Here is a 57,671-nt window from a genome sequence, read left to right as displayed (position 1 = left end):
GGGGCGGTGCCTCGACGAGGTTGCGCCACGCGGTCGCTGCGTCGCCACCGCTGGGGTCGCGTACTCGCTCCTGGGCGTGCCCAGGACGCAGGAGGGGACGTGGCTGCGCTGCCGTCATGTATCCGATTGAACCGTCAAAATGCTCGGTTGTCCTGTGAGCGGCGATTGTTGTGCGCAGCTGACAGCAACGCTCGGGCAAACTTGGTGGGCAGTCACATCCGAAAACGGTGAGGCGCACTGTCGGGCCGTTTTGGTGTAGTGGCACTGCTCGAGGTACTGTTGCCGACGGTTCGGATGTGGAATGCATCCGGTCCACCCAATCGAGTTCTACCCAAGACCGTTGGTCACCGCCTTCTCCAGGGAATGCGGTTGAAGGTCCGAGTTTCTCGGACGGCCCACGCAGGAGGACGAGGTAAGGGACCTGTTCGACGGCGTCTTCGCGACGCTGTTCTCATGTCTACGCCCCGTGTGCTTCTTGCGCCGGGGCGTTCGTTGTTTCTGCCGGACCTCTCGCGATCGACATTACTTCCCACGAGAGGAGGCGAAGTATGGCAAAGCCCGAAAAGGTCTCGGCAGTATCCGAGATCACCGAACAGTTCAAGGGTTCGACGGCTGCCGTCGTCACGGAATACCGTGGCCTGTCGGTGTCCGGTCTGACTCAGCTCCGGCGTGCGCTCGGCGAAGGTGCCACGTACTCCGTCGCCAAGAACACCCTGGTCAAGCGCGCTGCTGCCGAAGCCGGCATCACCGGGCTGGACGAGTTGTTCGTCGGACCGACCGCCATTGCATTCATCAAGGGCGAGCCGGTCGACGCTGCGAAGGCCATCAAGGCGTTCGCAAAGGACAACAAGGCCTTGGTCGTCAAGGGCGGCTACATGGACGGCGCGACGCTGTCCGTGGACGAGATCAACAAGATCGCGGACCTCGAGTCCCGCGAGATCTTGCTGGCAAAGCTCGCAGGTGCCATGAAGGGCAACCTGTCGAAGGCTGCCGGCCTGTTCAACGCTCCGGCGTCGCAGGTTGCACGTCTGGCCCAGGCATTGGCAGACAAGAAGGCCACCGAGGCACCGGCTTCTGCCGCTGCCGAGGCACCGGCAGAAGCAGACGCTCCCGCCGAAAGCTGATCCGCACTTTTCAGCGAACAGCTACACACCACCACCTGTGTCGCGGATCAGCGACTCGGTACTAAAGGAAGGACCGCCACCATGGCGAAGCTCAGCACCGAAGAATTGCTCGACCAGTTCAAGGAGCTCACCCTCCTCGAGCTCAGCGAGTTCGTGAAGGCATTCGAGGAGACCTTCGAGGTCACCGCAGCTGCTCCCGTCGCCGTCGCCGCTGCAGGCGCTCCGGCTGCCGGTGGCGCTGACGCTGCCGAGGAGCAGGACGAGTTCGACGTCGTCCTCGAGTCGGCCGGCGACAAGAAGATCCAGGTCATCAAGGTCGTCCGTGAGGTCGTTTCCGGCCTCGGCCTGAAGGAAGCCAAGGACCTCGTCGAGAGCGCTCCGAAGGCCATCCTGGAGAAGGTTGCCAAGGACGCAGCCGACGCTGCCAAGGAGAAGCTGGAAGCAGCCGGCGCCAAGATCACCGTCAAGTAATTCTTGCCGGGCCGATCACGGTCTGTCGCTTCATCGAAAGAGGGCCACCTCCCGTACGGGAGGTGGCCCTCTTTCTTTCGTCCGTGCAGCGTCGTGTCGATGCGGAGCGGTCGGAAGCGCCATATTCTGTGGTCTGTCACAGTGCCGACACGTTGGTTTTCGTCACAAATCCGGCGAGTCGTACGCGTGTCTCAGTGACATGAGTCACACTAAGCTCAGGATCTCGGCCCGCCTCGGGGATTTTATTACTGGGCAGTAAGCTCCTGTGTCGGTGCGGACACTCGTATGCGATAGAGTGACCGGGCCCACATCCGGTGATGTGTACGAACTTGGAGGTCAGAGTGGGAGTCGAGGTTTCGGTCGAGGGTCTGACCAAGTCTTTCGGTGTTCAGAAGATTTGGCAGGACGTATCGCTGACGCTGCCGTCGGGAGAGGTCAGTGCACTCCTCGGGCCGTCCGGCACCGGCAAGTCGGTGTTCCTGAAGTCCCTGATCGGTCTGCTGCGGCCCGAGCAGGGCAAGATTTTCATCGACGGAACCGACATCCTGCAGTGCTCGTCGCGTGAGCTCTACGAGATCCGCAAGCTGTTCGGCGTGCTGTTCCAGGACGGCGCTCTGTTCGGGTCGATGAATCTGTACGACAACGTCGCGTTCCCGCTTCGCGAGCACACCAAGAAGAGCGAATCTGACATCCGCAAAATCGTGATGGAGAAGCTGGAGCTGACGGGCCTCGTCGGCGCCGAGGACAAGCTTCCCGGTGAGATCTCCGGCGGTATGCGCAAGCGCGCAGGTCTGGCCCGTGCCCTCGTGCTCGATCCCGAGATCATCCTCGTCGACGAGCCGGACTCCGGTCTCGACCCGGTGCGCACCACGTACATTTCGCAGACGTTGATCGACATCAACGCCGAGATCGATGCGACCATTCTCATCGTGTCCCACAACATCAACCTCGCGCGGACGGTGCCGGACAACATCGGCATGCTGTTCCGTCGCCAGTTGGTCATGTTCGGTCCCCGTGAGGTCCTGTTGACCAGCGAGGAACCCGTCGTCAAGCAGTTCTTGAACGGCACGATGATCGGCCCGATCGGCATGTCCGAGGAGAAGGACGAGGCGCAGATGGCGCACGAGCAGGCGCTCGTCGACGCCGGACACCATGCGGGCGGCGTCGACGACGTCGAAGGAATCGTGCCGCAGATGAAGGCGACGCCCGGGACGCCGGTTCGCCAGGCCGTTGCTCGCCGGCAGGAAAGGGTGCGACGCATCATGCACACGCTGCCGCACAGCGCGCAGGTCGCCATCCAGGAAGACCTCGACGCGACCAACTCGTCTCAGCAGGTTCCCGCCTATGCAGGACAGAGCTACGACGACGGCTCCGGTTACCAGCAGCAGTACGACCAGACCGGCTACGAGCAAGCGGGATACGACCAGCAAGCGGGCTACGACAATTCCGGGTACGAGCAGACCGGCTACGACAACTCGGGCTACGACACCGGATACAGCGACCAGGGCCGCGGCTCGTCGCAGGGGCGGGGACAGTAAGGGCTATGGGGGGTTCCAAGAAATCCGCGCTCGCACCGGCTAGCGCAGCACTGACGCAAGCCGGAAATATCGTCGAATTGTTGGTGGACGTCGTCCGCAACACGTTCAGGCGCCCGTTCCAGCTTCGCGAGTTCATCGAGCAGGCATGGTTCATCGCCAGCGTCACGATCCTGCCGACGGCACTCGTGGCCATTCCGTTCGGTGCCGTCGTGTCGCTGCAGACAGGCTCGTTGATCAAGCAGCTCGGAGCCGAGTCGTTCACCGGCGCCGCCAGCGTGCTCGCCGTCATCCAGCAGGGCAGTCCGATCGTGACGGCGCTGTTGATCGCCGGCGCCGCCGGGTCGGCCGTGACAGCAGACCTCGGGTCGCGCACCATCCGCGAGGAGATCGACGCGATGCGGGTGCTCGGTATCGATCCGATCCAGCGCCTCGTCGTTCCTCGTGTCCTTGCGATGATTCTCGTGGCCCTGCTGCTGAACGGTCTCGTGTCCGTCGTCGGCATCGCGGGCGGCTACTTCTTCAACGTCGTGCTGCAGGGCGGAACTCCCGGCGCGTACCTGGCGTCCTTCTCGGCGCTCGCGCAGTTGCCCGACCTCTACGTCGCGGAGTTGAAGGCTGCCATCTTCGGCTTGATCGCGGGAATCATCGCGTCGTACAAGGGTCTCAACCCGAATCCCGGCCCGAAGGGGGTCGGTGAGGCAGTGAATCAGACGGTCGTCATCACGTTCCTGTTGCTGTTCTTTGCCAACCTCATTCTCACCCTGGTGTATCTCCAGGTCGTGCCGGCGAAGGGAAGCTGACCCGCAATGACCATCGCCAAAGGTCGTGGCGACCGTACTCTCATGCGCGCGAAGCGAATCGCGAACGCGCCGCTGACCGTGCTCGACAGCGCGGGCGAACAGATGTCGTTCTACGCGCGAGCCATCGGATGGATTCCGCGCACGCTGATCCACTACAAGAAGGAAACCCTTCGTCTGCTCGCCGAGGTCACCTTCGGCAGCGGCGCGCTCGCCGTCATCGGCGGCACCATCGGCGTCATCGTGATGATGTCCGGCGCAACGGGTGTCGTCGTCGGCCTGCAGGGTTACGCAGCGCTCGAACAGCTCGGCAGCTCGGTGCTTACCGGCTTCCTGTCGGCGTACATCAACACCCGTGAGATCGCGCCCGTCGTCGCCGGTCTGGCGTTGTCGGCGACGGTCGGCGCAGGATTCACCGCGCAGCTCGGAGCCATGCGGATCTCCGAGGAGATCGACGCACTCGAGGTCATGGCGGTACCGAGTGTGCCGTTTCTCGTCACGACGCGCATGATCGCCGGATTCATCGCGGTCATCCCGCTCTACATCGTCGGTCTGCTCGCGTCGTACATCGCCTCTCGCGGCATCAGCACGATCTTCAACGGGCAGTCGGGCGGGTCGTACGACCACTACTTCAATCTGTTCCTACCGCCCGAGGACGTTCTCTATTCGTTCCTGAAGGTGTTGATCTTCGCCTTCGTGCTGATCATGATCCACTGCTACTACGGGTTCCATGCTTCGGGCGGACCTGCCGGAGTCGGTGTCGCAGTGGGTCGTGCCGTGAGGACCGCCATCGTGACGGTCGCTGTTCTGGACTTCTTCCTCAGTCTTGCCATCTGGGGAACCACCACCACAGTGAGGGTTGCAGGATGATCGACTCGCCGTCTCGCCTCAGGCGACTTCTGTTGGGTCTGGCATTCTTCTTGGTTCTCATCCTTTTCCTCGGGTGGTCCATCACGTCGTACAACAAGACGTTCAAGAAGGTCGTCAGCATCGATCTGATCACCGACTCGGTGGGCAACGCCCTGCCTGCCAACGCGGACGTGAAGGTCCGCGGGTTGATCGTGGGTGAGATGCGCTCGGCGTCGACCGTCGACGGCGTCGTCACCGCGCATCTGGCGATCGATCCGGACAAGGCGGAGCTGATCCCGTCGAACACGACGGCGCGTTTGCTGCCGAAGACGCTGTTCGGTGAGCGCTACGTGTCGCTGATCGTCCCGGAAGGAGACACGGCGTCGCCCATCACGAACGGCACCGTGCTGCGCCAGGACACGAGCGGCGACGCCATCGAGGTGGGCCAGCTGCTGGACAACCTGCTGCCGCTGCTCGAAGCCATTCCGCCACAGGACCTGGCCAATACGCTCGGTGCGTTGGCGCAGGGATTGAGTGGCCGCGGTGCGGAACTCGGCATGACGATCGATCGGCTCGAACGCATCTTCGGGAGCTTGAACACCGAGTTGCCGAACATTCAGGAAGATCTGCGTGGTCTCGCCGACTTCTCGCAGACCTACTCCGACGCTGCCCCCCAACTGGTGGACGCGCTCGAGAACCTGACCGTCACCGGCAACACGTTCGTCGAGCAGCGTCCTGCGGTCGACACGTTGATCGCGACGCTGACATCCACCAGCGGAACGACAGCGGACTTCCTGCAGGCCAATTCGAACAACCTGATCAACATCGCAGCGAATTCGCGTGAGGCACTGGAACTTCTGGCCAAGTACTCGCCGTCGTTCGGGTGCACGTTCTCGCAGTTCGTTCCGACCGTCGCCGAGGCGCAGAAGGTCATCGGCGTCGGAGACGAGTATCGGGGCATCAACGTGACCGCGTCGTTCGTCAACCCGAAGGGTCGTTACCTGCCCAACCAGGACGAGCCGCGTCTCTTCGACAACCGCGGACCGAAGTGCTACACCCCGGCGAACACCGATGCGGGCGAGTTCTTCCCGCAGTACCCGGGCGGATCGGCCAACGACGGGTCCTACCAGGTGCCGTCGAGAAACCCAGGACCGCAGGAGATCCCCGAACTTCCCGCACCGCAGCTGTCGGGCGTGCCTGCTGCGACGGGTACCGACGGCCAGGCGACGCCTGCGGGGTACGAAGGATCCGATTTCGAGCGTGACACCCTCGCCGTGATCTACGGCGAGGCCGGGGGAGTGGCTCCAGGTGAGATCCCGTCGTGGACGACGACTCTCGGAGCACCCGCACTGAGGGGAGCGGAGGTGACCATCAAATGAGGGGACTTGCAGCTCCACTCGTCAAACTGATCGTGTTCGCGGTGGTGACCATCCTGGCGACCGCCACGCTCGCGTTCTCGATCGCGAACATCAGCGGCGGAGGCGGCGAGAAGTACAGCGCGATCTTCAGCGACGTCGCGTCGCTCAACAAGGGCGACGAGGTACGTATTGCCGGTGTTCGCGTCGGTGACGTCAAGAACATCGAGATCGTCAACGAACGCGAAGCACGCGTCGAGTTCAGTGTCAACGGTCGCGACTACCTCCCGTCGACCGTGACTGCGAACCTGCGATACCGCAACCTGGTGGGGCAGCGCTACATCGCCCTCGAACAGGGCTCCGGAGAGCAGGGCGGAAAGCTGAACCCGGGCGGGGAGATTCCGCTCTCGCAGACCAAGCCCGCCGTCAATCTGACGACGCTGTTCGACGGTTTCCGGCCGCTGTTCACGACGCTCAACGCCGACGACGTGAACAAGCTGTCGTACCAGATCATCCAGGTGTTCCAGGGTGAGGCGGGCACGATCTCCGACCTGGTGCGCAGCACCGCGAGCCTGACCAACACTGTCGCCGACAAGGACCGGGTCATCGGAGCCGTCATCACCAACCTCAACACGGTGTTGGAGACGGTGAACCAGCACGACAAGGATCTGGATTCGCTGATCGTCAACACGCAGCAGCTCGTGTCGGGGTTGTCGGCCGATCGTGACGTCGTCGGATCCGCCGTCACGTCGCTGGCCGGTCTGACGGACGCGACCTCGGATCTGCTGGAGCCGACGCGGCCCGCGATCCAGGGATCGATCGCGTCGCTGAACACGCTTGCGACGACGCTGAACAACCGCGAGGAGGACCTGACGAAGGTCATCCAGACACTGCCGAAGAAGCTCGACAAACTGATTCGCACCGCGCAGCAGGGATCGTGGTTCACGTTCTATCTGTGCGGCATCGACATTCAGGCCGGGCCGGGCACTTCGCCGAACTTGAACCTGCCGACGGGACTGCCGACTGTGAATCAACCGCTGTACACGAACGCGGCCGAGCGGTGCAAGGCTGGGGGGATCCAGGGATGAAAAAGCGTAGCCCGGTAGTGGCCGGTGCGCTCGGCATCATGATCGTGCTGCTCGCGACCGTCGCCGTGTTCTTCCTCGACCGTCTGCCCATCCTGGGTGCAGGGTCGGTGTACACCGCAGAGTTCTCCGAGGCCGCAGGTCTCAAGCCCGGCAACGAAGTGCGCATCGCGGGCGTCAAGGTCGGCAAGGTCGATTCCGTCGATCTCGCCGGCGACAAGGTGAACGTTCAATTCCGCGTGCAGGACGCGTGGATCGGCAACAACTCGTCGGCTTCGATCCAGATCAAGACGCTGCTCGGCCAGAAGTACCTGGCCATCGATCCGCGCGGCGACGAGGTCTTGAAGCCGAAGGATCCGATCCCGCTCGAGCGCACGACATCTCCGTACGACGTCATCGACGCGTTCTCCGACGCGGCGCGCACCATCACCGACATCGACACCGACCAGTTGGCGTCGAGCTTCCAGACGCTGTCGCAGGCGTTCTCGGAGACGCCGGACGACATTCGAGCATCGCTCGACGGTGTCAGCAGGCTGTCGCAGACCATCGCAAGTCGAGATGCCGAGTTGCAGAGGCTGTTCGAGGCGACCGGCAAGACCTCGAAGGTGCTGGCCGACCGTAACCAGGAGTTCAACCGCCTCATCGCCGACGCCGGTCCGTTGCTCGAAGAACTCAACAACAGACAGCAGTCGATCTCACAACTGCTGACAGGCACGCAGCGGCTGTCCACGGAACTCACCGGATTGGTTCGCGACAACGAGCAGCAGATCAATCCGATGCTCCAGCAGTTGAACGGAGTCATCGACATCCTGAACGCGAACAACGACTCCCTGTCCAGGGCGCTCGAGCTCTATGCGCCGTTCGTGCGTTTGTATGCCAACGTCACGGCGAACGGCCGGTGGCTCGACATCACCCTCGCCAACCTGACGCCGCCCGGTCTGCCGCTCATTCCCGGCTACCGTCAGCCCGCACGCGATCTCGGGGGCAACTGATGACCGACACCGCACAGAAACAGAAGAAGTCCGGCATCGGCAAGGGCGTCATCGCAGCCGTCGTGATCGTCGCGTTGGTCGTCGCAGCCGGTCTGTGGTGGCTGTTCACGCGCGCCGGCGCCACGAACATCACCGCCTACTTCGACAAGTCGGTCGGTATCTACGAGGGCTCGGATGTCCGTGTGCTCGGTGTCGCGGTCGGTGAGGTCACCTCGGTAACCCCTCAGGGCGACCAGGTCGAGGTTCAGATGCGCGTGAAGCGCGGCATCGACATCCCGGCCGACGCGAAGGCAGCGCAGATCACGCCGTCTCTGGTGTCGGACAGGTACATCCAGCTCGCGCCCGCGTACAGCGGAGGCGACACGATGGCCTCCGGCGCGGTCATTCCGCGCGATCGTACGGCAACTCCCGTCGAGGTCGACCAGATCTACGCGAGCATCGACGAACTCTCGACCGCTCTCGGTCCCGAGGGCGCCAACAAGGACGGCGCGCTGACAGACCTCGTGAACACCGGTGCTGCGAACCTCGACGGCAACGGTGAAGCGTTGGGCGACAGCATCACTCAGCTGTCCGAGGCGTCGCGCACACTCAACGAGTCGCGCGGCGACCTGTTCGACACGGTCAAGAACCTGCAGACGTTCGTGTCGGCGCTCGCCGCGAACGATCAACAGGTCCGAAACTTCAACAACCAGCTGTCGGATCTCACGAGCTTCCTGAACGGAGAACGCGAGGATCTCGGTGCGGCGCTGAACCAGCTGTCCATCACGCTTGGTGACGTCGCCGGATTCGTCGCGGACAATCGAGATCAGCTGGTGCAGGCCGCCGACGGTCTCGTCCAGCCCACGCAGACGTTGGCCGACGGCAAGGAATCGCTGGTGGAGACGCTGACGCTGCTTCCGCTCGCAATCAGTAACCTCGTCAACGCGTACGACGCCGAATCGGGAACGCTGGCGTCCCGCGCCAACCTGCAGAACGAGACGCAGGACCCGTTGGGCACGGTGTGCAGATTGATCGACCTCGGCAAGCTGGTGCCGGGCGATCCGCGCTTCGAGCAGCTCGGTGCGCAGATCCAGCCGATCATCGATCGATGCAGCGAATTCACGACCTTGATTCAAGGGCCCGTGCGGGATTCGGGCGTCGTTCTGCCGTTCGGTGTCCTCAGCGGTACGACCGAACAGAACGCCGTCGTGCCGGGAACGGTGCCCGGCACCGTGTCGCCGCGTCTCGGCGAGAACAACACGCTGCCCGGTTTGCAGCAGTCGCTCGGAGGGGGACAGTGATGGGAAGGTCGGTCATGCGTACGCGCCCACTCGTCGTGCTCGCCGGTGCGACGGTCGTCGGCTTGTCGGCGACGGCGTGTTCGCAGGGCGTCTACGGCATTCCGCTGCCCGGTGGCGCGGATACCGGAAGCAACCCGATGCATCTGACCATTCAGTTCCAGGACGTGCTCGACCTCGTCCCGCAGTCGACGGTGAAGGTCGACGGTGTCGAGGTCGGCCGAGTCGATTCGATCTCGGTGCCGAACGGTGAGTGGACCGCGAACGTGAACGTCATCGTCGACAATTCGGTGGATCTGCCCGCCAATGCGCTTGCCGCAGTGGAGCAGACGTCGATCCTCGGTGAGAAGTTCGTTCAGCTGACGGTGCCTGCGGGTGACGCCGATCCGCAGAAACTGCAGGACGGCGACACGATCCCGCTGGATCGGACGCGGTCGACGACGAACATCGAGCAGGTTCTCGGCGCGTTGTCGATGGTCCTCAACGGCGGTGGCGTCGGCCAACTCGCTCCGGTCGTCAAGGAATTGAGTGCCGCGTTCGACGGTCGCGAGGGCAAGACACGCAGTCTGTTGGAACAGGCGAACACCCTCATCGGTGGCCTCGAAGAGCAGCGCGACGACATCACCCGTGCGCTCGACGGTCTCGACGTTCTGACGACCGAGGTGAGTGGCCAGACCGAGAAGATCGATCGTGTGCTGTCGGACCTTCCGATCGCGACGGACGTTCTCGAACAGCAGCGTCCGCAGCTGACGCAGATGCTCGGCCAGCTCGATCGACTCGGAGCCGTCGGCACCGACGTGATCAACCGGTCCAAGGACAACCTGATCGCCGATCTGCGCGCACTGCGGCCGACGTTGCAGGCGCTCGCCGAGTCGAGCGACGACATCGTCACGACGCTGCCGCTCATCCCGACCCTCCCGTTCCCCGACGGCATCGAGCAGATCACACAGGGCGATTCGGCGAACCTGTACCTGTCGCTGGATCTGTCGATCGGCACCACGCTGCGCAATCTCGGTGTGGGAGAAGGCGATCCGGTCTACATCCCACCGAAGTACGGTGACACGCTGCCGCTGGTCGATCCGTCGAACCCGTACTACAACGGCAACGGACCGCGCCCGGGATGGCCGACGATCTCGCTGCTGCCGTTGCCTCCGATCATTCCCAATCCGTCCCCGCCGCCGGGAGTCCCGGTCGCGCCAGGAACCGAACCGGTGGACTCGCCCGTGAACGAACCGACTCCGTTCGCTCCGTTGAACGACCTGCTCGAACAATTCGGAGGTGGACAGTGAGATCGCGGCTGGTCAGGATTCAGCTGTTCGCATTCATCGCCGTCGCGGTGCTCGGCATCGTGTACGTCGGTGGAAAGTACGTCCGAATCGACAATCTGCTCGGCTTCGGGCAGTACGACGTCAATGCGCAGTTCGCGGACTCGGGCGGCATCTTCACCAACGCCGAGGTGACGTACCGCGGTGTGCCCGTCGGGACGGTCGGTGCGTTGTCGCTGACGTCGGACGGCGTGAACGTCGAACTGCTGTTGAACAACGGTGGGCCGGACATTCCGTCGTCGGCGAAGGCCGTCGTGGCCAACCGCTCTGCGATCGGTGAGCAGTACGTCGACCTGCAGCCGACCAGCGACGAGGGTCCGTACCTCGAAAGCGGTTCGGTCATCGTCGAGGCGGACACGGCAACGCCCGTTCCGGTCGAGAACGTGCTCGCGAGTGCGGACAGTCTCGTCAGTTCCGTTCCGTTGCAGAACTTGACGACGGTTGTCCAGGAACTGGGCACGGCATTGAACGGCAAGGGCGACGATCTGCAGGTCCTCCTGGACTCGCTGAACACGCTCACTCAGTCCGGTGACGAGGCGTTGCCCCAAACTCTCGCGCTCGTTCGGGACAGCCGGACGGTTCTCGACACCCAGTCGGATCAGGCGTCGGCCATCCGTCAGTTCAGCACCGACCTGAACAACGTGACGGCCCAGCTGCGCAGCAACGACCCGGACATTCGACGACTGATCAACACCGGCACTGCCGCCAGCGATCAGATCGGTGCGTTGATCGACGAGGGCGGTCCGGCGTTGACGACCGATCTGAACAACCTCAACGAGGTCACCGAGCTTGCCGCGCCGCGCACGCTCGCGTTGCAGCCGCTGCTGATCTTCCTGCCCGCGTTGGCCGCTGGATCGAGCACGTTGACCCCGGGCGACGGCACGATCCATCAGGGTCTGCTGCTCGAGACGAACAACCCGCCGCCGTGCACGGTCGGCTACGAGGGCACCCAGGCGATCCTCGCGGAGGAGAAGGCGAAGAACCCGAACTTCGACATGTCCGAGGACAACTACCCGCTGAACCTGCAGGCCAACTGCACGACGCCTCAGGGCAGCGTGACAGGTGTTCGTAGTTCCAACCGCATCGTCTTCGCGGATCCCGAAACCCCGCAGCCGTGGGATTCGAAGCCGAAGGTCGATCCGGACAAGCTCAACTTGAATCCGATTGCGACGCAGCTCGCACCGCTGATCGGTGTCACTCCGAAGTAAGCGGATCGGGTGACGAAGTTACCGAGTAGTAGGGTGTCAGTGTGACGTCAAACACCGAAGCCCAGGAGCCGACTTCCGGCGCTCCTGGGCCATCGAGCGAAAATGTCGGCCGAAAGAGCAGCAGGACTCCGGTTCTGATCGGCGTATCCGTCGTCGCGATCGTCGCCCTGGTAGCGGCCGTGTGGTTCGGAATCGGGTACGTGAACGCGCGATCCGACAAATCGGTTGCCGACACCCGCGACTCGGCACTCACCGGTGCCCAGCAGGTGGCGATCAACCTCAACACCGTCGACGCCGCCAACATCGATCAGTCGTTCGACGACATGAAGTCGTCCATTACCGGCGACACGATGCTGAACGATCTGGAAGCAACACGGTCGTCTATCGACGACGCGGTCCGCACGTCGGGAGCCAAGAGTTCGGCCGAGTTGATGCACTCGACCCTGACCGAACTCAGCGCCGACGAGGGCACAGCCACCGCACTGGTCGTCATCGCCGCGACGACGACGTGGCCTGACCGTCCGGCGCAGAAGGTCAAGCAGACCATGCGGTTGTTCATGGAAGACGTCGACGGTACGTGGAAGGCCAACAAGGTCGACCCGATCGGAACACCGATCGCGCTCGACGCGTCGGGCGGGCAGACGGACTCGAACGGATTGCCGCTCGACCCCAATGGAGCTCCCGCCCCGACCACTGAGCCCGCCGACCCGAACGCGGTCCCGTCCGAAACCGCGGAGCCTGCGCCCGCTCCCGATGCGACCGGCGGGCAGTGACATCCGTCCTGCCCTGACCATCGGATAGTGGCATTTTTCGAAAGAACTACGAGGAGTTGTCCGCAGTGCCTCCACAGCGCCGGAAGATCGTTCCCCCCAACACCACCAGCAAGGCTCGGAAGAAGGTGGCGGGCAGCAATCGCAGAACCGAGCCCGACGCCGTCGCGTCCGACGCAGCGACTCCGGACACCACGGCGACCTCGGATTCCACCACGCCGGTAGACCTTTCGAAGGCTGCGAAGCCCGACGCCGCCGCGCCTGAACCCGAGGCTCCCGCAGAACCGCCCGCTCCCGCGGAACCTGCCGCTCTCGCGGAACCTGCCGCTCCTGCGGAGCCCGCCGCTTCCGAGGCGCCTGCCGCGCGGACCAGCTGGACGCCGGTTGTCGCAGTGGGGGTCGCTGCCGTCGTGTTCGGTGCTGTCGCCGTCGTTGCTGCGCTGAAGCCCGGTGCGGACGTCGACAATTCGGCGTGGGTCGATCAGAACGCGACGTCCGAGGTCACCGCTGCGGCGACGGACGCATTGAAGACGCTCTACACCTACAGCGACGCGACGATCGACGAGGACTTCGACAAGGCCCGCGCCGTCCTCAACCCCGACATGCTCGCCGAGTTCGACCGAGTGGCCGACACGACGAAATCGGCTGTGCGCCAGACTCAGACCGCAACGCAGGCCGACATCTCCGATATCGGCGTCACGCGCCTCGAACCCGATCACGCCGAGATCGTCGCACTGCTCAATGTCAGTGCCACGCAAGCGGGCGTCGCGCAGGGAAATGCCGAGGGGCCCATCGTCGTGAACATGGAGAAGACCGACGGTAAGTGGATTCTTTCTGCCATCTCCGATCAGTAAGCGGTATCAGCAGCCCGAACCGGTTGATGATCTTCTCGCAGCCGCCACGACGGAAGGCGAGCCGGCTACGGCCCGCTCGTCACCTGCGCGGGCGGGCGGTTCATGCGGTACACGAGCGGACCTTTCGGCCCGATGGTCGTCGTGCCTACCGGTTCGAAACCCATTGCGGTCCAGAAGGGAATGTTTCCCTCCTTGCAGATCCCGTAGGTGATGCGACGTTCGTGGTCCATTCGCTCGAAGATGGAGCTCGTCAATGCCCGTCCGACGCCCGAACGATGCAGTGACGGCTCGATTCCCAGATACACCCACAGGACGGCCTGGTCGTCGGGGGCTCCGGCGAGCAGCGTCCTGTCCATCTGGATGCCGGGTCGGACGCCGCGTCCCATGGCCCACAACAGGTGCGGTCCGCTGATTGCCTTGCGCCACCACGGTTCCGGCGGTGAGTCGTGCGGATACCAGAGGCTGACGCCGACGATCCTGCCGTCGATGGTCGCGACCTCGGCCCCGTCGATGGGCAGATACCGATGACGGATCAACGCGGACATCATGCGTCGTTGCTTCTTCGGTCGTGTGCGGTCGTTCGGGAAGAAGTACCCGCTGACCGGATCCTCGACCTGGAATGCACGGGCCATCACTTCGGACATCTCTCGGATGTCTGCTTTCGTGGCGTACCTGATCTCAACCGACATTCTCGTTGTCCTTTTCCAATGGGGTCGAAACAGTCTCGTGCACAAGTTTTTTCGGGTGCAGCCACCAGTTGGCCTCGCCCATCAGCTTGACCGTTGCGGGGACGAGCAACATGCGTACGACGGTGGCGTCGAGTATCAGTCCGACGATGATGCCGATTCCGACGAGGCGCATCATCGCGAGTTCGGACAACGAGAAGAATGCGGTGACGGTGATGAGCAGCAGTGCGGCTGCCGTGACGACGCGGCCGGTGCGTGCGGCGCCGATTCTCACTGCGTCACGCGTACTCGCGCCTGCGTCGTGCGCTTCGACGATGCGGGACAGCAGGAAGATCTCGTAGTCCGTGGACAATCCGAACACGACGGCCATGATGAGGATGCTCATGGTGGCTTGCAGCGGCGCCGGTGTGATCCCGACGATCCCTGCCCCGTGGCCGTCGTGGAACACCCAGGTCAGCACGCCGAACGTCGCGGCCAGGCTGAGTATTGCCATGACGATTGCTTTGGTGGACAACACGATCGAGCGAAACGCGGCCGTCGTGACGACGAACGTCGCAGCGATCATGATCGCGAACATCCACGGAATGGTGTCGTAGATCGACGAGATGCCGTCCTGGCTCAACGCTGTCGCTCCGCCGATGCGGATCACGGTGCCGTCCGGCGCCTCGATGTCGCGAAGGCGGGACACGGTGTCGAGTGCGCTCTCGGTGCGATCCGGTGAGGTCAGGATGGCCCTGATGACCCCGTAGTTCTCGGCGCTGCCCGACGGTATGGCGGCCGCGATGCCGTCGACGCGTCCCATCTCGGCGGCCAGTTGCTGCACGACGAGGGCGTCCGGGGGAGAACCGTTGTCGGACTGGACCATCACCGTGACGCCCGAGTTGGCGAGAGGGAAATCGGCGAACAGCTTGTCGGTCGCGATGCGGGCGGGCGCGTCGGAGGGCAGTCCCTTGTGGTCGAGGTCGCCGAGTGCGACGCCGAAGATCGGCGCCGCGAGCAGTCCGAGGAACGCGAGAATCGAGACCGCGACGACGGCGGGCCGTCGCATCACGCGCTCGGCCACCGAACCCCAGAACCGTTCGGCGCGAGCGTCACCGCGCTCGGCTGCGCCCCTACGCCAACTCAACGAATCGATACGTGGCCCGAGCACTGCGAGTGTGGCGGGCAGCGCCGTCAGCGACACGAACGCCGACACCGCGACCGCAGCCATTCCGCCGAAACCGAGTGACCGAATCATCGCCTGCGGAAAGATCAGCATGCCGACGAAACCGCACACGAGCAGCAGCGCCGAGAACGCGACGGTGCGACCTGCCGTGGCCATCGTGCGATACACGGCCTGGTCGACGGCGGCGCCGCGTCGTAGCTCCTCCCTGAATCTCGTCAGGACGAACAAGCTGTAGTCGACGGCCATGCCGAGGCCGACGAGGCTCGCGATGTTCGTGGCGAAGATGCTCACCTCGGTGAACTGCGACAGCACTCGCATGACGGCAAGGGACGCCAGAATGCTGAGACCGCCGATGCACAGCGGGACGGCGGCGGCGGTGACGCCCCCGAAGATGACGAGCAGCAACACCATCAGGATCGGGAACGTGATGGTCTCGGCTCGGACGAGATCGGACCGCGCCTCGGTGTTGTACGCGTCGGCGATGGTCGAGAAGCCGCCGAACTGCACGTCGACACCGTCGATCTGCAGGTCGTCTCGAATGTCGACGAACGTCTTGACTCGCGCGTCCTCGTCGCCGGTCATCGTCAGGACGGCCAGCGCGGATCGTCCGTCGAACGACGTCAAGCCCTGGGCGATGGTCGGCGGCATGTTCCAGTACGTCACCGGATCGCGAGCGAGGAGCGAGGAGTCGATGCCCGCAAGGTTCTGCTCGACGTCGCCGCGGATGTCCTCGACGGTGCGGCCGTCGGTCGGCGTGTACAGAACGGCGACGTCCGGCACCTGACGACCGAACTGTGCCTCGACGATCCGGTCGACCTGCGCTGCCTCGCTGCCCGGGTCCGAGTATCCGCCCACGCTGAGCTGGCTCAGCACGCCGACGCCCCACACGCCTGCGACGACGATGACGGTGACGCATGTGGCGACCACGAATCGAGCACGGCGAACCACGAATTGCGCGAACGTGTTCGGACGCGCCGTTCGATCGCCACGTGTCATGAAGCCCCCCGGGTGACCGCGAAACGGCCTTGAATGAACGCGAGAGTACACCGATCGTCCGACGCGGGCGACACTGTCGACGAAGTCCGTGCGATGTTATCGTGCAGCCGCGCAAATATGTTCCGCTGCTGCACGTTTCGCACCGCACCATGATCAAGCGTTCAACTTCCGCGCCTACGATGTGGAGAAGTATGAATACCAGAAATTCTTCGGTGGCGGTCCGTCATTTCGCCGATGCACTCCCGGACCGAGTGGTGGACAACGCCGAGCTGTGTGCCACGGTCGATTCGAGCGACGAATGGATCAGAGCAAGGACCGGCATCGAGGCACGACGATTTCTCGAGGACGGTGCCGCGGCATCCGACCTGGCGCTGAGGGCCGCGAGATCCGTACTGCACCAGAGCGGCCTTGCGGCAATGGATCTGGACGCGATCGTGTTGGCGACAGTGAATCCGGATCAGCCGTTCCCGTCGACGGCGCTCACCGTTGCTCAGTCGCTCGGTGCGGTCCGGGCCGTTCCCATCGATCTGACGCAGGCGGCGTGTTCCGGCGGGCTGCTCGGGCTGGAACTGGCCGCGTCGATGATCGGAGATCGTTACCGAATCATCCTGGTGCTCGCGGTGGAAGTGCTGTCGCGCCAGACGAATCCGAACGATCGGACGACGCGCATCTTCTTCGGTGACGCGGCAGGCGGTGCGCTCGTGACCGCGGAGACGGATCCCGCGAGGGGGATCAGGTCGTCGACCATCGAATCGGAACTGGACATGTCCGTCGGTATCAGCGGCGGGGGATCGCGTCATCCTCTCACTGCCGACGCCGTCGCGGACGGTCGACACTTCGTGTACATGGACGGTCGACGAGTGTGGAAACTGGCGACGGTGCTGCTGCCTGCGGTGGTGCGCAAGGCCGTCGACGACGCGGGGTTGACGCTCGACGACGTCGATCATCTCGTTCTCCATCAGGCCAATCGCACCATCATCGAGACCGTCGTCGACACGCTCGGTATGCCGCGGGAGAAGGCGCCCATCACGGTGGACAGACTCGGAAACACCGGCGCGGCCAGTATTTTCACGGTTCTTGCCGAGCTCGAGCGCGCGAAGCTCACGAGCCAGGGGAAGGTGACCGTCATCGCGACCATCGGTGCCGGATTCATCTGGGGCGCAATCGTTCTGATTCACTAGGGGCGTCGCCCTCGTGCGTGCGAATGTATAGCGGGCTATACATTCGCACGCACGTGCGCCGAAGGCGCCTACCCGAGAATCTCCGCAACCGTCGTCAACGCGGTGTCGATCTGCTCGCGCGTGTGTTCGCTCGAGATGAAAAACCGCAGGCGCTCCTCGCCGAGAGGCACCGACGGGTGGGTGATCGAATTCGCGTTGATGCCCGCCTGCAGCAGGCCGACTCCGGCCAGCACCGCCTTCTGCGTGTCACCGACGATGATCGGCAGAATCGGCGTGCCCTCGGCGAGGCCGGTGCGGAATCCGAGGGCTTGACTCTGCGCGAAGGCGTACGACGCGTTGTCCCGCAGTCGAGCAACGCGTTCCGGTTCGCGGTCGACGATGTCGAGCGCGGCAAGTGCGGCGGCGATCGACGCCGGAGCAGGTGCAGTCGCGAACATGCTGAGACCGGGCGCGGAGTACTTGAACGCACGAATCAGTTCGCGTGAGCCGGCGAGAAATCCGCCGACGCTGCCCAACGCCTTGGACATCGTGCCCATCCAGACGTCGACGGCGTCACCGGGGAGGCCGTACAGCTCGCGGATGCCGTGGCCGTGTTCGCCGAGGACGCCGAACGAATGTGCCTCGTCGATCATCACCGCGCAGTCGTACTTGCGTGCCACGTCGATCAGCGGGGGGAGCAGCGCGACGTCGCCGTCCATGCTGTAGTGGCTTTCCAGAACGACCATCGCACGCCTGAAGCTGCCGCGCGACATCTTCAAGACCGCTTCCAATGCGGCAGGATCGTTGTGTCGGAACGAGATTCGCCGACACCCCGCCCATTCGGTACCGGACACGATACTGCTGTGCACCAGGGCGTCGCAGACCGCGAGATCGCCCTGGCCCAGCAGATATCCGACGGCGGCTGCATTGGTCAGGTAGCCGCTCGTCGTGATGACGGCGTCGTCGACGTCGTACGTCTCGGCGATGCGACGTTCGAACTCGGCGTACAGCGGGATCTGCCCGGACACGATGCGGCTGGCCGATACCGACGTGCCGTACTCGTCGATCGCCGCCTTCGACGCCTCCGCGACCCGCTTGTCGGCGCTGAGCCCGAGGTAGTTGAAGCATCCGAAGTTGATCATGTCGCGATCGAGCTGGCGGATCGTGGGTCCGCTCGTGCCCTGGTGCGGCAGGTACAGCGGGTTCGGCACGTTCAGACTGTCGAACATGCGATCCACGCCGTCGAACTGCGCGACGGTGGCAACGATGTCCGGGTGCGCCAGCAGGCCACGGTCACCGGGGGCCGCGACACTGCTCGGTTGTGGGGTTCGCGGTGCCGTCGGTGCCGACTCGGCGGTCTCGGTCACCTGCACCGTCGAATAGCCGGTGCGTGCGAGCAACTGCCTCGCGATCTCGCGGGAGTCGGCGGTCACGATGCGGTCCCGACGGGCTCGTGCGCGGCGTCGGCGTCCGGTGCAGGCATGACGTCGACCGCGATGGGCGACGGTGCCGGTGCCGCCTCGCCCTCCGCCCGCGCGGTGAGTGTCGCCGCGAGCTTCGCGCCGATGGCCGAGAGGCCATGTCCTCGGCCGAATTCGAGCACCGACAGTTCGAGGCCGACGGCTTTGCCGACGCGCGCCGCGAATTCGACGGCCATCAGTGAGTCCAGTCCCAGCTCGGGCAACGGCGTCTGGACGTCGACTGCATCGGCGTCGATTCCCATCACGACGGCCAACTGCTCGGCGAGGACGAATGTCATGACCTCCGCGCGCTGCTCTTCCGGCAGGGCGAGGATCTCGGCTTGCAACGCCGAGATTCCCGAGCCTCCGGTGCTGGCCGCCGCGATGTGTGCAGCGAACCTCGGGATGTTGGCCGATGCCGGGTTGGCGACGCCCCACTGCTCCCAGTCGATGCCGACGAGGGCGACGTGTGGGATGTCGAGGGTCAGGGCTTCGCGAAGGTACAGCGTGGCGACGTCCATGTCGATGTTCCTGAACCCGAGCATCTCGAGATAACGCACCACTTCCGGCTTGGCTTCGGCCATCCCGCCACCGCCCATCGATCCCCAGCTGACGGTGAACGCGGACTTTCCCCGGTTCCGACGCGACCACGAGAGAGCGTCGAGCACCGAGTTGGCCGCCGAGTACGACACCTGGGGAGCGCCGCCGGTGAGACTGCTCATCGACGAGAACATCACGAAGATGTCCGGGTCGACGTGCGCCTCCTCGAGCGCGCGATCCATGTTCACCGCACCGCTGACTTTAGGGAGGAACACGCTGCGCAGCGAGTCCTGGTCGATGTCGGCGACCGGGTGGTTGTTGACCACGCCTGCCGTGTGGAAGACACCGCGGAGTGGATGCGCGTCGTCGATTCGGCCGATCATCGAGGCAACCGCGTCGTAGTCGGCGATGTCGACGAGTTCTTCGCTGACCAAAATGCCTGCAGCCGAGAACGATTCGAGATTCTCGCGGGCCCGATCCGTCGTCGCGCCATTGCGTCCGACAAGAACGAGATGACGGGCACCGGAGTCGACGAGCCACCGCGCGACGGCGGAACCGAAGGCGCCGAAGCCACCGGTGATCAGGTAGGTGGCGTCGGGATCGATGTCGACCGTCGGAATTCGGGGCTTCACGACGGGTGCGTCCTCGTCGAGGCTGAGCACGACGCGACCCGTGTGGCTCGATCTGACGACGGCGTCGAACGCCTCGCCGACCTGATCGAGCCGGTAGGTCGTGTACGGCAGGTGCACGTAGTCGCCTACCTTCATCTTGTCGACGACCTCGCGGGTGATCTGCCGGGCCAGATCGGGCTTGAAGTTGAACATGCGATCCATGTCGACCGCGTAGAACGTCAGGTTCTTGTCGAACGGTTTCAGGTCCATGACACCGCCGAAGTAGATGTCCGCCTTGCCGATCTCGACGATTCGCGCGAATTCGGCTGCCACATGCAGGTTCTGGGCCATGATTTCGCCGGGGGAGGAGTTGAACACGACGTCGACGCCCAGGCCGTCGGTGAGTGTCATGACGTCCTCGGAATAGTTCAGCGACCGCGACGCCAGCACGTCGTGCGCGCCCGCCTCACGGGCCACCTCCCGACGCTCGTCCGTGCCCGCCGTTCCGATGACCCTCGCGCCGAGCGCTCGTGCGACCTGAACGGCCGCGAGTCCCATGCCGCCTGCGGCGCCGTGCACGAGAACCGTCTCACCCGGTTGCACGCGCGCCAGGTGAACGAGGCCGTAGTGCGAACAGAGAAACGGCAGGATCGACGAGCACCAGCCCGCTTCCCAGCCGTCGGGAATGGGCATCGTGCCGCCTTCGTCGATGCCGACGGTGACGTAGCGACGCATCATGTCCCGGGCACACACGCCCATCTGATCACCGGGAGCGACCTCGGTGACGCCCGGTCCGACGCGGGTGACGACGCCCGCGCCTTCGAGTCCGAGTCGCGTCCCGAAGTAGGTGCCGTCGAGTTCCTTGTCGGTCAGCACTCCCATGACCTTCAGGGGATCCTTGTAGTTGAGGCCGATCGTCTCCATGCGCACCTCGACCTCACCCGGCCCGGGAGCGCGACGGTCGTGCACGCGAAAGGCCAGGTCCGACAGCAGCTTCGACTTCGGTACCTCGACCGCGAACGATTTTTCACGGTCGCGCAGGACGGTGGGCTGCTCCCGGACCGCGAGGTGCTCGTCCAGGTTGCTCTTCAACGTGATCACCCAGCGCGAGGTCTGCCGCAGTGCGACCTCGTCGGCGACATCGGAGGCGAACGATCCGCATGCGAACGTCTCGGTGACGAGTTCGGAGTCCGTAGTCGAGGGCTCGGTGTCGACGAGCCGCCATCCGGCGGCGGACTGCTCGTTCCGCAGCGAGCGCCTCGCGCCGACGAGTCCCGCGTGGGTCAGGTCGGCGCCGTCGATGTCGCCCGGCATGCAGAACGCCCGCTGGGTGACGACGGCTGTCGACAATGATCCGGGATCGACGGCGGGCCCGGTCTCGTCGCCGTAGATCGCGAGGTGAACAGCACGCGCGACGACGAGCAGCGACGCGACCGAGTCGGCCGGCTCGTCGAAGCGGCCGGCCACCGCGACGACGGTGACGTGGTCGACGCCGTCGACCGACAGCGCCTCGCGGAGGGCGGCCACCAACTCGTGGTGCGTCGTCGAATCCGCGTGCAGGACCGATGAATTCCGACGCGACGCGGCGATCGCGTCGACTCGCGTGGTCGTCGACGCGTCGGCGTGACCGAGTACGACGACGAGCGCGAAGTCGCGGGCTTGCTCGGGGAGAACGGCGCCGGGATCGCGGTTGTCCCGAAGCTCCCACACCGGTTCGTAGAACACCGACGACATCTGCGCGTGCAGGCTCTGCGGCGGAGCGATGGGACGGAATTCGACGGCGTTCATCGTCACCGCGGCACGTCCCTCGTCGTCGGTGACGGCGATGTCGGCACGCATCGGATCGGTCGACGTGCGCCGGACGACGACGGTCGCGTGGTCGGGAATCGGTCCGTAGCGTCGCACCGTTCCCATCGCTGCGGGCACGACGGCGCCGGTGACTCCGGACGGATTCGCCAGCGTCGCAACGCATTGCAAGGCGGTGTCGAGAACGGCCGGGTGGACGAGGTGGCCGGAGCCGGCTTGCGCGGCTGCGTCGATGGATGCGACGACGATGTCGGCGCCGATCCGTGCCGACTCGATTCCCTGGAATGCCGGCCCGTACTGCAGTCCAGCCGCATGCAGCAGCGGATACAGAGCCTGCCCGGTGATCTCGTGTTCGACGTCGGGAGTGTCCGCCGCGACGAACGGTGCCTCGAAATTTCCTTCGACGAGGCGACCGGTCGCGTGGAGCGACCAGCTCGTCGACGACGCGGGCCGCGAGCGGATGACGAAACGTCGCGTGCTGTCCTCGACGGCGACCTGCAGCACGGGCACGTCGTGCGTGTCGACGACGAGGGGAGCGACGAACTCGACGTGTTCGAGGCCGACCTCGGGGCGGTTCGACCGCACCGCGGCCGCACTGAGGGCCGCGTCGAGATACGCGGTTCCCGGTAGCAGCACGAGGCCGTCGACGACGTGGTCGCGTAGCCACGGCAGCTGCGAAACCGCCAGTTCGACGGTCCATTCCGACGCGGCCGCGGCGGTCCGGTCACCGAGCATCGGGTAGACGGTGTTCGTGCCGAATCGGTCGGCGACCGAGGCCTCGTCCTCGTTCCACACGCGCGTGCGCTGCCACGGGTACGCGGGGAGGTCGACGTGCGGCGACGCGACAGCGTCGCCGGGGGCGAAGATGCGTCCGTCGAACGCGCCCGCGGCGTACAGGCCGGCCACCGTCGCAGACAGGCTCACGACGTCGTTCTGCTTGCGGACGAGTGTGCCGATCGACGTGCCGGGATCGCCCGAGCGAATCAAGATCTCACGGATGTTGCCCGACAGGACGGGGTGCGGCCCGACTTCGAGGAACAGACGTCGGCCCTGCGCGATCAGTGCGGCGATCGTGTCGGCGAACCGCACCGGCTTGCGGACGTTGTCGCACCAGTAGGCGGCGTCCCAGTGTGCGCCCGTGACGCGTTCGGCGGTGACGGTCGAATAGAGCGCCAGCCCGGGAACGTGCGGATCCAGGGATGCGAGAGCCGACGACACCTCGCCGAGAATCGGATCCATCAGATGGCTGTGGTACGGCACCTCGACGTGCAGACGCTTGGCGAATATACCTGCTGCGGTGAGGGATTCGGCCAAAGAGGTGAGGTGTTCGACGTCGCCTGCAAGCGTCACCGCGGTCGGGCTGTTGACGGCTGCGACGGACACGTGGGACACCATGTCGTCGCCCGCCTCGGCGAGTCGGGCCAGGGCGTCGGCCTCCGACAGTCCGACGGCCAACATCGATCCGCTGCCGGCCGTGGTGGCCTGCAGCCGCGCGCGATGACAGCTGACGAGGAGAGCGTCGTGCAGACTCAGTGCGCCACTGATGTAGGCGGCGCTGACCTCACCGACGCTGTGGCCGACGACGGTGTCGGGTTCGATTCCCATGGACCGCAATTCGGCGACGAGCGCCACCTGCACCAGGAAGTTCGCGGGCTGCGCGACTTCGGTGTCGGTGACGCGCGACGACTCCTCGTCGCGGCTCAATTCCTCGATGATTGACCATCCGGCGATCTCGGTGAACGCGTCGTCGATGATCCGGGCTTCATGGGCGAAGACGCCACCCTCGTTCAGAAGGTCACGAGCCATGCCCCACCACTGCGGTCCCATGCCGCTGAACACGAACACGGGTGCGCCGCCGCCGTCGACGGTATGTGCGGATTGTCCGGTACCCGAGGCGAATTCGCGTAGGACTTCGAGCAGGGTGGTGGCGTCGGTGTACTTGACCGACGCGCGGACGGGGTGGTGTGCCCGACGCGTCCACGCCGCTGCGGTGAATGCGCGCACGATGTCGTCGGCGGCATCCGGTGCGGCTTCGACAAGGGACTGCAGACGGTCGGCGAGAGTCGCCGCGACCTCGCGGACGGCTGCGTCGGTGCGGGCGGAGAGTGGGAAGATCCGCGGACCCGACACGCGAGGCGTCGACACCGCGGAGGCGGGCGCGTCGTGCATGATGACGTGCGCGTTGGTGCCGCCGTAGCCGAAACCGTTGATGGCGACGACGGGCCGGGAGTACGCGTCGGGGAACGGTTCGGGATCCAGCGGGATGCGAATCTGCAGGTCGTCGAACAGAATTGCAGGGTTGAGCGCCTCCAGCCAGGCCTGCGGCGCGATGGTTCTGTGGTGGATCGACAGGGCGCTCTTGATGACGCTCGCGATGCCGGCGGCTGCCTCGGTATGGCCGATCGACGCCTTGATGGATCCGACGACGAGCGGAGTCGTACGACCGGGCACCGTGCCGTAGGCGCCGCCGAGTGCCTCGATCTCCAACGGATCGCCGACGGCCGTGCCCGTTCCGTGTGCCTCGACGTATCCGACCTCACTGGGGTCGATACCGGCCTCCGCGCAGACCCGTTCGGCCAGCGTGCGCTGCGAGACGGGGTTCGGGACGGGGATGGCGATCGTGCGCCCGTCCTGGTTGACGCCGGATCCGCGGATCACCGAGTAGATCCGGTCACCGTCGCGCACCGCGTCGGCGAGCGGCCGGAGCAGCACCATGCCCGCACCCTCACCGCGGCCGTACCCGTCGGCGGTGGCGTCGAACGACTTGGATCGGCCGTCGAACGCGAGGAAGCGGCCCTTGCACATCGAGACGAACGTCTCGGGACGGATCATCGTGTTGACGCCGCCGACGAGCGCCATGTCGCATTCACCGCGGTCGAGGGCGCGGACGGCCTCGTGCATCGCGACGAGCGAAGACGAGCACGCCGTATCGATGGTCATCGACGGACCGACCAGGTCCAACGCGTACGAGATGCGGTTCGACAACAACGTGTGCGACGAACTGGTGGCACTGTGCGCATTGATGAACGGGCGCACCGACGGCGCACCACGAAGCCCGGCCGAGTCGTTGGTGAATCCGCCGACGTAGACGCCGATCGGAGCGCCCGTGATGCGGCCGGCGTGCCCCGCGTCGTCCAGGGCTTCCCATGCGACCTCGAGTAGCAGACGCTGCTGCGGATCGGTCACCGACGCCTCACGTGGGGAGATGCCGAAGAATTCGGGATCGAAATCCCACAGCGACTGCGTCAGAAACCCGCCGCGACGGGTGTACATGCGCCCCGGCGCCTCGGGATCGGGGTCGTAGAACCGGTCGGCGTTCCACCGATCGGCAGGGATGTCGACGATGCCGTCGCCCTTCGAGATCATGAACTCCCAGAAACTCTGCCCGTCGTGAACTCCGCCCGGGAATCGGCATCCGATACCGACAAGTGCAATCTCGACCATGAATCTCCCCCGACTACTGTGCGACGGCCCACCAGAGATGTGAGCCCCGTCCGACCCCGAATACGTACTGCGCTCGTGAAGACAGCGAACTCCCCGAGTCGGGTGAATACAACCAGACTCTGCACCGAACCGCCATAGGAATGATGGTGCGGCACTCGTTGTCTCGATACGCGTTGGCAAAGTACAAGATTGAACTTTGCCTGGGGGTGGGGCGGTTCTGCCGTGGTCGCTATCGTTGTGAATAGCGTTGCCAGGCAATAGATTTCGAATGAAGCACAGGAACTGTTGCGGCGCAACGAAATCCGACCATTCCGGCGCTGTGGGTCGTTACAGATTTACAGCGAGTGCGAACGGTGTAACGCGGCCGACTGGAACGCTCCCATGTGTGTCCGGGGTGAGCGGCTGGGTGGCCCCGCGCCCCGTACCGCGCACGTTGCAGCGAATGCGCGGGTTGCAACGTGCGCGCCGGCTGGAACCTGCGCGGCTGTGATCCCGGGTGGGCCCCGCGCCCCGTACCGCGCACGTTGCAGCGAATGCGCGGGTTGCAACGTGCGCGCGGGCTAGAACCTGCGCGGCTGCGATTCCGGGGTGGCCCGAGTTCCGTATCGCGCACGTTGCAGCGAATGCGCGGGTTGCAACGTGCGCGCCGGCTGAAACCTGCGCGGCCGCGATCACGGCCCCCTGGAACCCGCGCGCACGAAAACCGGACCGGCCCGAGACCCGCCGGTTTTGCGCCACGCGGGGCTGTCCCTCTTGACGCGGGCGCGGCGAGGGGTCACTCTTGTCCCGGAAGCACCCCGCAGCGATCGGGAGGACCGATTCGCAGACCCGCGACACGCCGCCGCCGAGCGCCACGCAGGTTCACATCTCGGGTGCTACTTTTGATGCCCCTGTTGCGCTCTGCGCCGATGTGGGGTACCTTTGGACGTTGCGCTGGCTGCCTCCTGTCCACCTCTCGATTGCTGTGTCTGCGAAGTCGAACTTCGAAGAGATTGCAGTGGGGATTCGGTCTTGGTTGTGACCAGTGAATTCGCCCCACATATAGCAAGCAGATACAGCGGCGGTCGCACTGCACGAGCGGCCCGCGTGAGGTGCTGGAAGGACGCATCTTGGCAGTCTCTAGCCAGACCAAGGCAGTTGTCGGAACACCGGGAGCCCCGAGGAGGGTTTCGTTCGCGAACATCCGCGAACCGTTGGAGGTACCCGGTCTCCTCGATGTACAGACGGACTCTTTCGAATGGCTGGTAGGCGCGCAGTCCTGGCGCGACCGTGCCGCCGCGCGCGGTGACGGTGAAGTCACCGGTGGTCTCGAGGACATCCTGACGGAGCTCTCTCCGATCGAGGACTTCTCGGGCTCGATGTCTCTTTCCTTCTCCGATCCTCGATTCGACGAGGTCAAGGCCTCGCAGGACGAGTGCAAGGACAAGGACATGACGTACGCGGCTCCGCTGTTCGTCACTGCCGAGTTCATCAACAACAACACCGGTGAGATCAAGAGCCAGACGGTGTTCATGGGTGATTTCCCCATGATGACCGACAAGGGCACGTTCATCATCAACGGCACCGAGCGTGTCGTCGTCTCGCAGCTCGTTCGTTCCCCCGGCGTCTACTTCGACCACACGGTCGACAAGACGACGGAGAAGGACCTGCACAGCGTCAAGGTCATCCCCGGCCGTGGTGCATGGCTCGAGTTCGACGTCGACAAGCGCGACACCGTGGGTGTTCGTATCGACCGCAAGCGTCGTCAGCCGGTCACCGTGCTGCTGAAGGCTCTCGGCTGGACCACCGAGCAGATCACGGAGCGCTTCGGCTTCTCCGAGATCCTGATGGCCACGCTCGAGAAGGACAACACCGCCGGTACCGACGAGGCACTCCTCGACATCTACCGCAAGCTGCGTCCGGGCGAGCCCCCCACGAAGGAGAGCGCGCAGACGCTCCTGGAGAACCTGTTCTTCAAGGACAAGCGCTACGACCTCGCTCGCGTGGGCCGCTACAAGATCAACAAGAAGCTCGGCCTGAACTCCGGCCAGCCGATCGTCGCGTCGACCCTCACCGAGGAAGACATCGTCGCGACCATCGAGTACCTCGTGCGTCTGCACGCAGGTGAGACCTCGATGACGGCTCCCGGCGGCGTCGAGGTTCCCGTCGAGGTCGACGACATCGACCACTTCGGCAACCGTCGTCTCCGCACGGTCGGCGAGCTGATCCAGAACCAGATCCGCGTCGGCCTGTCCCGCATGGAGCGCGTTGTTCGCGAGCGGATGACCACTCAGGACGTCGAGGCGATCACGCCGCAGACCCTGATCAACATCCGTCCCGTCGTGGCTGCGATCAAGGAGTTCTTCGGAACGTCCCAGCTGTCGCAGTTCATGGACCAGAACAACCCGCTGTCGGGTCTGACGCACAAGCGTCGTCTGTCGGCTCTCGGCCCCGGTGGTCTGTCGCGTGAGCGCGCGGGCCTCGAGGTTCGTGACGTCCACCCGTCGCACTACGGCCGCATGTGCCCGATCGAGACCCCCGAGGGTCCGAACATCGGTCTGATCGGTTCGCTCTCGGTGTACGCGCGGGTCAACCCGTTCGGCTTCATCGAGACGCCGTACCGCAAGGTCGTCGACGGCCAGGTCACCGACGAGGTCGACTACCTGACGGCCGACGAAGAGGATCGCCACACGCTCGCGCAGGCGAACTCGCTCGTCGACGATCAGGGTCGCTTCGTCGAGGACAAGATTCTCGTCCGTCGTAAGGGTGGAGAGGTCGAGTTCGTCTCGTCCGCCGACATCGACTACATGGACGTCTCGCCGCGCCAGATGGTGTCCGTCGCCACCGCGATGATTCCGTTCCTCGAGCACGACGACGCCAACCGTGCCCTCATGGGCGCGAACATGCAGCGTCAGGCCGTCCCGCTGGTGCGCAGCGAGTCGCCGATCGTCGGTACCGGCATGGAGCTCCGCGCTGCCGTCGACGCCGGTGACGTCGTCATCACCGACAAGACGGGCGTCGTCGAAGAGGTGTCCGCGGACTACGTCACGGTCATGGCCGACGACGGCAGCCGCAAGACGTACCGCATGCGCAAGTTCGCGCGCTCGAACCAGGGCACGTGTGCCAACCAGCGTCCGATCGTGGACGAGGGTCAGCGCGTCGAGGCCGGCCAGGTCCTCGCCGACGGTCCCTGCACCGAGAACGGTGAGATGGCGCTCGGCAAGAACCTGCTGCTCGCGATCATGCCGTGGGAAGGCCACAACTACGAGGACGCGATCATCCTGTCGCAGCGCCTCGTGGAAGAGGACGTTCTCACCTCGATCCACATCGAAGAGCACGAGATCGACGCCCGCGACACCAAGCTCGGTGCCGAGGAGATCACTCGTGACATCCCGAACGTCTCCGACGAGGTCCTCGCCGACCTCGACGAGCGCGGCATCATCCGTATCGGTGCCGAGGTTCGTGACGGCGACGTGCTGGTCGGAAAGGTCACGCCGAAGGGCGAGACCGAGCTGACCCCGGAAGAGCGTCTGCTGCGCGCCATCTTCGGTGAGAAGGCTCGCGAGGTTCGTGACACGTCGCTGAAGGTTCCTCACGGTGAGAGTGGAAAGGTCATCGGCATTCGCGTGTTCTCGCGCGAGGACGACGACGACCTGCCTCCCGGCGTCAACGAGCTCGTGCGCGTGTACGTCGCGCAGAAGCGCAAGATCCAGGACGGCGACAAGCTCGCAGGCCGCCACGGAAACAAGGGCGTCATCGGCAAGATCCTCCCGCAGGAGGACATGCCGTTCCTGCCCGACGGCACCCCGATCGACATCATCCTGAACACGCACGGTGTTCCGCGTCGTATGAACATCGGTCAGGTTCTGGAGACCCACCTCGGGTGGATCGGCAAGACCGGATGGAACGTGCAGATCGCCGCGGACGGCACGAAGCCCGATTGGGCCGACCGCCTTCCGGAGGAGATGCTGGCGGCTCCGGCCGACAGCAACATCGCCACCCCGGTGTTCGACGGCGCCAAGGAGCACCAGCTCGCTGGTCTGCTCGAGAGCACCATCCCGAACCGTGACGGCGAGCAGATGGTCGGCCCCGACGGCAAGGCCACGCTGTTCGACGGCCGCTCCGGCGAGCCGTTCCCGTACCCGGTGTCGGTGGGCTACATGTACATCATCAAGCTGCACCACTTGGTCGACGACAAGATCCACGCTCGTTCGACCGGTCCGTACTCGATGATCACGCAGCAGCCCCTCGGCGGTAAGGCCCAGTTCGGTGGTCAGCGCTTCGGTGAGATGGAGTGCTGGGCCATGCAGGCCTACGGTGCGGCATACACGCTGCAGGAGCTTCTGACCATCAAGTCCGACGACGTGGTCGGTCGCGTGAAGGTGTACGAGGCCATCGTCAAGGGCGAGAACATCCCCGAGCCCGGCATTCCCGAGTCCTTCAAGGTGCTCCTCAAGGAGCTCCAGTCGCTGTGCCTCAACGTGGAGGTGCTGTCCTCGGACGGCGCAGCCATCACGATGGCCGACGGCGACGACGAAGATCTCGAGCGTGCGGCAGCCAACCTGGGAATCAACCTTTCCCGCAACGAAGCTGCCACGGTCGACGACCTCGCCCAGTAGTTCTTGGTCCCCGGGCCTGCAGTGACGCGGGCCCAGGGGCGTTAGTTCTTGTTTTCGATTCGGCAGTACAACACCCATCACGGGGAAAGGAAGTTACGTGCTCGACGTCAACTTCTTCGATGAACTCCGCATTGGCTTGGCCACGGCGGACGACATCCGTAACTGGTCCTACGGCGAGGTCAAGAAGCCGGAGACCATCAACTACCGCACGCTCAAGCCCGAGAAGGACGGCCTCTTCTGCGAGAAGATCTTCGGCCCCACCCGGGACTGGGAGTGCTACTGCGGCAAGTACAAGCGCGTCCGCTTCAAGGGCATCATCTGTGAGCGCTGCGGCGTCGAGGTCACTCGCGCCAAGGTGCGTCGTGAGCGCATGGGCCACATCGAACTGGCTGCACCCGTCACGCACATCTGGTACTTCAAGGGCGTCCCGTCGCGCCTCGGTTACCTGCTCGACCTGGCTCCGAAGGATCTGGAAAAGATCATCTACTTCGCTGCCTACGTCATCACCTCGGTCGACGACGAGCTCCGCCACAACGAGCTCTCGACGCTCGAGGCCGAGATGGAGGTCGAGAAGAAGGCTGTCGCCGATCAGCGCGACGCCGATCTCGAGGCTCGCGCGCAGAAGCTCGAAGCCGACATCGCCGAGCTCGAGGCAGAGGGCGCGAAGTCCGATGTCCGCCGCAAGGTCAAGGACGGCGGCGAGCGCGAGATGCGTCAGCTCCGCGATCGTGCGCAGCGTGAACTGGATCGTCTCGAGGAGATCTGGAACACCTTCACCAAGCTGGCTCCGAAGCAGCTCATCGTCGACGAGCTCATCTACCGCGAGCTCACCGACCGCTACGGCGAGTACTTCACCGGCGCCATGGGTGCCGAGTCGATCCAGAAGCTCATGGAGACCTTCGACGTCGACGCCGAAGCCGAGATCCTGCGCGAGACCATCCGCAGCGGCAAGGGCCAGAAGAAGCTTCGCGCACTGAAGCGTCTGAAGGTCGTCGCAGCGTTCCAGGCCGGCCGTAACTCGCCGATGGGCATGGTCCTCGACGCCGTCCCGGTCATCCCGCCGGAGCTTCGTCCGATGGTGCAGCTCGACGGTGGGCGTTTCGCGACGTCCGACCTCAACGACCTGTACCGCCGCGTCATCAACCGCAACAACCGCCTCAAGCGACTGATCGACCTCGGTGCTCCCGAGATCATCGTCAACAACGAGAAGCGGATGCTGCAGGAGTCGGTCGACGCCCTGTTCGACAACGGCCGTCGTGGACGTCCGGTCACCGGACCGGGTAACCGCCCGCTGAAGTCGCTGTCCGACTTGCTCAAGGGCAAGCAGGGTCGTTTCCGTCAGAACCTGCTCGGTAAGCGCGTCGACTACTCGGGCCGTTCGGTCATCGTCGTCGGTCCTCAGCTGAAGCTGCACCAGTGTGGTCTGCCGAAGCTGATGGCTCTCGAGCTGTTCAAGCCGTTCGTGATGAAGCGTCTGGTCGATCTGAACCACGCGCAGAACATCAAGTCGGCCAAGCGCATGGTCGAGCGTCAGCGTCCCCAGGTGTGGGACGTCCTCGAAGAGGTCATCGGCGAGCACCCCGTGCTGCTGAACCGTGCACCTACGCTGCACCGGTTGGGCATCCAGGCGTTCGAGCCGCAGCTCGTCGAGGGCAAGGCCATCCAGCTGCACCCGCTCGTCTGTGAGGCGTTCAACGCCGACTTCGACGGTGACCAGATGGCCGTGCACCTGCCGCTGTCCGCCGAGGCTCAGGCCGAGGCACGCGTGCTGATGCTGTCGTCGAACAACATCCTGTCGCCTGCATCGGGCCGTCCGCTCGCCATGCCGCGTCTGGACATGGTCACCGGTCTGTTCCACCTGACGCGCCTCGATCCGGGCGCCAAGGGCGAGCACGTCGACGCCAGCGCCGACGCCGCCGAGTTCGGTACGTACTCGAGCCCGGCCGAGGCACAGATGGCCGTCGATCGTGGCGTGCTGACCGTGCAGTCGCAGATCAAGGTTCGGCTGACGCAGCAGCGTCCGCCGCGCGACATCGAGGCCGAGCTGTTCCCGAACGGCTGGAACCGTGGCGACGGCTGGACCGCCGAGACCACCCTCGGACGCGTCATCTTCAACGAGCTGCTTCCGGCGGACTACCCGTTCGTCAACGAGCAGATGCCGAAGAAGCGTCAGGCCACGATCATCAACGATCTCGCCGAGCGCTACCCGATGATCGTCGTCGCGCAGACCGTCGACAAGCTCAAGGACGCAGGCTTCTACTGGGCCACGCGTTCGGGCGTCACCATCTCGATCTCCGACGTGCTCGTGCCGCCGGAGAAGCCGCAGATCATGGAGTCGTTCGAGGCCCAGGCCGACCAGATCGAGAAGAAGTACCAGCGTGGTGCTCTCGACCACGCCGAGCGCAACTCGGCTCTGGTCAAGATCTGGCAGGACGCGACCGAGCAGGTCGGTAAGGCCATGGAGGCGCACTTCCCCGACGACAACCCGATCCCGATGATCGTGAAGTCCGGCGCAGCCGGAAACATGACTCAGGTTCGTTCGCTCGCCGGCATGAAGGGTCTGGTGACCAACCCGAAGGGTGAGTTCATCCCGCGTCCGATCAAGTCTTCCTTCAAGGAAGGCCTGACGGTCCTCGAGTACTTCATCAACACGCACGGTGCTCGTAAGGGTCTGGCCGACACGGCGCTTCGTACCGCCGACTCGGGCTACCTGACGCGTCGTCTCGTCGACGTGTCGCAGGACGTCATCGTTCGCGAGGTCGACTGTGGCACCGAGCGCGGCATCACCACGACCATCGCCGAGAAGCTCGCCGACGGCACGATGATCCGTGACGCTCACGTCGAGACCAGCACCTACGCTCGTACGCTGGCCGCCGACGCGACCGACGACAACGGAAACGTCATCGTCGCTCGTGGACACGACCTGGGTGACCCAGCCATCGATGCTCTGCTCGAGGCAGGCGTCACGACGGTCAAGGTCCGTTCGGTGCTCACCTGCACCACCGGCACCGGCGTCTGCGCCACGTGCTACGGACGCAGCATGGCGACCGGCAAGCTCGTCGACATCGGTGAGGCCGTCGGTATCGTCGCCGCACAGTCCATCGGTGAGCCCGGTACCCAGCTGACCATGCGTACCTTCCACCAGGGTGGTGTCGCCGGAGACGACATCACCGGTGGTCTGCCTCGCGTGCAGGAGCTGTTCGAGGCACGTGTGCCGAAGGGCAAGGCTCCCATCGCGGACGTGTCGGGACGCATCCAGCTCGAGGACGGCGATCGTTTCTACAAGATCACCATCATTCCGGACGACGGCGGCGAAGAGGTTGTCTACGACAAGCTCTCGAAGCGTCAGCGTCTGCGCGTCTTCAAGCACGACGACGGCACCGAGCGCCTGCTGGCGGACGGTGACCACGTCGAGGTCGGCCAGCAGCTCATGGAAGGTGCTGCCGATCCGCACGAGGTTCTGCGCGTGATGGGTCCTCGCCAGGTTCAGATTCACCTGGTGAACGAGGTCCAGGAGGTGTACCGGTCGCAGGGTGTGTCGATTCACGACAAGCACATCGAGACGATCGTGCGCCAGATGCTCCGTCGCGTCACGATCATCGACTCCGGCTCCACCGAGTTCCTGCCCGGTTCTCTGACCGAGCGCAGCGAGTTCGAGGCGTCGAACCGTCGGGTCGTGTCCGAGGGCGGCGAGCCCGCAGCCGGACGTCCGGTCCTGATGGGTATCACCAAGGCGTCGCTGGCAACGGATTCGTGGCTGTCGGCAGCGTCCTTCCAGGAGACCACTCGTGTGCTCACCGATGCGGCCATCAACACCCGCAGCGACAAGCTCATCGGCCTCAAGGAGAACGTCATCATCGGTAAGCTCATCCCGGCCGGAACCGGTATCAACCGGTACCGCAACATCCAGGTGCAGCCGACCGAAGAGGCACGTGCCGCGGCATACGCGGTGCCGTCGTACGACGATCAGTACTACAGCCCGGACGGCTTCGGCCAGAACACCGGTGCCGCAGTGCCGCTCGACGACTACGGTTTCTCCAACGAATACCGGTAGGCGCCTTCGGCGCACGTGAGTGCGAATGTATAGCCCGCTGTACATTCGCACTCACGACGAGAGCCCCGCATCCTGTGAGATGCGGGGCTTTTCGCGTTATCGGTGGCAGACCGCTTCGAGGTCGATACCGTTGAGATCCCGGACGAACGCGCCGTAGTACGACGCGTGGTACTCGGGCTGCAGGCCGGGCGGTCGCAGTTCGACGGCACCGGCCGCTAAAGCGGCGACGTGGAAGGCGTCGACGGTGTCGTGGTCGGCAGCGGTGAACGCAAGATGGGTGTGCGGACCGATCTGCGCACCTGGGGCGTCGACGATCCAGAAGAACGGTTTTCGGTCCGCCCATCCGAAGGCGATCATGGGGAGCTGGTCGGTGCCCGCGGGAACCCGCATGATCTCGGTGATGCCGAGGGGTGCGAGGGCTGCGCCGTAGAAGGCGGCGCTCGCGGAAAGGTCGGAGACGCCGACGTTGAGATGGTCGATCTGTGATCCTGAGCGGTCCGGTGTGGTCATGGAACACAGCATGCCGTCGATTGCGGACAACTACGGCCCTTCGTGATCGGTTCATGTGCACGTCCCCTCGATGACGGGTCCTGTTGACCGGCGTCCGAGAGCCTCGAACGATGGTGAGACGAGGAAACGACGTATCCATCGGCCGTGACATCTCCCTACGCGGGGGTTCGACGCGGCGACAGTTTCTGACGTGGAGCGCACTGGTCGGTGCGCTGGCGTTCACTCCTGAGCTGACTGGAATCCCCGCCGCGAACGCGCAATCGGTTGTCCCGCCGGACTTTCCGTTTCGACTGGGTGTTGCGTCCGGTGACCCGTTGCCCGACTCGGTGGTCCTGTGGACTCGGCTCGCGACGGATCCCTTCGCGCCGCTGGGTGGAATGAACCCGGGGGTCGTTCCGGTGCAGTGGCAGATCGCTGCCGACGAGAAGTTCGGGCGCATCGTCACCCAAGGTGTCGAGCTGGCTACGAAATTCGACGGCTGGTCGGTCCACGTCGACGTGGAGGGACTGGAGCCGGCCCGCGAATACTTCTACCGTTTCCTCGTCGGTGCACATGCCAGCACCGTGGGTCGCACGAAAACTGCTCCGGCACCGGGTCAGTCGCTCGGCCGTCTCGACTTCGCGTGGGCGTCGTGCCAGAAGTGGGAAGACGGATTCTTCGACGCGTACAAGGATGTGGCGTCGTCGAATCTCGATGTCGTGTTCTTCCTCGGTGACTACATCTACGAGTACGCGATCAAGGACGAGGGAGCGCGCGCAGGTAAAGCGCGGCCCGACTCCGCCGCACGAGAAACCATGGTGCTCAACGACTATCGCGACCGCTATGCCATGTACAAGGCCGACGAGAATTTGGCCGCGGCGCACGCGTCGGCGCCGTTCGTGACGACGTTCGACGATCACGAGGTCGACAACAACTGGGCGTCGCAGATCAGTCAGGACGACGACGATCCAAAACAATTTCTCCTCCGAAGAGCCGATGCCTTCAAGGCGTGGTGGGAGAACATGCCCGTCCGCGCAAATCTGAGACCTTCAGGCCCCGACATGAAGGTGTACCGGCGCTTCTCGTTCGGCGATCTGGTCGACTTCTCCGTCCTCGACACCCGCCAGTACCGCAGCGATCAGGCCAACGGCGACGGCGAGCACGCGCAGAACGCCGAGACCGCGGACCCGTCGCGCACCATCACGGGCGCCGAGCAGGAGCAGTGGATTCTCGACGGCTTCTCCTCGCCGTCGAAGTGGAATTTCCTTGCGCACCAGACTGTCATCTCGGATCTCGCACGCGGACTCGACGCCGACCGCAAGGTAGGAATGGATCCCTGGAGCGGGTACGAGGCGTCGCGCCACCGCATTCTCGATGGTGCACGCGACCGCGGAACGAACAACGTGGCGTCGATCGTCGGCGACATCCACCGCACGATCGTGTCGGAGCTTCGACGCGACTACCAGGATCAGGTGTCGCCGGTGGTGGGCGTCGAGATCGCGACGACGTCGATCGCGTCGGGCAAGGACGGTGCCGACGTCGACACGACAGGCGCCGCCATTGCACACGGCTCACCCCACGTGAAGTTCGGCAATGCGCGACGCGGCTACCTGCGTGCCTCGTTGACGCCGAGCGAATGGCGTTCGGAGGTACGGGTTCTCGACGCGGTCTCCACACCCGGCAACGCCGTCCGCACGGCTGCGACGGTCACCGTTCCGGACGGCAGCCCCGAGATCGACCTGCGCTGACGCACCCGTGCGTGGAGAGTTGGACCCCGATGCAACTATCCACGCACGGACGCGTCAGCGCCCATCGGCGATGATGCGAGCGACGTTGCGCTCCGCCAACGCGGTGATGGTGAGCGACGGGTTGGCCGCACCCGTGCTGCCGGGGATCAGGGCGCCGTCGACGACGTAGACGCCGTCGTGGCCCTTGACCCTGCCGTACGAGTCGGTGACGTCACCGAGCACCGCCCCGCCGAGCGGATGGGCGGTGAAGGTGTCGTCGACGTCGCGGGTGAACGGTTCGGCCGAGACGACGGTTCCGCCGGCTGCTGCCATCCGATTCTGTACTGCGCGTAGGGCTTCGACGGTGTCGCGGCTACCGCCCTTCGGCCAGGACAGCGACATCGAGTCGGTCGCGGCGTTGTAGGAGAAGTTCGCGCGCAGGGGATCGATAGTCATGCCGAGTGAGCCGAGGAATCCGAGGTCCCAGGGAACGCCGGGGACGTACCAGTTCTCGACGGTCAACGGAAGTCCCGACTCGTCGACGATGCGCGACGCACACGGCGCACCCTGCGGTCCGCCATTCGCGGGGCCGAGCGAGCGGGTCATCGACGCGTCGCCGTTGGTGCCGAAACCGCGGCCGACGAACTCGTTCAGGTTGCCGAGTGCGCCCGTCGCCTGGGCGCGCAGCAGCAGTTCCGTCGTGCCGATCGATCCTGCGCCGAGGACGAGCGAATCGCATGTGAGCGTTCGGGTTTCGACGACGTTGCCCTCGGGGTCGAGGCGTCGCACCTCGACGCGGTAGCGGCCACCCGATTCGGTGCCGATGGCGGCCACCTCGTGGCTGTGCGCGATGAGTGCGTTGCCGGTGCCCTCGGCTTGCGGGATGTAGTTCTGGGTCAGGTCGTGCTTGGCGCCGTTGCTGTTGCCGAAGGTGCTCGCCCCGATGGTCGCCGACGGACGCGACCGGCCGGACATCTCGTCGCGGAGGACGTTCCAATTCCAGTTGCCGTCGACGGGCTCGGGTGAATAGCCGGCGCGTCGGGCATGGTCGTCCCACGTACGAGAATGCGAGAAGTTGGGACTGTTGTAGATGTCGGCAGGCATGGTCGACGGCAGCAGCATCGAGCGCGCCTTCGGGTACCACGTGGCGGCCATCTCGTCGTACGAGAGGCGCCCGCCGAAGGACATGTCGAAGAAGCGCTTGTCGGGCGCGATGGTGACGCCGGTGTAGACGATGGATCCACCGCCGACGGCCGCACCACGCCACACCGAGAGGTTCTCGAAGCGCGTCGTGTCGAGCACACCGCCGAAGCGGTCGACGGGCCCCACGGGCATGCCCGTGATGTTGGTGAACGATCCCTGACGCCACAGACCACGGCCGTCGGCTGTCATGTCGGCAGTGAAGATGTCGCGCCACGGGTCACGTGGCCAGCGCAGGCCGCGTTCGAGGACGGTGACCCGACGCCCGGCCTGAGCGAGCCTCAGGGCAGCGGCACTGGCGCCGAAACCGGAGCCGACGACGATGACGGACGAGTGATCCGGCGGTCGAGGGGGATCGGCGAACAACTCCGGAACGAGGTTGCGGATCGAGCCGACGCCGATGGGGATCGCGCCGGCCCGGGACGCCGATACCAGCGGCGGTGCGGCCATTCCGACCAGTCCCGCTGCTGCCAGTTGAAGCAGTTGCCTGCGTTTCACGTGTTTCGTCCCCTGCACTCGACCCCGACCCGCCGGACATTCTTCCCTATCCGGTTGCCAAAAAGCGACCGTATGTCGGGAAAATGCTGGTTTCCGCTGGTCGAGCGCAGGTCGTGCGGACTAGCCCTTCGGTAGCTCCTGCACCGCCCACTTGTTGCCGTCGGGATCGGAGAAGTACACGAACTTCCCCCAGCCCTGGTCGACGACGGGATCGATCTCCAACCCGGCGGCCGTGAGGTGGTCGTAAGCCTCTTGCGCGCTATCGACGACGACCTGCATGCCCTCGACGCTGCCGGGTGCAGCTTTCGTGATGTTCTCGCCGATGGCGATCGAACACGCCGAACCGGGCGGGGTCAGTTGCACGTAGCGAATGTCGTCGGTCGGGCGCTCGTCGTAGTCGGCGACGAACCCGATGCTGGTGTAGAACTTCTTGGCCCGGTCCACGTCGGTCACGGGGATCATGATGAGTTCGATGCGAATGTCCACGATGTCTCTCCTCGGTCTCGATCGGTTGACGGGTCTCAGTGTGACCCGAATCGCGGACAGCTTCGGTCCTCTGTGTGCGGGGCGATGAATTTTTCGCTCGCGCCGGGTCGGAACCTGCGACGACGCCTACGAGAAGGAACGAGAAATGCACGACATCAACGACCCGGAACGCCTGTCCGTCAGCCGCACCGTCTCCGCGCCCCCGTCGACCGTGTTCGCCTTTCTGGCCGACCCGTCGAACCACCACCGCACCGAACCGACGGATTGGGTGCGCGACGCCATCGAACCGACCCCGATCACAGGCCCCGGCCAGGTCTTCCCCATGAACATGTACATCGAGCAGGCAGGGGGCCACTACGTCATTCACAATCTCGTGACGGTCTTCCAACCGAACCGCGCTATCGGGTGGTTGCCGACGACAGTGAACGACGACGGGGTGCTCGAGGCCGGCGGGTGGTGGTGGCGCTACGACCTCGCCGAGGACGGTGACGGCACCCGGGTCACGTTGACCTACGACTGGACCGACACGCCGTCGTTCGTCCGCGACCAGATCGGGGGCATGCCTGCCGTCCCGACCGAGTTTCTCGAACGGTCTCTGGCCTCGTTGGATGCGGCAATCGTCGAGGATCGTGAGGGTCTGCCCGCTTGACCTCCAGAAATATGCGCGACGCGTAACTCGTTGCCTCTGACGTGCTTCTGTCGCTTCTCGATCGCTCCCGAACCCGTGACGGCTCGTCCGACGCGACGGCGCTTCACGCGACCATCGACCGTGCCGTCAACGCGGAGAAGCTCGGCTACCACCGATTCTGGGTAGCCGAGCATCACGGGGTCCCCGGGATCGCGAGTGGCGCACCGCCGGTGCTGTTGGCGGCGATTGGTGCCAGGACGTCGAGCATCCGGATCGGGTCGGGCGGCGTCATGCTCCCGAACCATCAGCCGTTCGTCGTGGCCGAGCAGTTCGCGATGCTCGAAGCGCTCTACCCGGGCCGGGTCGACGCCGGGGTCGGCCGTTCGGTGGGATTCACCGAGCCGGTGCGCAGGGCTTTGCGCACGGTAGCAGCGGACACGTTCATCGACGACCTCGCCGAACTCCGTAGTTACCTGGACAGCACCGGCCCGGTCACGGTGCGGCCTGCGGTGCCGTCGCCGCCGGTCTACGTGCTCGCGACGGGGCAGGGGTTGGCCGTCGCGGCGGAGGCGGGACTTCCCGTCGTCGTCGGCGGCCCGATCCTGTACGGCGACGGTTCCGCGATCGACGACTACCGATGTCGGTTCCGTCCCACCGAGCGCAACCCTGCGCCGACGGTGATCGTGTCGCTCGACATCACCGTCGCCGAGACGGCGTCGAGAGCGCGAGAGTTGGTGCTCCCCGAGGCATGGGCGATGGCGCAATCGCGACGGACGGGCGAATTCCCGCCGCTGACACCGGCGTCGAACATCGATCTCGACGCGGCTCCGACGCGTGTGCGCGATCGCGTCGAGAAGTCCATTGCCACCGGCGTTCACGGAACGCCGGAAATGGTTGTGGCACAGCTCGATCGGTTGAGCGATCGAACCGGCGCCGACGAGATTCTGGCATCGACGTCGACCTACGACCGAGAAGCCCTGTTCGACGCCGATGCCGCGTTGATGGATCTGGTTCAGGCCTCGCTGTCGAGCTGAGCCATCTGGGCCTCGGCGTATCGGTCGCCCGCGACGGCGTCGGCAGGCGCGGCCTTGTCGATGCGCTTGTCGTGGGACTGCCGATCCCTGGCTGGGCGCGCCGGAGAAGAGCACACTGAACGACGTGGAACGAGACCAGCTCGCAGACTTCCTTCGCCGACGCCGTGAACTCCTGACTCCCGCCGACGTCGGTGTCGCGCCCGGCGTGAGGCGTCGAACACCGGGGTTGCGACGCGACGAAGTGGCCTTGCTGGCCGGGATGTCCACCGACTACTACACGCGCCTCGAGCAGGGGAGAGGTCCGCATCCGTCGACGCAGATCCTGAGCTCGCTGGCGCGTGCGCTGCGTTTCGACGACGACGAGCGCGACCACCTGTACATTCTGGCCGGGCAGGCGCCTCCGACGCGGATCGGTGCGGACAAACACGTCGGCCCCGGTTTGATGCATCTGCTGACCAAGCTCGACGACACCCCGGCGTTCGTCGTCACCGATCTCGGCGAGATCCTGGCCTACAACACGATGTTCGACGCCTTGTCCGGCGGCGTGCCCGAGTACACCGGCATGGACAGGTACGTGGTGTGGCGGTTCTTCATGGATCCGAACGCACGACGCGGATTCGTCGAGGACGACTGGGATCGCATGGCGCACAAGCAGGTTGCGGATCTGCGAGCCGTCGCAGCGCGCCGAGCCGGTGATCCCGAGGCGACGACACTCGTGTCCCGTCTACGTGCCGAGAGCGAGGAGTTCGAGTCGGTCTGGAGCGAGCACCGGGTGGCGTTCAAGGCGTCCGCGATCAAACGGTTCGTACACGCGGACGTCGGAGTCGTCGCGGTGCACTGCGAGACGCTCGCGACGCAGAAGGAAGGCCAGCATCTCATCGTCTACTCGCCCCTTCCGGGGACCGATGCCCGCGAGAAGTTCGACCTGCTCAGGGTCATCGGCACCCAGACGATGCGCGCTACTGTGGAGAACTAGGACATATCCGACGCAGGAGAGGTGCTCGACATGGCAGGCAAGAAGCTCGACCGCGTTCATGCTCAGTCCGCACTCGAGACGGTGCGCGAAAGCCCCGGCATTGCGTTGATCGCCGCTGCACCCGCATTGGTAATCTTCGCGCTCGTGTGGTGGCTCGCAGGTTTCGGAACCGCCCTTCTGCTGCTCATCGCACTCGGCGTCGTCGGGTTCGTCGGCGCGAAACTGAAGAGCTGAGCTAGCGCGGCACGTGGAAGTGCGTCAGCGCGCCGGTGCCGCGTCCGATCTCCGACCATGACGTGTCGAAGGTGAGAACAGCGATCGCCGACGTCGGAAATTTGCGGCCGATCTCGATGGCTGCCTCGGAGCCGGTGGCTTCGCCCAATTCCAGTGCGGTGAACGGTATTCCGGGCGCATGGCCGACGACGAGCAGTGTCGAGACGGAGTCGTCGGTCAGTGCGACCTCGTCGATGATCTCCTCCGGCGACGCCCCGTAGATGCGCTCCTCGTAGGTCACGGGTGCGTCGATCTTCGTTGCGGCGAGTGTTTCGCGGGTGCGCGTTGCCGTCGAGCACAACACGGCGTCGACGGCGCCGAAGTGCTCGGTGATCCACTGGCCTGCCAGTCCCGCTTCGCGCTCGCCACGCTCGGCGAGGGGGCGGTCGAAATCTTCCACCCCGTCGGGGTAGGCGGACTTGCCGTGTCGCATGAGCACCAAAGTTCGCGTCATGAGTACCACCGTATCGCGCACGGATGTCGGTCCCTCGTTCTAGAGTCTCCTCGTCGAACAGCGGTGAGTGAATCCGGGGGGGACCAACGCGTGCGAACGATGTCGACGGTTTTCGGGGTAATGGTCGTGTTGCTACTGGCAGGCATTCCGGCGGTCGCGCAACCTGTCGTCTCGCGAAGCGAGGAGCAGATCGAATCGTCGTCGCCGGTCACCGACGTCGTCGGATCCGTCGTGTCGGTGCTTGCCCCACTACCGCCCGACGCGCTCCGACGTCCTCCGGAATGCGACTACCTCTCCTATCTGCGGTGGCGGTCGGTCGATGGCCCGACGGAATCGACCGCGGCAGACCGCATTCTGGTCGCGCAACCGGGAATCTACGAGGGTGCCGGTGCCTTCGAGTCCGTTGCCCGTAACACCGTGTCCGCTGCCGCCGCGGCGGGATCCCATATCGAGTTCTGGGCATTGGATCGACGGTCCAATTGCATGGAGGACCACACCGGTACGCAGGCGGCGCTGGCAGCGAGAGATCTGACGGTCGCGTCGGACTACTACTACGGCGGCGCCGAGGTGGACGGTCGACGATTCGGCGGTTTCGTCGACGGCGACGCGACGGCGTGGCTCGCGCGCCAGGGACTCGAACAGACGCTGCGGGATCAGTACGACGTGATGCGCATCGAGATGCCGGATCCGGCCATGCGCAAACAGAAGATGCTGTGCGGCGGACACTCGCTCGGCGGTTTCGTGACGGGCTACTTCGCCGAGTGGGATTTCGACGGCAATCCCGGCACACTCGACGACGCCGGATTCAACCAGTGCGCCGGCTATTTCGCGCTCGACACCATCGTGAAAGCGGGAACGCCACCCCTGCTGAGAGGCATTCCGGATCTGGAAGTGCCTCGCGCAGTGGCCGATCCGATCGCCGACCTCGCGGCCCGTGTCGACGGTGCACTGCCGGTGCTGCGACTACCGGCCGTCATCAACCCCGAGACCACAAATCTCCTTGCGATGGCGGGCGTCGCAGCCAGCATCGATCCCGACGGCGTGAACGATCTCGTTGACGTTCTGCCGCGCAACACGAACATCGATGCGACACTGCGGGTTCTGCTGTCGAAGGACACCGCGACGGCTGCGACGGGCAGCCCGTCGGTGCGAACCCTGAACGCCACCAACGACGCCGTGCTCGGCGCACTGCTCGACGACAATTCCCAGCCTTTCGGCTTTCTCCAGGCAAGCGTCGGCTTCATCGGCGCACAGCCCGTCGTGGACAAGTCGTTTCCCACTCTGCCCGGCATGGAGTCACTTCCGGTGATCGGTAGTGCGCTCGGCGATGCGCGCAAAGCTGCACCGGCGGTGTTCGGCGATCCTGACGTCGTGTACACCTGGAACGATTACGACGCGCTCGACGGCTCGGAGCAGACCGCGCGCTACACCGATTCCACCAGTGAGGTCACATCCATCACTCAGCTGGCTCGCAGTCTCGCGGAGCCGCCGCTGGACTTCACGGAGTGGTATTTCCCGACTGCGTTGACGTTCGATCTGGCTCAATCGGGCGCCACCGCGATCAGTGGACATCGGATACACCGAGACGGAGCGGACCGTAGCCCGATCCTCACGCTGCAGGGAAGCGGCGGAATCGATCTGCCTCCGTCGGGCCATCCGAACGACACGCGAATCGTCGTGCAGGGGTACAACCACCTCGACGTGCTGACGGCGGCGCAGACTCAGAACAACGGCCTTCCGGAGGTGGTGAGCACCGAGCTGGCTCGATTCGCAGCCGATCCTGAGCTGTGACCGGACACTGGACGTGGTCTATAGGAAGTTAGCGAAATCTACCCTCCAATTGTGCGCTTTCGACCCTTGAAACCGCACAATCGAAGGGTAAATTTGTCAAAGCCTGGAGGAGTGAGGTGCGCTCGCCCCTTGTCGGCGAAGTCAGGTGGCCGATACACGCCGCGCCCACAGTCGCGCCAAAGCGAATGTGGCGGCGAGAACCAGCAGCACCGCAAGGACGACCGGAATCGTCGTCGACACGCGGGTGGTGAAGTCGTAGAGCCATGCTGTCCCGACCCCGGCCGCGGTGGCAACCAGGCCGCCGACTGGAAGGGCTATTGCCACGCAGCGCACGGTCCGCCCGACGAGCTCGTCTGCGCGTGCACGCAGCGCGATCCGGAGGCTGACAACGCCAGGGATTGCATGTCGACGGGTGTTGTTCCCACTGACGTCCACGCAACCTAATCAAAAGGGACTGCGGAAACTTATGGACCCGATGTCGCCGTTGGTCATCTCGTAAGCTTCGGTCATGAAGACGTGCGGTGAGTCCTGGTCTTTCCTCGGCAGCAACCGGCGGACTGCTGGAACAAATCCGCTGCCGGGACCGATTTCGTGACGTACACCGGAACTGTCCATGCTGACCATCACCAGTTCGTTGTGGGATCGCAGTCCGCAGAGACCTACGAACCGACTGCGACCGGCAGCGTCATCGAAGTCGGGCCGAACTTCGTGACTGTCATGACCGGGGTCGCCTACGGCCCGGTATCGGTGATGGTCGAGCTACTTGAAACCGATCCCGGCGACCCCAGCACCAGCGGCGAGTGGGAAGTCATCGAAGAAGCCACGATCAAGGTAAGCAAACCGTTCCGAGTCCTCACCATGGGCGGCGAGGTCGCTGAGGACTTTCCGGTGCTGTCAGTTGTAAGAGGAATCAACACTTTTCGAGTCAGCGGACGCGGGCGAGATGCGAATTGGGACCTGACCGTCACCGACCCAACGGAGTCGTACCTCGTTCAGACCTGGAGAGCCGCCAAAACCGCCGCGATGCGTCGACTCCACAAGACCGACACTGCCTGGAACGACGACATCATCGTCCACAAGGTCAGAAACTGGTGGGACCCCGATCCCGCCGGGGACGCAACCCTCTACATCAAGTACGGGTACGAGCAGATGGCCATCTGGGCCAAGCAGGAAGCCATCGACTGGGGTGGGCGCCCTCCCACCGAAAAACTGCAGCGCATCTACTACTCTAAACGATTCGCGTTTCACGACAGAATGCTCGTCGACGCACTCGCACGTGCCCGGGCACCGAAACTCCGCACGATCGCTGCATGGGCGGCGCGACGGGCCTACACGATCGCCGGTGTCGCGGACATCGATTGGATCCGCGGGGGCCTCGAGGCGTTCGACAACGGCTCTCCGCTTCCAGTCCCGTTCGACGACCGGCACAGCACCAAAGTGTGGGACGCCTTCCACGACGACGCACGCATCCATCTGTGGGAAACGTCGGACAACGGCGAACAGGTCCCGACGCTTGCTTTGGCCTCGGTGAACGCTCTGACAGACGCAAGCGGGAGCGAGCCACTACCGGCAGTGTTCAACGTTCTCCACACCGTGGCCCAAGTACAAGCACGGGTCGATGTCCCAGGGCGAGTGTTGTTGCAGAGTCAGGACTACGACTACCCAAAGATCATTGCCGATCTGCGACGGGAATTCTTTCCGAAGCTGGCGCCCGCGGATCAGTACGAACGCTGGATCGGCCACACGGTCGACGATGTCCTACAAGCGAATCCAGGCCGATGACTGTGCGTGTGTTGACCGTGATGGTCGACGGGTGGCTAATCGAGGACGGATCAGTCCGGCCGCCCGCGGTGGGGGAGCCGTTGGCGATCAGCCTCGAGTTCTTTCGTTGCGCAGAACCCGTCACCGATCCGAGACTCGGGTCGATTCGAGCCGTCGCGCACCCCACGTTGGACCGCGAACCGTTGCGCCACCCCGATGGTCACTTGCAGTGGGAGACCGTACTTCGGGGCGACGGATGGTCGGCAGCATGGCGGGCAGATCGCCCGGTTGTCGGGCAGATCGCCGAAAATGGGAGCTTCTTCGTCGATCATGCCGGCCGGACTGAACCTGTGCGCGGTCTGGTGACGCGGGTTCGCAACGTGTTCGGCACGCTGGTCTACGGTGATCAGGGTTGGATTCACTGCACGGCCGATACGCTCGAGTTGGAGGATATCGAGACGTCGCCGCGGTGGTTCGACAACGTCCCCGGCGACCGGGATCCTGAACCAGGCGACAGCAGGCGGCACCACATGGGAGTGGTGATCGACCTCGACCTCGACAACGTCCCGCCGGCGCCGATCCGGCCTCGCGTCGTACCGTCGGCCGTCAGCGCCGCTGGATCGACGCTGTGGCTCCTGGACGGGGAGTTGCCGGTCTTAGTGCGTGTTGTCGATCCGATCGGTGCTGCGGCAGCGACTGAGTACGTGCTGCCTGCGGGTGTGGTGAGCGCGCTCGCGGATCCCCGACCACGACGGGTGTTCGCTGACTATTCAGGATGCTGGGTCGCCGGTAGATCGGACGTGTTGCGGTGCAACATTGTTGACGGCGTTGTGTCCGTTGTCCGGTTCGATTTGGGTCCCGTCCGATTCGCGACCGCCCGACAAGGTTCGTTGCTGGTCGTCACCGAAGACCACGTAGTCATCATCAGCAGTAGTGGTGAGCAACAGAATGTTTCGACGCCTAGCGGCGGTCTGCGCCCTGTCATCGATTGCGCTCCGACCGATACAGGTTTCCTGCTGCTGACGCTGGGACGTCCCCGCCGCACTGTCGAGGTTTCCGAGATCGACCGAAGCGGCTATTACCGTCCAGGTCATGAAATCGAGAGCCCCGTAGCGTTATTCGTGGTTCGAACAGTCGCCGGCATTCGAGTGTTCACCTACCACGGCGTCATTGACGCTCGGTCGGGCGAGACGTTACTCGCGCAGCGATTTCTGTCGGGCGGGCGGATAGGTAACCATGTATGGATTGTTCAGCACCGCCCGAGCGGTTATGGACATCACGGGTGGTGGCCCGTCGACGACGGTGATCAGCTCCCGCCGAGAGAAGACGGGCGATGGTTGTTCGTCGTACTGAATCCAGTCACATTCGCGGTGTTGTCCGTTCGGCCGATCGAGACGTCCAGGCCCGATGTCACTGTCGATGAGGAAGGCCGCATTTGGATTGCCGGGCTCGGTGTGCGCGGAATCGAAAGGGGCGGCAGGACAGTCGAACTCGACGTCGCGTCGCTTTTGTCCTGACCGTTCGCGTCGAGGGCAATGTGTGCGGTCGTCGATCGGCGGTTGAAAGATCGGTCGTGCCACACAGCCATGAGCTCGTACCACTGGCCGTCGAGGTGGGTCGCGGTGAAGTCGTCGAAGCCAGTTGGGTACCCATCTCGCGCTCCATGCGTCGAACACGTTCGAACGCTACGAGAGGACACCGGCCCTTGCTCTATCGGTGTCTGCAGAGGGATCCGATATCGGCGACGACGCTCCCATCATGCGGGTCGACCCATCGTGCACCGGTCTCGTCGGCCCGTGGCCTTAACAGATACCGCCCTCGGCTCGGCCATTGTACGAATTGGTATCCAGCGAGTTTGTCTTGCACAACTTCCGCCACCCATGCGGCGGCATCGGCGTAGGACGCGTCCATCGACATTCCCGCGCCGCGACCGAAGCCGCCGATATCGTCGTTGCCATCCCAGCCAATGGACACGTGATAGTCGGGATCGATCTCGAACTCCCACGTCAGATGACGCATCGTCACCTCACGCCCCGCCCGAAGGCACTGCAAGTCGCGCCCGACGGCGTCGAGCGCACGCATCCATGCCTCGGGCGGATCGAACTCGGGATTGCCCATGGGCTGGCCTGCGCCGTCGAAAAGCGGGAACCGCCAGATCAGGCTGTCGCTCCGCAGCTGCTCCCACAGACTTCGCATAGTTCGCCCTCTTTCGATCGTCGCGTCAGTCTATGTGCCAGTTGAGGTCAGGGGCGCACGCGGCAGCGCGGTCCGTTCGAAAGATGAGAAGCTTGGTCCATGACTTTCGAAGCCACCGAACGCCGTTGAACGACGACGACCGAAGCGAGTCCGGTGCGCTCACTGCGTTTCTTCCATTTCTGGGCGTGCTGATGGGGTGTGTCCTGGGGTGGTTCGGCGCAACGTGGGCAGTTCGTAATGCACCTGATCTATTGCCGATCTTCGCTGTGCCCGTGAAGGATCGGGCCTCGATTGCACCTGGCCCGCCTATCGCCTACTGGCTGACATGGTTGGTCCCGCCGGCGATCATGTACAGCGTAGGGGCGTTGGTGTTGTGGCGATCCCGACGGGGACGTGCGGTGGTAGCTAGTTTTCTGATCGGGTTCACGCTGATCTACGTCGGCTTCGCATCGTTGTGGATTTCGCTGGACACTCAGGGTTTCTCTCCGAGCTGACCTCGAGGGTTCTGACAGAGGTCCGCGTTCTGGTCGAGTATGCGGCATCGTCCTGGAAACGGTGTCTGCACTGATCTGCGATGGATCGGCGGGCCGGGTAACGCTGCGTCGGCCACGCCCACGGGACCGGCGCGAGAGCCAGTCGACGTCAGTCGATCGGGTGGCCGTTGGTACGGAGTGTGGGGAGCCAGGTGGCGAGTGTGCGTCCGAGCGTGGCGACCATTCGGGGTCCGTACACGCACAAGGTTTGTTCCCAAGGGTGGCCGAACGTGCCCTCGCTGAAGTTGTCTCGGCCGAAGATGTAGTAATCGCCGTTCGGGTAGACGGGCACGCGCCACTCTGCGTGCTCCATTGCGGCGGCGTGGGCGTTCGCGTCGAAGCGGTAGCACCTGTGTTGCCAGTCGAGGACCACGAAGGTGGGGTCGTCAGCGAATTCGGTGACGAAGCACCGCAGGGCTTCGGCGTTGACCGCGTCTACTCGGGCAGCGGCGGACGACTTCGTGCGGATGGGGTCGGCGCTTACGTCGAAGGTTATCGATGGAGACGGTTCTATGATTGCTGGCCACGTCTCGGAGTCGATCCCAGGGCGAAACCCGTATCTACCCTCGAATATCTCCCAATACTGTTCCTGCACAACCCTGTCCAGTTCCGACCACCCCGCGGGCAGCGGAGACCTGAAGTCCATGGTCAACTTGGTTGTCATCAGCTCATCGTGCCAAGTCGACTTTCTTCAGTCGAATGGATCGTGGTCCATCGGTGTCTGTGTCGTGGCGTCATCAAGGCTGGGCTGACGGTCGATCGGTCGCCCATTCCGGCCCAGGCGCCCGTCTTGCGTTGCGCTTGGTTCCCGCGGCGTCGAGGTCATGCACGAAGACCTGTCGGTATTACCTGATGCCTTCGGTGCAGAGCACTGTCCCACTGTGGTCGGTGACGCCGTACTGGGTTACTGCACTGTGTCTCAATACCTTCGGTAGGTCAGGGTGATCGGTCGCCGTCCCATACCACCACTGCGTCGTCGCGAAGCCGGGCGCCGGCGGCGACAGGATGTAGGGACATTTTTCCATCGTGTGCGAGGTGATGCACTGTCACACCGTATTGCAGGGTGGCGACGTCGGCGACCAGGCGGCGATGACACCGCCACCACACGCTTTCACTGCACAGCATGGCAACTGCGCTCTCCGTCGAGCGTTCGAGCAGTTCGCCGATCGCGTCGGCGAAGTCCTGTGTTCGGGTGTACGCAGCGTAAGCCGCGAATTGAGGGACTTGCCACCAAGTGTCTTGTGCGGGCTCGCCTGCCGGCAGACGGCGACGGCCACCGAGCCGAGGCTCGTGCAGGTACGCAATTCCGATCGCAGGTACCCACTGTGCCATGGCATCTGCTGCGACGTCGGGGTTTCGGCGACTGCCGGGGAATCTGCGGATATCGACGATCGCATCGAGTTCAGCGGTGCGGAACAACTCGGTGAGACCGTGCCGATCGAGTGTGCCGTGCCCTACCGAAATCAACATCTTCCTATCCTCGCCGATCGCACGACGGCAGGTTTGAAGTACCCCAGGTTTTGTTCCGTTCTTTGTAGGAGGATGGAGCTATGCCACGTCAGTACCCGCCGGAGTTCCGGCAGCGAGCAGTGCGCATGGTGGAGACGGTGTTGGAATCCGACGCCGAGCTCTCGGAGTTCGAGGCGATTCGCCGGGTCGCCTCGAAGCAGCAGATCGGTGAGGAGACGCTGCGCAGGTGGCGACGCAAGGCCCAGGTCGATGCCGGTGAACGGCGGGGGGTCAGCAGCGACGAGCACAACGAGATCCGCAGGCTGAAGAAGCGGGTCGCCGAACTCGAGCGAACGAACGAGCTACTGAAATCGGCGAGCGCGTTTTTCGCCTCGGAACTCGACCGGACCACGACGAGATGATCGCGTTCATCGACGCGTACCGCGATCGTTTCGAGACCCTCGTTCATCTGTCGCGCTCTGCGGGCGGCGGGTGTGGTCTTCCTTACCTCGCGAGGCTATCGTGCAGCGAAAAGCCGTGTTGCATCGGCACGTTCAATCCGCGACGGCGAACTGGTGCCACTGGTGAAGACCGTGCACGAGAACAATTACTCGGTGTACGGAGTCAAAAAGATGCACGCAGAGCTGAGCCGCCGGGGTGTTCGGGTCGGCCGTGAACAGACGCGCCGGTTGATGCGCTGCGCCGGGGTGCGCGGTGTGCAACGCTCGAAGAAGGTGTTCACCACCCGACCCGACCCTGCTGGGGTGCGGCCGCGGGACAGTGTGAAACGTAATTTCGTTGCAACACAACCGAATCGATTGTGGGTGGTCGATATCACCTACGTCCGGACGTGGCAGGGTTTCGCATACGTCGCCTTCGTCACGGACGTGTGCACCCGCAAGATCGTGGGATGGCACGTGGCGTCGTCCATGCGCACCGAAGACCTGCCCCTCCCTGCATTCGATCACGCTGTGTGGCAGGCGAATACCGATCTATCCGGGTTGACACATCATTCCGACCACGGGTCGCAGTACCTGTCTGTGACCTACACCGATCGTTTGATCGAGCTGGGCATCACACCGTCGGTGGGCACGGTTGGCGACTCCTACGACAACGCCCTCGCCGAAAGCGTCAACGCGAGCTACAAGACCGAGCTGATCCGCCGGCGTGGACCGTGGCGAACGGTCGACGACGTCGAGTTCGCGACGCTCGAATACGTGTGGTGGTACAACCATCAGCGTCTGCACGAAGCGCTCGGTTACATGCCCCCGGCTGAATACGAGACCACCCTGATCGACATCTCACAACCCAGCGAGTCGGCCACCCCGGCCCTCGTAACCGCATAGGAACAAAACCTGGGGTACTTCAGGTTCGAGGCGCGCTGGTCAGGCATGCGTTCAGGACATCGATCATGGCCCGTATCTGCGCGTGTAGGGCGGGTACGAGTTCTGGGCGTCCTTCTGCCTGCACATGGTCGATGAGCATGTGCGCGCAGCGCAACGGCCGGGGTGGATCATGAGGTCATGAACGCATCCCTTCGATTGGATTGCGAGCATCGAAAACTCGGCACGGACAGCGAGTCTGCGTTGTTGCCCTCGTTTAGCGTTCTACCTCAGTAAGCCGGCAGATAATTCCCGACGGGTACTCGTCGAGGGAACCATCCAAGGCGCGCACTACTCTGACCCGAACTTGCGAAGGTAGTTATTACGGGCCACTTCAACGCTTACGTTTCCGCGTCGTCGAGGCATCGTCGAGAGCTTTCGCGCGCTTTTCGGCGCGCTTCTCCTTCAGTGACTGCGTCGGTTTTCGAAGAGATAGTCCTGGCATCCGGTCAGCCAACGCGATCGGCCTTTCGATAGTTGGAACTGTTGTCGGTTTGTCCATGAGAGATGGACGCGGGGTGTGTGCGGTGAGGAGCAGATGATCGAAGCGCTCGCGCAACGGTGGCTCCGCCATGCCGCACTCACCGACGGCGTCGAGCAATCGTGTTGCAATCAAGGATATTTCGGTACCGGTGTCGTGCGAGCGCCACATCAAGAGGTTCAGCGCTCGGTCGGCGGAAATTCCGTAGATCAGCATCAACATTCCGGTAGCTCGATCGATGCGCGGCTGCGTCGTACCGGCGCTGTGACCACGCTCCGCGACGGCCAGTTCGACATCGTGGTCGTATGTTTCGGTGATGTCGATGTAAAGACCGGAGGTTTTCAGGTCGTGCGCTGTCGAACCCGCAGCTCGGCTACCCAACAGCACGACGTGTCGACAATGTCCGCGGGTGTCGAGAATACGAATCTTCCGAGAAGTCGGCGTCGTGGATTCGGCCATTTTCGCCATGACACCGAAAGCGTGGCCGCGGTCGGCGTGGTGAACGTGAGAAAGGACCGTTGCGGTGGTCGGTGCCATTTCCTGGGCGGGGTAACCGTGTAACGCGGCCACGTCGGGAGACCAATGCCAACGCTCGTCTGCGAGGGAAAATGAGAACTTTCCGACGGGTTCGAGCGGCCTCGGTGTTTTTACTGCGAATGTGCTGGTCACATCCACCTCGTTTGCTGGAATGATTTCTCGGGACAGTAGGGCGATAGTCGGCGGAAAGGTGACGACCGGGACGTCACGCAATTCCGACGACGTGCACCGTGCACGACGAGCCCGTCGGAAGCGTGTACGTGCGTGTGTCGCCTGCCCTGCTGCCGACCAACGCCGCACCCAATGGTGACGTCGACGAGCAGGTATCACCTACGCCGGCATCGGCGAGAATGCCGGAACTCACGAGAGTGAAAGTCTCGACGTCGTTGTCGTCGTCGCCGAATCGCACTGTGACGACGGAACCGACGTGGGCCGTTCCGTTCTCTACCGGCGTGCAGGTGGTGCTGCCGGCGATGAGTGCGTTCAGCTCGGCCATCCGACGGTCCACCGTGAGCAGTGACTCGAGTGCGCGATGGTAGGGGTCGTTGTTGTCGAGGTCTCCCATCGCACGATGTACTGCGACGTCGTGCGACAGCACCGTTCGCCGCTCGGTCAAGACCGTCAATTCGTCGCGGAGATCATCCGAATTCGACGAGCCGATCGGCGCATTGTCGATGACAGTCATATTTTCTCCTGGCGCAGTGTTTTTTTGGGGGCGACGATGCGAATGATGCTTCGTCGCGAGAGAGGTTGGCTCTGCAACTGAAAAAGTGACGCGGAAATGGGCAGCCTCGGACGAGGATGGTCCGAAATGTTCAGCGGACGAGGCCGAAATGATATGCGTTGCAGGCGATCCAGTCGGAGTATGCGCGGATCGCACGCGAGGTGGTGAAGCGCCGAAACGCTAACCCACCTGCGCAACGTCGGGGATCACGGCCCACACCTTCTTTCCACTCGAAGTCTTGATGCCGACTGTAGCGCAGAAAAAATAAAAAGCCAGTCGCTGTCGTCGAAACGGCTACGCAAACCCGCCCTACTATTTTTCTACTCTTGACTCGCGTATGCCGATACGGTCGAGAAAAACCCGCGCAGCCGAATTGACCGGACGCCGCGTACGACTTACCAGCGCCAACGATCGCCGAGGCGCGGGGACGACGTCGATGTCGAGCTGCTGCAGAGTCGGTCGTTCCTGCGCGATGGCCACGGGTATGACCGCGACGCCCAGCCCGCGTTCCACGAGATCGAGGAGACGACGCATGTCGCTGACTCGAAACGCTATGTCGCGCTCCACTTTCGAATCGTGGAACAACGCGTCGACCACGGTTTGCAGTCCGACGCCCGCCTCGAAATCGACGTACGGGTACTCGCCGAGCGTCGACAGTGCGACGCGGCGGCGGTCGGCGAGCGGGTGACTCGCGCCCACCACCGCCGTCAGGGGCTCGTCGTAGGTGCGCAGTGTGAACAGGGATGTGGGCACCGGTTGCGCATCCAAGGCCACGAACGCGCAGTCCAGCGAGCCATCCTCGACTGCGTCCAGCAACGTCGTCGTGGTTGCCTCGCGCAGCACGACCTGCACCCTCGGGTAATCCTGATGGAACGTTTCGAGGACGGCGGGGAGGTCCACGGCGGTGAACGTCTGCACGGCAGCGACCGCCAGTGATCCTGATTCGAGGTTGTCCACGCCTCGGAGATCGTCACGGGCGGCGGCCACGTCGCCGATGATGCGGCGAGCATGTGAAAGCAGAACGGCACCAGCGGATGTCAGCAGGACGCGTCGCGTCGTGCGTTCGAAGAGCTGGGCGCCCACCTGACGTTCGAGGGCTCGCACCGACGAACTCAGAGCCGATTGGGAAATGTGCAGTCGCTCTGCGGCTTTGGTGAAGTGCTCGAGGTCTGCGACCGCCACGAAGTGTTCGAGTTGTCGCAGTTCCATTGTTCGACTCTATCGAACGAAACAATAGAAATTATGTGTTGGATCGATGAAGCGATTCTCGCGACGATGCAGTGATGCGAACACGTGCAACTGCCGACGCGCCACTGGACTCACGCTTGACCGCGGTGATGGCGCTGATTTCCGGCCTCGTGGTGGCGAACAGCTATTACGCGCAGCCACTGGTCGACGCGATCGCCGAGAGTCTGAACGCGTCGACCACGAATGTCGGACTGGTCGTCACTGCGAGCCAGATCGGGTACGCGGTGGGGCTGGCGATGCTCGTCCCTCTCGGTGACCTCGTCGAACGCAGAAAGCTGTTGGCGGTCATGCTGACCGTGACGTGCGCGGCCCTCGTGGTCATGGCAGCAGCACCATCGTGGCAGGTCCTGGCCAGCGCAGCCGTGATAGCCGGTGCGGGCTCCGTGGTCGGTCAGGTTCTGGTGCCGCTGGCCGCGTCGTTGGCCACCGACGACGAACGCGGACGCGTGATCGGCAACGTCATGACCGGGCTGTTGCTGGGCATTCTGTTGTCGCGGGTCGTCGCCGGTCTCATCGCTCAGGTCGGCGGTTGGCGGGCTGTCTTCGTGGTCGCGGCGTCGTTGATGGTTCTCGCGTATTTGCTGGTGCGGACCCTGCCGACGGTTCCGCCCGACGCTTCGCTCACGTATCGGGGTCTGCTGGCGTCCGTCGTGGCATTGGTTCGCGAAGAGCGCGTTCTCCGGTGGCGGATCGCGTACGGAACCACGACCTACGCGTCGTTCGGGGTGTTCTGGACGTCGGTGGGATTCCTGCTCGCGGGGCCTGCCTATGGCTGGTCCGACGCGCGAATCGGGCTGTTCACGCTGGTCGGCGTCGCCGGTGCGCTGGCGGCGCGGTTCGCGGGTCGGCTCGCCGATCGTGGCTACGCGCAGCGCCAGACAGGGTTGTTCGTCCTCGTCACGTCGCTCAGTTTCCTGCTCCTTGCCGTCGGCGAGCAGCACGTTCTCGCTCTGGCGGCAGGTGTCGCGCTGCTCGATCTCGGCATCCAGGGCACCCACATCAGCAACCAGAGCCTGTTCTACCCGCTACGACCCGACGCCCGCAGCCGACTCAACACGGCCTACATGACCACCTACTTCCTGGCGGGGTCGATCGGCAGTGCACTGTCCGTCGTGGTCTACACGTGGGCGGGATGGCCGGCAGTGTGCGCGCTGGGTGCCGCGTTCCCCGCGCTCGGTTTCGTGCTGTGGGTGGTCGAGTCGTTTTCGAACCGCCGCTCCCACCTGCTACCTTGAACGCCGTTCAAGTTCGCATCACGAGGAGTGATCATGGCAGGCGCACAGGAGTCGACAGTGGCCGGTTCGAATTTCCGTATCTCGGCCCGTGACATGGCTCAGATCGCTGTATTCGCTGCGTTGCTGGCAGCGCTCGGCCTGCCCGGCGCCATCACCGTCGGCTTCAGTGGTGTTCCGATCACGCTGCAGACGCTCGGCGTCATCCTCGCCGGAGCGATCCTCGGTGCCCGCAAGGGGACGCTGGCCGTCGTCGTGTTCATCGCACTGACGCTGATCGGCCTACCCCTGCTGTCGGGTGGACGGACGGGTCTGACCGCTCTCGCCGGACCCAGCGCCGGATACCTGATCGGCTGGATTCCCGCCGCCTTCGTCATCGGCCTGCTGACGGCACGCATTCTGCCGAAGTACCCCGTCGTGCTCGGTCTGCTGATCAACGCGCTCGGCGGCATCCTCGTCATCTACGTCTTCGGCACATTCGGCCTGCTGCTGCGGACGGACATCGGAGTCTGGGGTGCCATCTCCGCCAACTTCGCATTCCTGCCCGGTGATGCGCTGAAGGTCGTCATCGCTACCGTCGTCGCCAAGAGCGTGCACCGCGCCTACCCGGGCCTGATCCGTTCGTGACCGAAGTGCTCGGCGGAGTAGGTGACGCGCCGGCACTGAGGTGGGCCGGCCGGACCGTCACCTATGCCGAGTTCGACGCAGCGATCGACGCGTGGCCCGACGAGCCCGTGTGCGACGCGTCGGAACTCGATGTTCCGACGGCCCTCGTCGCCGTCTTCGCGGCTGCCCGCCGGGGCACAGCAGTACGCGTCGAGAATCCCGATGCGAGGCCCGAGTCCCGCGAAATTCCCGTTGGAGCTTGGCTGCTCGTCGCCACATCCGGATCCACCGGACGCCCCAGGCCACTGGCACGCACCGTCGCGTCGTGGGCCGACAGCTTCGATGCATTCACCGCGGTCACGGGTCTGAAGCCCGAGGACACGGTCCTGATCACCGGCCCGCTGCACGCGACGATGCACCTTTTCGCGGCCGTCCACGCGTTGCACATCGGTGCGTGCGTCACCGACGACGAGCAGATCGCGACGGCCGCGCACGCCGTGCCTGCGGTACTGCGGCTGCTCGTGCACGACGCCCCACAGCTGCGGACCGTCGTCGTCGCCGGAACCGCACTCGACGCCGGCGCGCAGGAGCGTGCCGCAGGCCTCGACCTCATCGAGTACTACGGCGCCGCCGAGCTATCGCTCGTTGCCGCGCGCAGGGTGCCCGAACCGCTGAGGCTTCTCGACGGCGTCGAGGCACGAGTGGACGACGGGTTGCTCGTCGTCCGCAGCCCGTACGCCGCGCTCGGAACGCCCGAGTGGGTCGGCGTCGGCGACCTGGCCGAGCTGTCCGACGACGGCACACTCGCCGTGTTCGGCCGCGGCGATGCGGTCATCGACGTCGGGGGCACGACCGTGGTCGCCGAGGATGTCGAACGCATTCTCGACGCCATCGACGGTGTCCGAGCAGCTGCCGCGATCGGTACACCGCACGACGTGCTCGGCGCGACGGTCACCGCGGTGGTCGAGCTGGACGGCGACCTCGACACGGTCAAACAGCACGCCCGTCGCCGACTGCAGAAAGAGGCGGTTCCACGCCGCTGGGTGGTCGTCGACGAGTTGCCACGTACGGGCAGCGGAAAGATCGCGCGTGGTCGGGTGAAAGACTCGTTGTCATGACTGCGATGCCCGTTCTGGTTGCGCCGTGGCGGACGCCGATCGGAAATGCCGGGCACGGTCTCAAGAATCTGACGACGACGGATATTGCCGCGCCCGTGCTGTCCGCGGTCGTGACGTCGCTGCGCGAATCGGGATGCTCCGACGAGGTCGACGACGTCGTGCTCGGCAACTGCCTGGGTCCGGGCGGTGACCCGGCCCGCATCGCGGCCCTGCGCGCCGGACTCGGCGTCGACGTGCCCGGCGTGACCGTCGACCGCCAATGCGGATCGGGCCTCGACGCCGTCATGCACGCTGCGATGCGTGTCCGCAGCGGCGAGGACCAGCTGATCCTGGCCGGTGGCGTCGAGTCGGCCAGTACCGCGCCGTGGCGCTTCTGGCCACCGGCATCTGATGAAACTCCCGTCCGCTACACCCGTGCTCCCTTCGCGCCCGACGGCTTTCCCGACCCGGACATGGGCGTCGCCGCCGACGATCTCGCGCGCAAGCTCGGAATCAGCCGCGAGCGGCAGGACGCGTACGCCGCGCGGTCGCATGCACGCGCCGCGGCCACCGACTTCTCCCACGAGATCGTCCCGATCGCCGGCCTTCCTCGCGACGAGCGCATTCGGCCCAACATGACACAGCAGAGGCTCTCGCGTCTGCGACCGAGCTTCGGCGCCGACGGCACCGCGACCGCGGGCAAC

General features: G+C 64.5%; 45 protein-coding genes and 1 pseudogene (2 of these 46 only partly in view). 29 read left to right on the top strand and 17 right to left on the bottom strand.

The window, feature by feature from the left end; genetic code table 11:
- Nucleotides 1–118, bottom strand: the 5' portion of a protein-coding gene (locus RhoFasB10_RS02315; RefSeq protein ID WP_068427687.1) for a CocE/NonD family hydrolase. Its footprint begins 1,847 nt before the window's first position; only the first 118 of its 1,965 coding nucleotides appear in the window; it begins with the start codon at nt 116–118; the stop codon falls past the left edge of the window.
- Between the two features lie 430 nt (nt 119–548).
- Here RhoFasB10_RS02315 and rplJ point away from each other — a divergent pair, with 430 nt between their 5' ends.
- The 13 genes from rplJ to RhoFasB10_RS02250 all read left to right on the top strand — a co-directional run bounded on the left by rplJ (nt 549) and on the right by RhoFasB10_RS02250 (nt 13,645).
- On the top strand, nt 549–1,124 hold the full coding sequence (rplJ, locus tag RhoFasB10_RS02310; RefSeq protein ID WP_068427689.1) for a 50S ribosomal protein L10: 576 nt from the start codon (nt 549–551) through the stop codon (nt 1,122–1,124).
- Between the two features lie 81 nt (nt 1,125–1,205).
- On the top strand, nt 1,206–1,595 hold the full coding sequence (gene rplL / locus RhoFasB10_RS02305) for a 50S ribosomal protein L7/L12 (RefSeq protein WP_068427691.1): 390 nt from the start codon (nt 1,206–1,208) through the stop codon (nt 1,593–1,595).
- A gap of 317 nt (nt 1,596–1,912) precedes the next feature.
- The gene (locus tag RhoFasB10_RS02300) at nt 1,913–3,133 is read left to right on the top strand and encodes an ABC transporter ATP-binding protein (protein ID WP_206030399.1); all 1,221 of its coding nucleotides are present in this window, start codon (nt 1,913–1,915) and stop codon (nt 3,131–3,133) included.
- A gap of 5 nt (nt 3,134–3,138) precedes the next feature.
- The gene (locus tag RhoFasB10_RS02295; RefSeq protein ID WP_068427693.1) at nt 3,139–3,933 is read left to right on the top strand and encodes an ABC transporter permease; all 795 of its coding nucleotides are present in this window, start codon (nt 3,139–3,141) and stop codon (nt 3,931–3,933) included.
- A gap of 6 nt (nt 3,934–3,939) precedes the next feature.
- Nucleotides 3,940–4,800 carry an ABC transporter permease gene (locus RhoFasB10_RS02290; protein ID WP_068427695.1) on the top strand — a complete coding sequence of 287 codons (861 nt, stop codon included), beginning with the start codon at nt 3,940–3,942 and terminating at the stop codon, nt 4,798–4,800.
- Nucleotides 4,797–6,158 (top strand): MCE family protein, encoded by a 1,362-nt coding sequence (locus RhoFasB10_RS02285; RefSeq protein WP_167674913.1) that lies wholly within the window; start codon nt 4,797–4,799, stop codon nt 6,156–6,158. Before RhoFasB10_RS02290 ends, RhoFasB10_RS02285 begins: the two co-directional genes overlap by 4 nt.
- Nucleotides 6,155–7,222 carry an MCE family protein gene (locus RhoFasB10_RS02280; RefSeq protein WP_068427698.1) on the top strand — a complete coding sequence of 356 codons (1,068 nt, stop codon included), beginning with the start codon at nt 6,155–6,157 and terminating at the stop codon, nt 7,220–7,222. The genes RhoFasB10_RS02285 and RhoFasB10_RS02280 overlap by 4 nt, the downstream gene beginning before the upstream one ends.
- Nucleotides 7,219–8,211 (top strand): MCE family protein, encoded by a 993-nt coding sequence (locus RhoFasB10_RS02275; RefSeq protein WP_068427700.1) that lies wholly within the window; start codon nt 7,219–7,221, stop codon nt 8,209–8,211. The genes RhoFasB10_RS02280 and RhoFasB10_RS02275 overlap by 4 nt, the downstream gene beginning before the upstream one ends.
- The gene (locus tag RhoFasB10_RS02270; RefSeq protein WP_068427701.1) at nt 8,211–9,491 is read left to right on the top strand and encodes an MCE family protein; all 1,281 of its coding nucleotides are present in this window, start codon (nt 8,211–8,213) and stop codon (nt 9,489–9,491) included. Before RhoFasB10_RS02275 ends, RhoFasB10_RS02270 begins: the two co-directional genes overlap by 1 nt.
- A gap of 14 nt (nt 9,492–9,505) precedes the next feature.
- A complete protein-coding gene (locus RhoFasB10_RS02265; RefSeq protein ID WP_167674314.1) occupies nt 9,506–10,777 on the top strand; it encodes an MCE family protein in 1,272 nt (423 codons plus the stop codon).
- The gene (locus RhoFasB10_RS02260; protein ID WP_068427706.1) at nt 10,774–12,021 is read left to right on the top strand and encodes an MlaD family protein; all 1,248 of its coding nucleotides are present in this window, start codon (nt 10,774–10,776) and stop codon (nt 12,019–12,021) included. The genes RhoFasB10_RS02265 and RhoFasB10_RS02260 overlap by 4 nt, the downstream gene beginning before the upstream one ends.
- 41 nt (nt 12,022–12,062) lie before the next feature.
- Nucleotides 12,063–12,794 (top strand): hypothetical protein, encoded by a 732-nt coding sequence (locus RhoFasB10_RS02255; RefSeq protein WP_308115229.1) that lies wholly within the window; start codon nt 12,063–12,065, stop codon nt 12,792–12,794.
- A 65-nt stretch (nt 12,795–12,859) separates the two neighbouring features.
- Nucleotides 12,860–13,645, top strand: coding sequence for a hypothetical protein (locus tag RhoFasB10_RS02250; RefSeq protein WP_068427710.1), 786 nt, complete (start codon nt 12,860–12,862; stop codon nt 13,643–13,645).
- A gap of 65 nt (nt 13,646–13,710) precedes the next feature.
- Here RhoFasB10_RS02250 and RhoFasB10_RS02245 read toward each other — a convergent pair whose 3' ends face one another.
- Both RhoFasB10_RS02245 and RhoFasB10_RS02240 read right to left on the bottom strand, forming a co-directional pair.
- Complete coding sequence (locus RhoFasB10_RS02245; protein ID WP_068427712.1) at nt 13,711–14,334, bottom strand: N-acetyltransferase; 624 nt, start codon at nt 14,332–14,334, stop codon at nt 13,711–13,713.
- Entirely contained in the window at nt 14,324–16,492 is a 2,169-nt protein-coding gene (locus tag RhoFasB10_RS02240) for an MMPL family transporter (protein ID WP_174551440.1), read from the bottom strand. Before RhoFasB10_RS02240 ends, RhoFasB10_RS02245 begins: the two co-directional genes overlap by 11 nt.
- Before the next feature lie 191 nt (nt 16,493–16,683).
- Here RhoFasB10_RS02240 and RhoFasB10_RS02235 point away from each other — a divergent pair, with 191 nt between their 5' ends.
- Entirely contained in the window at nt 16,684–17,673 is a 990-nt protein-coding gene (locus RhoFasB10_RS02235; protein ID WP_068427714.1) for a ketoacyl-ACP synthase III, read from the top strand.
- Between the two features lie 68 nt (nt 17,674–17,741).
- Here the strand turns inward: RhoFasB10_RS02235 and RhoFasB10_RS02230 are convergent, their stop codons facing one another.
- Together RhoFasB10_RS02230 and RhoFasB10_RS02225 are read right to left on the bottom strand one after the other, a co-directional pair.
- Nucleotides 17,742–19,085 (bottom strand): aminotransferase class I/II-fold pyridoxal phosphate-dependent enzyme, encoded by a 1,344-nt coding sequence (locus RhoFasB10_RS02230; protein ID WP_068427716.1) that lies wholly within the window; start codon nt 19,083–19,085, stop codon nt 17,742–17,744.
- On the bottom strand, nt 19,082–25,513 hold the full coding sequence (locus RhoFasB10_RS02225) for a type I polyketide synthase (protein WP_068427718.1): 6,432 nt from the start codon (nt 25,511–25,513) through the stop codon (nt 19,082–19,084). Before RhoFasB10_RS02225 ends, RhoFasB10_RS02230 begins: the two co-directional genes overlap by 4 nt.
- Nucleotides 25,514–26,604: 1,091 nt before the next feature.
- On the opposite strand from RhoFasB10_RS02225, the gene RhoFasB10_RS02220 reads away from it, so the two are divergent.
- A complete protein-coding gene (locus RhoFasB10_RS02220; protein WP_068427720.1) occupies nt 26,605–30,111 on the top strand; it encodes a DNA-directed RNA polymerase subunit beta in 3,507 nt (1,168 codons plus the stop codon).
- A gap of 97 nt (nt 30,112–30,208) precedes the next feature.
- Nucleotides 30,209–34,165 (top strand): DNA-directed RNA polymerase subunit beta', encoded by a 3,957-nt coding sequence (locus tag RhoFasB10_RS02215; protein WP_068427722.1) that lies wholly within the window; start codon nt 30,209–30,211, stop codon nt 34,163–34,165.
- A 96-nt stretch (nt 34,166–34,261) separates the two neighbouring features.
- Here the strand turns inward: RhoFasB10_RS02215 and RhoFasB10_RS02210 are convergent, their stop codons facing one another.
- Entirely contained in the window at nt 34,262–34,675 is a 414-nt protein-coding gene (locus RhoFasB10_RS02210) for a VOC family protein (RefSeq protein WP_068427724.1), read from the bottom strand.
- Nucleotides 34,676–34,785: 110 nt separating this feature from the next.
- Between RhoFasB10_RS02210 and RhoFasB10_RS02205 the strand changes: the two genes are divergently transcribed.
- Nucleotides 34,786–36,402, top strand: a complete 1,617-nt coding sequence (locus RhoFasB10_RS02205) for an alkaline phosphatase D family protein (protein WP_068427726.1) — start codon at nt 34,786–34,788, stop codon at nt 36,400–36,402.
- Between the two features lie 54 nt (nt 36,403–36,456).
- On the opposite strand, the gene RhoFasB10_RS02200 is transcribed toward RhoFasB10_RS02205, so the two are convergent.
- Nucleotides 36,457–38,031, bottom strand: coding sequence for a GMC oxidoreductase (locus RhoFasB10_RS02200; RefSeq protein ID WP_206030431.1), 1,575 nt, complete (start codon nt 38,029–38,031; stop codon nt 36,457–36,459).
- A 168-nt stretch (nt 38,032–38,199) separates the two neighbouring features.
- On the bottom strand, nt 38,200–38,565 hold the full coding sequence (locus tag RhoFasB10_RS02195; protein ID WP_174551441.1) for a VOC family protein: 366 nt from the start codon (nt 38,563–38,565) through the stop codon (nt 38,200–38,202).
- Nucleotides 38,566–38,710: 145 nt separating this feature from the next.
- On the opposite strand from RhoFasB10_RS02195, the gene RhoFasB10_RS02190 reads away from it, so the two are divergent.
- Both RhoFasB10_RS02190 and RhoFasB10_RS02185 read left to right on the top strand, forming a co-directional pair.
- The gene (locus RhoFasB10_RS02190) at nt 38,711–39,214 is read left to right on the top strand and encodes an SRPBCC family protein (protein WP_114328256.1); all 504 of its coding nucleotides are present in this window, start codon (nt 38,711–38,713) and stop codon (nt 39,212–39,214) included.
- 41 nt (nt 39,215–39,255) lie between these two features.
- Nucleotides 39,256–40,227, top strand: a complete 972-nt coding sequence (locus tag RhoFasB10_RS02185; protein WP_068427730.1) for an MsnO8 family LLM class oxidoreductase — start codon at nt 39,256–39,258, stop codon at nt 40,225–40,227.
- On the opposite strand, the gene RhoFasB10_RS02180 is transcribed toward RhoFasB10_RS02185, so the two are convergent.
- Nucleotides 40,206–40,343: a hypothetical protein gene (locus tag RhoFasB10_RS02180; RefSeq protein WP_157105363.1), complete on the bottom strand. Its 138-nt coding sequence runs from the start codon at nt 40,341–40,343 to the stop codon at nt 40,206–40,208. The genes RhoFasB10_RS02185 and RhoFasB10_RS02180 overlap by 22 nt on opposite strands.
- A gap of 8 nt (nt 40,344–40,351) precedes the next feature.
- Between RhoFasB10_RS02180 and RhoFasB10_RS02175 the strand changes: the two genes are divergently transcribed.
- Nucleotides 40,352–41,203, top strand: coding sequence for a helix-turn-helix transcriptional regulator (locus tag RhoFasB10_RS02175; RefSeq protein ID WP_068427732.1), 852 nt, complete (start codon nt 40,352–40,354; stop codon nt 41,201–41,203).
- Nucleotides 41,204–41,233: 30 nt separating this feature from the next.
- Nucleotides 41,234–41,437: a hypothetical protein gene (locus RhoFasB10_RS02170; protein ID WP_068428988.1), complete on the top strand. Its 204-nt coding sequence runs from the start codon at nt 41,234–41,236 to the stop codon at nt 41,435–41,437.
- Nucleotide 41,438: 1 nt separating this feature from the next.
- Here the strand turns inward: RhoFasB10_RS02170 and RhoFasB10_RS02165 are convergent, their stop codons facing one another.
- A complete protein-coding gene (locus tag RhoFasB10_RS02165) occupies nt 41,439–41,930 on the bottom strand; it encodes a histidine phosphatase family protein (protein WP_068428990.1) in 492 nt (163 codons plus the stop codon).
- 120 nt (nt 41,931–42,050) lie between these two features.
- Here RhoFasB10_RS02165 and RhoFasB10_RS02160 point away from each other — a divergent pair, with 120 nt between their 5' ends.
- The gene (locus RhoFasB10_RS02160; RefSeq protein WP_167674911.1) at nt 42,051–43,721 is read left to right on the top strand and encodes a hypothetical protein; all 1,671 of its coding nucleotides are present in this window, start codon (nt 42,051–42,053) and stop codon (nt 43,719–43,721) included.
- 141 nt (nt 43,722–43,862) lie between these two features.
- Here RhoFasB10_RS02160 and RhoFasB10_RS02155 read toward each other — a convergent pair whose 3' ends face one another.
- Nucleotides 43,863–44,045 carry a hypothetical protein gene (locus RhoFasB10_RS02155; protein WP_157105364.1) on the bottom strand — a complete coding sequence of 61 codons (183 nt, stop codon included), beginning with the start codon at nt 44,043–44,045 and terminating at the stop codon, nt 43,863–43,865.
- 267 nt (nt 44,046–44,312) lie between these two features.
- On the opposite strand from RhoFasB10_RS02155, the gene RhoFasB10_RS02150 reads away from it, so the two are divergent.
- Both RhoFasB10_RS02150 and RhoFasB10_RS02145 read left to right on the top strand, forming a co-directional pair.
- Nucleotides 44,313–45,503, top strand: coding sequence for a transposase (locus RhoFasB10_RS02150; RefSeq protein WP_167674910.1), 1,191 nt, complete (start codon nt 44,313–44,315; stop codon nt 45,501–45,503).
- Nucleotides 45,500–46,999: a hypothetical protein gene (locus tag RhoFasB10_RS02145; protein ID WP_167674908.1), complete on the top strand. Its 1,500-nt coding sequence runs from the start codon at nt 45,500–45,502 to the stop codon at nt 46,997–46,999. Before RhoFasB10_RS02150 ends, RhoFasB10_RS02145 begins: the two co-directional genes overlap by 4 nt.
- A gap of 193 nt (nt 47,000–47,192) precedes the next feature.
- Here RhoFasB10_RS02145 and RhoFasB10_RS02140 read toward each other — a convergent pair whose 3' ends face one another.
- From RhoFasB10_RS02140 to RhoFasB10_RS02130, 3 genes are all read right to left on the bottom strand, one after another.
- Complete coding sequence (locus RhoFasB10_RS02140) at nt 47,193–47,678, bottom strand: hypothetical protein (protein WP_068427741.1); 486 nt, start codon at nt 47,676–47,678, stop codon at nt 47,193–47,195.
- A 642-nt stretch (nt 47,679–48,320) separates the two neighbouring features.
- Nucleotides 48,321–48,875: a DUF2716 domain-containing protein gene (locus RhoFasB10_RS02135; protein WP_068427745.1), complete on the bottom strand. Its 555-nt coding sequence runs from the start codon at nt 48,873–48,875 to the stop codon at nt 48,321–48,323.
- Nucleotides 48,876–49,147: 272 nt separating this feature from the next.
- The gene (locus RhoFasB10_RS02130; protein WP_068427747.1) at nt 49,148–49,681 is read right to left on the bottom strand and encodes a DUF488 domain-containing protein; all 534 of its coding nucleotides are present in this window, start codon (nt 49,679–49,681) and stop codon (nt 49,148–49,150) included.
- 80 nt (nt 49,682–49,761) lie between these two features.
- Here RhoFasB10_RS02130 and RhoFasB10_RS02125 point away from each other — a divergent pair.
- Nucleotides 49,762–51,006, top strand: a pseudogene (locus RhoFasB10_RS02125) (IS3 family transposase).
- A 370-nt stretch (nt 51,007–51,376) separates the two neighbouring features.
- On the opposite strand, the gene RhoFasB10_RS02120 reads toward RhoFasB10_RS02125, so the two are convergent.
- The 3 genes from RhoFasB10_RS02120 to RhoFasB10_RS02110 form a co-directional block, all read right to left on the bottom strand.
- Complete coding sequence (locus RhoFasB10_RS02120) at nt 51,377–52,273, bottom strand: ANTAR domain-containing protein (protein WP_167674906.1); 897 nt, start codon at nt 52,271–52,273, stop codon at nt 51,377–51,379.
- Nucleotides 52,266–52,745: a GreA/GreB family elongation factor gene (locus tag RhoFasB10_RS02115; protein ID WP_167674904.1), complete on the bottom strand. Its 480-nt coding sequence runs from the start codon at nt 52,743–52,745 to the stop codon at nt 52,266–52,268. Before RhoFasB10_RS02115 ends, RhoFasB10_RS02120 begins: the two co-directional genes overlap by 8 nt.
- Before the next feature lie 351 nt (nt 52,746–53,096).
- Complete coding sequence (locus RhoFasB10_RS02110; RefSeq protein ID WP_167674902.1) at nt 53,097–53,993, bottom strand: LysR substrate-binding domain-containing protein; 897 nt, start codon at nt 53,991–53,993, stop codon at nt 53,097–53,099.
- Between the two features lie 74 nt (nt 53,994–54,067).
- Here RhoFasB10_RS02110 and RhoFasB10_RS02105 point away from each other — a divergent pair, with 74 nt between their 5' ends.
- The 4 genes in view from RhoFasB10_RS02105 to RhoFasB10_RS02090 are tightly spaced (at most 33 nt apart) and all read left to right on the top strand, a layout consistent with a single transcriptional unit that may run on beyond the window.
- Nucleotides 54,068–55,267, top strand: coding sequence for an MFS transporter (locus tag RhoFasB10_RS02105; protein WP_206030396.1), 1,200 nt, complete (start codon nt 54,068–54,070; stop codon nt 55,265–55,267).
- Between the two features lie 33 nt (nt 55,268–55,300).
- Nucleotides 55,301–55,891, top strand: a complete 591-nt coding sequence (locus RhoFasB10_RS02100; protein ID WP_240930823.1) for a biotin transporter BioY — start codon at nt 55,301–55,303, stop codon at nt 55,889–55,891.
- On the top strand, nt 55,888–56,988 hold the full coding sequence (locus RhoFasB10_RS02095) for an AMP-binding protein (protein ID WP_167674900.1): 1,101 nt from the start codon (nt 55,888–55,890) through the stop codon (nt 56,986–56,988). The genes RhoFasB10_RS02100 and RhoFasB10_RS02095 overlap by 4 nt, the downstream gene beginning before the upstream one ends.
- Nucleotides 56,985–57,671: the 5' portion of a thiolase family protein gene (locus RhoFasB10_RS02090; protein WP_167674898.1), read on the top strand. Its footprint extends 441 nt past the window's final position; 687 of the gene's 1,128 nt are visible here — the first part of the coding sequence; it begins with the start codon at nt 56,985–56,987; its stop codon lies off the right edge, out of view. The genes RhoFasB10_RS02095 and RhoFasB10_RS02090 overlap by 4 nt, the downstream gene beginning before the upstream one ends.

The organism is Rhodococcus sp. B10 (assembly GCF_011770055.1).
GTDB classification, from domain to species: Bacteria; Actinomycetota; Actinomycetes; order Mycobacteriales; family Mycobacteriaceae; genus Rhodococcoides; species Rhodococcoides kyotonensis_B.
The sequence above is the reverse complement of the archived record's forward strand: the minus strand, read 5'-3'. Positions and strand labels throughout refer to the sequence as shown.

Excerpts from the sequence above, each read along its gene's own strand:
- rplJ (WP_068427689.1), top strand. The coding sequence starts at position 549 with ATGGCAAAGCCCGAAAAGGTCTCGGCAGTATCCGAGATCACCGAACAG.
- rplL (WP_068427691.1), top strand. The coding sequence starts at position 1,206 with ATGGCGAAGCTCAGCACCGAAGAATTGCTCGACCAGTTCAAGGAGCTC.
- RhoFasB10_RS02300 (WP_206030399.1), top strand. The coding sequence starts at position 1,913 with ATGTGTACGAACTTGGAGGTCAGAGTGGGAGTCGAGGTTTCGGTCGAG.
- RhoFasB10_RS02295 (WP_068427693.1), top strand. The coding sequence starts at position 3,139 with ATGGGGGGTTCCAAGAAATCCGCGCTCGCACCGGCTAGCGCAGCACTG.
- RhoFasB10_RS02290 (WP_068427695.1), top strand. The coding sequence starts at position 3,940 with ATGACCATCGCCAAAGGTCGTGGCGACCGTACTCTCATGCGCGCGAAG.
- RhoFasB10_RS02285 (WP_167674913.1), top strand. The coding sequence starts at position 4,797 with ATGATCGACTCGCCGTCTCGCCTCAGGCGACTTCTGTTGGGTCTGGCA.
- RhoFasB10_RS02280 (WP_068427698.1), top strand. The coding sequence starts at position 6,155 with ATGAGGGGACTTGCAGCTCCACTCGTCAAACTGATCGTGTTCGCGGTG.
- RhoFasB10_RS02275 (WP_068427700.1), top strand. The coding sequence starts at position 7,219 with ATGAAAAAGCGTAGCCCGGTAGTGGCCGGTGCGCTCGGCATCATGATC.
- RhoFasB10_RS02270 (WP_068427701.1), top strand. The coding sequence starts at position 8,211 with ATGACCGACACCGCACAGAAACAGAAGAAGTCCGGCATCGGCAAGGGC.
- RhoFasB10_RS02265 (WP_167674314.1), top strand. The coding sequence starts at position 9,506 with ATGCGTACGCGCCCACTCGTCGTGCTCGCCGGTGCGACGGTCGTCGGC.
- RhoFasB10_RS02245 (WP_068427712.1), bottom strand. The coding sequence starts at position 14,334 with ATGTCGGTTGAGATCAGGTACGCCACGAAAGCAGACATCCGAGAGATG.
- RhoFasB10_RS02240 (WP_174551440.1), bottom strand. The coding sequence starts at position 16,492 with ATGACACGTGGCGATCGAACGGCGCGTCCGAACACGTTCGCGCAATTC.
- RhoFasB10_RS02235 (WP_068427714.1), top strand. The coding sequence starts at position 16,684 with ATGAATACCAGAAATTCTTCGGTGGCGGTCCGTCATTTCGCCGATGCA.
- RhoFasB10_RS02225 (WP_068427718.1), bottom strand. The coding sequence starts at position 25,513 with ATGGTCGAGATTGCACTTGTCGGTATCGGATGCCGATTCCCGGGCGGA.
- RhoFasB10_RS02210 (WP_068427724.1), bottom strand. The coding sequence starts at position 34,675 with ATGACCACACCGGACCGCTCAGGATCACAGATCGACCATCTCAACGTC.
- RhoFasB10_RS02205 (WP_068427726.1), top strand. The coding sequence starts at position 34,786 with ATGGTGAGACGAGGAAACGACGTATCCATCGGCCGTGACATCTCCCTA.
- RhoFasB10_RS02200 (WP_206030431.1), bottom strand. The coding sequence starts at position 38,031 with ATGGCCGCACCGCCGCTGGTATCGGCGTCCCGGGCCGGCGCGATCCCC.
- RhoFasB10_RS02190 (WP_114328256.1), top strand. The coding sequence starts at position 38,711 with ATGCACGACATCAACGACCCGGAACGCCTGTCCGTCAGCCGCACCGTC.
- RhoFasB10_RS02170 (WP_068428988.1), top strand. The coding sequence starts at position 41,234 with ATGGCAGGCAAGAAGCTCGACCGCGTTCATGCTCAGTCCGCACTCGAG.
- RhoFasB10_RS02165 (WP_068428990.1), bottom strand. The coding sequence starts at position 41,930 with ATGACGCGAACTTTGGTGCTCATGCGACACGGCAAGTCCGCCTACCCC.
- RhoFasB10_RS02160 (WP_167674911.1), top strand. The coding sequence starts at position 42,051 with ATGGTCGTGTTGCTACTGGCAGGCATTCCGGCGGTCGCGCAACCTGTC.
- RhoFasB10_RS02145 (WP_167674908.1), top strand. The coding sequence starts at position 45,500 with ATGACTGTGCGTGTGTTGACCGTGATGGTCGACGGGTGGCTAATCGAG.
- RhoFasB10_RS02140 (WP_068427741.1), bottom strand. The coding sequence starts at position 47,678 with ATGCGAAGTCTGTGGGAGCAGCTGCGGAGCGACAGCCTGATCTGGCGG.
- RhoFasB10_RS02135 (WP_068427745.1), bottom strand. The coding sequence starts at position 48,875 with ATGACAACCAAGTTGACCATGGACTTCAGGTCTCCGCTGCCCGCGGGG.
- RhoFasB10_RS02130 (WP_068427747.1), bottom strand. The coding sequence starts at position 49,681 with ATGTTGATTTCGGTAGGGCACGGCACACTCGATCGGCACGGTCTCACC.
- RhoFasB10_RS02115 (WP_167674904.1), bottom strand. The coding sequence starts at position 52,745 with ATGACTGTCATCGACAATGCGCCGATCGGCTCGTCGAATTCGGATGAT.
- RhoFasB10_RS02110 (WP_167674902.1), bottom strand. The coding sequence starts at position 53,993 with ATGGAACTGCGACAACTCGAACACTTCGTGGCGGTCGCAGACCTCGAG.
- RhoFasB10_RS02105 (WP_206030396.1), top strand. The coding sequence starts at position 54,068 with ATGCGAACACGTGCAACTGCCGACGCGCCACTGGACTCACGCTTGACC.
- RhoFasB10_RS02100 (WP_240930823.1), top strand. The coding sequence starts at position 55,301 with ATGGCAGGCGCACAGGAGTCGACAGTGGCCGGTTCGAATTTCCGTATC.